General features: G+C 74.2%; 48 protein-coding genes (1 of these 48 running past the window's edge). 18 read left to right on the plus strand and 30 right to left on the minus strand.

Annotation, left to right across the window (positions count from 1 at the left end; genetic code table 11):
• Positions 1-152: 152 nt before the first annotated feature.
• The gene (locus ACZ63H_RS12915; protein ID WP_469864245.1) at positions 153-968 is read right to left on the minus strand and encodes an LURP-one-related family protein; all 816 of its coding nucleotides are present in this window, start codon (positions 966-968) and stop codon (positions 153-155) included.
• Positions 969-1034: 66 nt separating this feature from the next.
• Complete coding sequence (locus ACZ63H_RS12920) at positions 1035-3083, minus strand: phosphocholine-specific phospholipase C (RefSeq protein ID WP_469864247.1); 2049 nt, start codon at positions 3081-3083, stop codon at positions 1035-1037.
• Positions 3084-3252: 169 nt separating this feature from the next.
• Here ACZ63H_RS12920 and ACZ63H_RS12925 point away from each other — a divergent pair, with 169 nt between their 5' ends.
• Positions 3253-4539: an MFS transporter gene (locus ACZ63H_RS12925; RefSeq protein WP_469864249.1), complete on the plus strand. Its 1287-nt coding sequence runs from the start codon at positions 3253-3255 to the stop codon at positions 4537-4539.
• A gap of 39 nt (positions 4540-4578) precedes the next feature.
• On the opposite strand, the gene ACZ63H_RS12930 is transcribed toward ACZ63H_RS12925, so the two are convergent.
• The 7 genes from ACZ63H_RS12930 to ACZ63H_RS12960 form a co-directional block, all read right to left on the minus strand.
• Positions 4579-6753, minus strand: coding sequence for a galactose-binding domain-containing protein (locus ACZ63H_RS12930; protein ID WP_469864251.1), 2175 nt, complete (start codon positions 6751-6753; stop codon positions 4579-4581).
• A gap of 59 nt (positions 6754-6812) precedes the next feature.
• A complete protein-coding gene (locus tag ACZ63H_RS12935) occupies positions 6813-8417 on the minus strand; it encodes a glycoside hydrolase family 13 protein (protein ID WP_469864253.1) in 1605 nt (534 codons plus the stop codon).
• A gap of 34 nt (positions 8418-8451) precedes the next feature.
• Positions 8452-9333 (minus strand): carbohydrate ABC transporter permease, encoded by an 882-nt coding sequence (locus tag ACZ63H_RS12940; RefSeq protein WP_469864255.1) that lies wholly within the window; start codon positions 9331-9333, stop codon positions 8452-8454.
• Positions 9330-10280, minus strand: coding sequence for a carbohydrate ABC transporter permease (locus tag ACZ63H_RS12945; protein ID WP_469864257.1), 951 nt, complete (start codon positions 10278-10280; stop codon positions 9330-9332). Before ACZ63H_RS12945 ends, ACZ63H_RS12940 begins: the two co-directional genes overlap by 4 nt.
• Positions 10281-10285: 5 nt before the next feature.
• Positions 10286-11638, minus strand: coding sequence for an ABC transporter substrate-binding protein (locus ACZ63H_RS12950; protein ID WP_469864259.1), 1353 nt, complete (start codon positions 11636-11638; stop codon positions 10286-10288).
• Positions 11639-11767: 129 nt separating this feature from the next.
• A complete protein-coding gene (locus ACZ63H_RS12955) occupies positions 11768-12766 on the minus strand; it encodes a LacI family DNA-binding transcriptional regulator (protein ID WP_469864261.1) in 999 nt (332 codons plus the stop codon).
• A 71-nt stretch (positions 12767-12837) separates the two neighbouring features.
• Entirely contained in the window at positions 12838-13509 is a 672-nt protein-coding gene (locus ACZ63H_RS12960) for an MmyB family transcriptional regulator (protein ID WP_469864263.1), read from the minus strand.
• A 243-nt stretch (positions 13510-13752) separates the two neighbouring features.
• Between ACZ63H_RS12960 and ACZ63H_RS12965 the strand changes: the two genes are divergently transcribed.
• Positions 13753-14409, plus strand: a complete 657-nt coding sequence (locus ACZ63H_RS12965) for a helix-turn-helix domain-containing protein (RefSeq protein ID WP_469864265.1) — start codon at positions 13753-13755, stop codon at positions 14407-14409.
• Between the two features lie 231 nt (positions 14410-14640).
• A complete protein-coding gene (locus ACZ63H_RS12970) occupies positions 14641-14865 on the plus strand; it encodes a hypothetical protein (protein WP_469864267.1) in 225 nt (74 codons plus the stop codon).
• Positions 14866-14938: 73 nt separating this feature from the next.
• On the opposite strand, the gene ACZ63H_RS12975 is transcribed toward ACZ63H_RS12970, so the two are convergent.
• Together ACZ63H_RS12975 and ACZ63H_RS12980 are read right to left on the minus strand one after the other, a co-directional pair.
• The gene (locus ACZ63H_RS12975; RefSeq protein WP_469864269.1) at positions 14939-15637 is read right to left on the minus strand and encodes a 4'-phosphopantetheinyl transferase family protein; all 699 of its coding nucleotides are present in this window, start codon (positions 15635-15637) and stop codon (positions 14939-14941) included.
• Complete coding sequence (locus ACZ63H_RS12980; RefSeq protein WP_467933109.1) at positions 15585-16490, minus strand: metallophosphoesterase family protein; 906 nt, start codon at positions 16488-16490, stop codon at positions 15585-15587. Before ACZ63H_RS12980 ends, ACZ63H_RS12975 begins: the two co-directional genes overlap by 53 nt.
• Positions 16491-16865: 375 nt before the next feature.
• Between ACZ63H_RS12980 and ACZ63H_RS12985 the strand changes: the two genes are divergently transcribed.
• Together ACZ63H_RS12985 and ACZ63H_RS12990 are read left to right on the plus strand one after the other, a co-directional pair.
• A complete protein-coding gene (locus ACZ63H_RS12985; protein ID WP_469864271.1) occupies positions 16866-18371 on the plus strand; it encodes an MFS transporter in 1506 nt (501 codons plus the stop codon).
• Between the two features lie 177 nt (positions 18372-18548).
• Positions 18549-19670, plus strand: coding sequence for an ATP-grasp domain-containing protein (locus ACZ63H_RS12990; RefSeq protein ID WP_469864273.1), 1122 nt, complete (start codon positions 18549-18551; stop codon positions 19668-19670).
• Between the two features lie 250 nt (positions 19671-19920).
• On the opposite strand, the gene ACZ63H_RS12995 is transcribed toward ACZ63H_RS12990, so the two are convergent.
• The 7 genes from ACZ63H_RS12995 to ACZ63H_RS13025 form a co-directional block, all read right to left on the minus strand.
• Complete coding sequence (locus ACZ63H_RS12995; protein ID WP_469864275.1) at positions 19921-21258, minus strand: 6-phospho-beta-glucosidase; 1338 nt, start codon at positions 21256-21258, stop codon at positions 19921-19923.
• A 249-nt stretch (positions 21259-21507) separates the two neighbouring features.
• Positions 21508-22251 (minus strand): class I SAM-dependent methyltransferase, encoded by a 744-nt coding sequence (locus ACZ63H_RS13000; protein WP_469864277.1) that lies wholly within the window; start codon positions 22249-22251, stop codon positions 21508-21510.
• A 537-nt stretch (positions 22252-22788) separates the two neighbouring features.
• The gene (locus ACZ63H_RS13005; protein ID WP_469864279.1) at positions 22789-24039 is read right to left on the minus strand and encodes an MFS transporter; all 1251 of its coding nucleotides are present in this window, start codon (positions 24037-24039) and stop codon (positions 22789-22791) included.
• A complete protein-coding gene (locus tag ACZ63H_RS13010; protein ID WP_469864281.1) occupies positions 24036-24623 on the minus strand; it encodes a glycine-rich domain-containing protein in 588 nt (195 codons plus the stop codon). The genes ACZ63H_RS13005 and ACZ63H_RS13010 overlap by 4 nt, the downstream gene beginning before the upstream one ends.
• 80 nt (positions 24624-24703) lie before the next feature.
• Positions 24704-25921 (minus strand): hypothetical protein, encoded by a 1218-nt coding sequence (locus ACZ63H_RS13015; RefSeq protein WP_469864438.1) that lies wholly within the window; start codon positions 25919-25921, stop codon positions 24704-24706.
• Between the two features lie 104 nt (positions 25922-26025).
• Positions 26026-26181, minus strand: a complete 156-nt coding sequence (locus ACZ63H_RS13020; RefSeq protein WP_469864283.1) for a hypothetical protein — start codon at positions 26179-26181, stop codon at positions 26026-26028.
• A 173-nt stretch (positions 26182-26354) separates the two neighbouring features.
• Positions 26355-27260, minus strand: a complete 906-nt coding sequence (locus ACZ63H_RS13025; protein WP_469864440.1) for a helix-turn-helix domain-containing protein — start codon at positions 27258-27260, stop codon at positions 26355-26357.
• Positions 27261-27406: 146 nt separating this feature from the next.
• On the opposite strand from ACZ63H_RS13025, the gene tkt reads away from it, so the two are divergent.
• The 7 genes from tkt (at position 27407) to ACZ63H_RS13060 (ending at position 36353) form a co-directional block, all read left to right on the plus strand.
• A complete protein-coding gene (gene tkt, locus ACZ63H_RS13030) occupies positions 27407-29482 on the plus strand; it encodes a transketolase (protein WP_469864285.1) in 2076 nt (691 codons plus the stop codon).
• Between the two features lie 90 nt (positions 29483-29572).
• Positions 29573-30718: a transaldolase gene (gene tal, locus ACZ63H_RS13035; RefSeq protein WP_469864287.1), complete on the plus strand. Its 1146-nt coding sequence runs from the start codon at positions 29573-29575 to the stop codon at positions 30716-30718.
• Positions 30715-32301: a glucose-6-phosphate dehydrogenase gene (gene zwf, locus ACZ63H_RS13040; RefSeq protein ID WP_469864289.1), complete on the plus strand. Its 1587-nt coding sequence runs from the start codon at positions 30715-30717 to the stop codon at positions 32299-32301. Before tal ends, zwf begins: the two co-directional genes overlap by 4 nt.
• Positions 32298-33224, plus strand: coding sequence for a glucose-6-phosphate dehydrogenase assembly protein OpcA (gene opcA, locus ACZ63H_RS13045; protein WP_469864291.1), 927 nt, complete (start codon positions 32298-32300; stop codon positions 33222-33224). Before zwf ends, opcA begins: the two co-directional genes overlap by 4 nt.
• 1 nt (position 33225) lies before the next feature.
• Positions 33226-34878, plus strand: coding sequence for a glucose-6-phosphate isomerase (gene pgi, locus ACZ63H_RS13050; RefSeq protein ID WP_469864293.1), 1653 nt, complete (start codon positions 33226-33228; stop codon positions 34876-34878).
• 2 nt (positions 34879-34880) lie between these two features.
• The gene (gene gnd, locus ACZ63H_RS13055; RefSeq protein WP_469864295.1) at positions 34881-35759 is read left to right on the plus strand and encodes a phosphogluconate dehydrogenase (NAD(+)-dependent, decarboxylating); all 879 of its coding nucleotides are present in this window, start codon (positions 34881-34883) and stop codon (positions 35757-35759) included.
• A 6-nt stretch (positions 35760-35765) separates the two neighbouring features.
• Positions 35766-36353, plus strand: a complete 588-nt coding sequence (locus ACZ63H_RS13060) for a histidine phosphatase family protein (protein ID WP_469864297.1) — start codon at positions 35766-35768, stop codon at positions 36351-36353.
• 164 nt (positions 36354-36517) lie between these two features.
• On the opposite strand, the gene ACZ63H_RS13065 is transcribed toward ACZ63H_RS13060, so the two are convergent.
• The 4 genes from ACZ63H_RS13065 to wecB are packed head-to-tail and all read right to left on the minus strand — an operon-like array spanning position 36518 to position 42237.
• Positions 36518-38725 carry a glycosyltransferase gene (locus ACZ63H_RS13065; RefSeq protein ID WP_469864299.1) on the minus strand — a complete coding sequence of 736 codons (2208 nt, stop codon included), beginning with the start codon at positions 38723-38725 and terminating at the stop codon, positions 36518-36520.
• Positions 38722-40539, minus strand: coding sequence for a hypothetical protein (locus tag ACZ63H_RS13070; RefSeq protein ID WP_469864301.1), 1818 nt, complete (start codon positions 40537-40539; stop codon positions 38722-38724). The genes ACZ63H_RS13065 and ACZ63H_RS13070 overlap by 4 nt, the downstream gene beginning before the upstream one ends.
• Complete coding sequence (locus tag ACZ63H_RS13075; RefSeq protein ID WP_469864303.1) at positions 40539-41144, minus strand: class I SAM-dependent methyltransferase; 606 nt, start codon at positions 41142-41144, stop codon at positions 40539-40541. Before ACZ63H_RS13075 ends, ACZ63H_RS13070 begins: the two co-directional genes overlap by 1 nt.
• The gene (gene wecB, locus ACZ63H_RS13080; protein WP_469864305.1) at positions 41137-42237 is read right to left on the minus strand and encodes a non-hydrolyzing UDP-N-acetylglucosamine 2-epimerase; all 1101 of its coding nucleotides are present in this window, start codon (positions 42235-42237) and stop codon (positions 41137-41139) included. The genes ACZ63H_RS13075 and wecB overlap by 8 nt, the downstream gene beginning before the upstream one ends.
• Positions 42238-42367: 130 nt before the next feature.
• Between wecB and ACZ63H_RS13085 the strand changes: the two genes are divergently transcribed.
• The 3 genes from ACZ63H_RS13085 to ACZ63H_RS13095 all read left to right on the plus strand — a co-directional run bounded on the left by ACZ63H_RS13085 (position 42368) and on the right by ACZ63H_RS13095 (position 46384).
• The gene (locus ACZ63H_RS13085) at positions 42368-43822 is read left to right on the plus strand and encodes a glycosyltransferase family 4 protein (RefSeq protein ID WP_469864307.1); all 1455 of its coding nucleotides are present in this window, start codon (positions 42368-42370) and stop codon (positions 43820-43822) included.
• A 135-nt stretch (positions 43823-43957) separates the two neighbouring features.
• Complete coding sequence (locus ACZ63H_RS13090) at positions 43958-45199, plus strand: nucleotide sugar dehydrogenase (RefSeq protein ID WP_469864442.1); 1242 nt, start codon at positions 43958-43960, stop codon at positions 45197-45199.
• 48 nt (positions 45200-45247) lie between these two features.
• A complete protein-coding gene (locus tag ACZ63H_RS13095) occupies positions 45248-46384 on the plus strand; it encodes a glycosyltransferase (protein WP_469864309.1) in 1137 nt (378 codons plus the stop codon).
• 330 nt (positions 46385-46714) lie between these two features.
• Here the strand turns inward: ACZ63H_RS13095 and ACZ63H_RS13100 are convergent, their stop codons facing one another.
• Positions 46715-47305 (minus strand): TetR/AcrR family transcriptional regulator, encoded by a 591-nt coding sequence (locus ACZ63H_RS13100; protein ID WP_469864311.1) that lies wholly within the window; start codon positions 47303-47305, stop codon positions 46715-46717.
• Between the two features lie 107 nt (positions 47306-47412).
• On the opposite strand from ACZ63H_RS13100, the gene ACZ63H_RS13105 reads away from it, so the two are divergent.
• Entirely contained in the window at positions 47413-48291 is an 879-nt protein-coding gene (locus tag ACZ63H_RS13105) for an NAD(P)-dependent oxidoreductase (RefSeq protein ID WP_469864313.1), read from the plus strand.
• Between the two features lie 37 nt (positions 48292-48328).
• On the opposite strand, the gene ACZ63H_RS13110 is transcribed toward ACZ63H_RS13105, so the two are convergent.
• Positions 48329-48769: a PPOX class F420-dependent oxidoreductase gene (locus ACZ63H_RS13110; protein WP_469864315.1), complete on the minus strand. Its 441-nt coding sequence runs from the start codon at positions 48767-48769 to the stop codon at positions 48329-48331.
• 590 nt (positions 48770-49359) lie between these two features.
• Between ACZ63H_RS13110 and ACZ63H_RS13115 the strand changes: the two genes are divergently transcribed.
• Positions 49360-50583 carry a serine hydrolase domain-containing protein gene (locus tag ACZ63H_RS13115; RefSeq protein ID WP_469864317.1) on the plus strand — a complete coding sequence of 408 codons (1224 nt, stop codon included), beginning with the start codon at positions 49360-49362 and terminating at the stop codon, positions 50581-50583.
• 12 nt (positions 50584-50595) lie between these two features.
• On the opposite strand, the gene ACZ63H_RS13120 is transcribed toward ACZ63H_RS13115, so the two are convergent.
• Both ACZ63H_RS13120 and ribA read right to left on the minus strand, forming a co-directional pair.
• Positions 50596-51741 carry an NAD(P)/FAD-dependent oxidoreductase gene (locus tag ACZ63H_RS13120; protein ID WP_469864319.1) on the minus strand — a complete coding sequence of 382 codons (1146 nt, stop codon included), beginning with the start codon at positions 51739-51741 and terminating at the stop codon, positions 50596-50598.
• 34 nt (positions 51742-51775) lie between these two features.
• Positions 51776-52402 carry a GTP cyclohydrolase II gene (gene ribA / locus ACZ63H_RS13125; RefSeq protein ID WP_469864321.1) on the minus strand — a complete coding sequence of 209 codons (627 nt, stop codon included), beginning with the start codon at positions 52400-52402 and terminating at the stop codon, positions 51776-51778.
• Between the two features lie 38 nt (positions 52403-52440).
• Between ribA and ACZ63H_RS13130 the strand changes: the two genes are divergently transcribed.
• Positions 52441-53196 carry a creatininase family protein gene (locus ACZ63H_RS13130; RefSeq protein WP_469864323.1) on the plus strand — a complete coding sequence of 252 codons (756 nt, stop codon included), beginning with the start codon at positions 52441-52443 and terminating at the stop codon, positions 53194-53196.
• Here ACZ63H_RS13130 and ACZ63H_RS13135 read toward each other — a convergent pair.
• The 4 genes from ACZ63H_RS13135 to ACZ63H_RS13150 all read right to left on the minus strand — a co-directional run.
• Entirely contained in the window at positions 53090-54367 is a 1278-nt protein-coding gene (locus ACZ63H_RS13135) for a lysylphosphatidylglycerol synthase transmembrane domain-containing protein (protein ID WP_469864325.1), read from the minus strand. The genes ACZ63H_RS13130 and ACZ63H_RS13135 overlap by 107 nt on opposite strands.
• Entirely contained in the window at positions 54364-55407 is a 1044-nt protein-coding gene (locus ACZ63H_RS13140) for a methyltransferase domain-containing protein (RefSeq protein ID WP_469864444.1), read from the minus strand. The genes ACZ63H_RS13135 and ACZ63H_RS13140 overlap by 4 nt, the downstream gene beginning before the upstream one ends.
• A gap of 65 nt (positions 55408-55472) precedes the next feature.
• On the minus strand, positions 55473-56645 hold the full coding sequence (locus tag ACZ63H_RS13145; protein WP_469864327.1) for a glycosyltransferase family 4 protein: 1173 nt from the start codon (positions 56643-56645) through the stop codon (positions 55473-55475).
• Positions 56642-56678, minus strand: the end of a protein-coding gene (locus tag ACZ63H_RS13150; protein WP_469864329.1) for a 6-pyruvoyl trahydropterin synthase family protein. Its footprint extends 362 nt past the window's final position; 37 of the gene's 399 nt are visible here — the last part of the coding sequence; its start codon lies off the right edge, out of view — the gene reads right to left on this strand; the stop codon is at positions 56642-56644. Before ACZ63H_RS13150 ends, ACZ63H_RS13145 begins: the two co-directional genes overlap by 4 nt.

The following is a 56678-nucleotide window of genomic DNA, read 5'->3' on the forward strand; positions in this document are numbered from 1 at the left end:
AGGGCGGGGGGAGTCGACGAGGGAACCGGGGGGGGGACGGAAGAAACGGGAGAAGTGGGGCCACCACCCCCGCCGAGAAAGACAAAGGGAGGGGGCGGGGGCGGGGGGGCCCCCCCCCCCCCCCCGCCCGCGCTTCTTCCTGCCGCCGCGGGTCACCCCCAGCCGCGCGCGTCCTGCTTCAGCGCGGTGTCGACCGTCAGCGCGGTCGCCACCACGAGGCTCAGCAGGGGCTCGGGCAGCTGGTAGTGGATCTGCAGGACGTAGTTGTCCGCGGTCGTGAAGAGCGTCTTGGCCAGGCCCTCCCAGGTCTTCGTGATCCGGGCGACCTCGCTGTCCGCGTGGTCGACGATCGCGAAGTTCCAGGCGCGCCAGTTCTCCGCCTTGATCGCGCCGACCTGCCGGCCGTCCGCCATCATCGCGAAGTTGATCTTGCCGATCATGTTCTTCTGGACGATCTCGCCGACCGGGGAGCCGTCCGGGCGGGTCACGACGACCCGGGACTTGAAGATCTTCGCGGGCCGGGTCAGCAGCAGCTGCGGCCGGCCGTGGGCGTCGCGGATCTCCAGCTTGTGGGTCAGGAACTGGTCCAGGCTGGAGACGAAGCGCAGGATCTTGCGCAGGATGCCCTGGCCGACCTGGGTGACCGAACCGATCTCCCGGCCGCTCTGGTCCATGACCTTGTACTCGTTGGTCAGCTCGATGAGCTTGGCCTTCTGGTTCACGACCAGGACCGGCTCGGTGAAGAGGGTGCCGCCGCCGGCGCCGCCGGCCGCGACACCGGCCTGCTGCTGCACCTGGCGCTGGACCTTGGGGTCGGCGGCGGCCTGCTGGGCCGGGGCCTGCCCGGCGGGCTGCTGGGCCGGGTTGGTGTGGTCGGTCCACTGCGTGCCGTCCCAGTAACGGAGCGTGTTCTGGGCTCCGTGCGGGTCCGGGTACCAGCCGGCAGGGGTGTTGGATTGCGTGGTCACCGGGGCACACTACCCTGATCTGACCGGTACCTGACCAGTCCGCACGGAGCGGTGTTCATCGGTCGATCACCCCGTGGCGATCGCCGGATCGCTGACGCCGGGCCGTCCGTTCTCCACGTGGCCGGCGAAGCCGCGCAGGAAGGCCGGGTCGGCGTCCGAGGTCACGGTCAGGTCGTACCAGCGCTCGCTCGCCGCGAGGCCCACGGTCTGCTTCACGGTCGCGCCGGGCCGCACCGTCACCGCGACCGGGGCGGCGCCGTAACCGTCGGTGACCTTCAGCCGCGCCGTGCCGGAACCCTTGTTGGTGAAGGTCAGCTCGATGTCGTCGCCCGTGTGCCGGGCGGTGACCTCGGGGCCGGCCACCTTGTTGCGGCCCTTGAAGACGCGCACGAAACCGTTGGGCCCGTGCACGGTGAGGTCGTAGTCGCCGCCGGAGTACACCGAGTTCCAGGTGTCCGAGAGCGTCTTGCCGGCCTCGGTGGTGTAGGTCCAGGGGCCGTCGGTGCGGCTGTCGGACGTCACCAGGAAGGCCGCGCCGGCGGCCGCCCCGGAGGCGAACGTCAGGGTGAACTTGCCGGCCGCCGTGTCCGCGGCGCCGTCCACCACGGGCGCGTACCTCAGCGGGCGGGTGGGCCGGCTGCCGGGCTCCTGCCGGGGCAGGGTGCCCTGGGCGGGCGGCTTGGGGACGTAGTCCGGGTGCCGGTCGCGGTCCGGCGGCCGGTAGCCGGCCGTGGAGGGCAGCGCCACGGGTGCGGTGTCCTGGCGGGAGAAGTCGAAGGCGCTGGTCAGGTCGCCGCAGACGGCACGGCGCCACGGCGAGATGTTGGGCTCCCGGACGCCGAAGCGGCGCTCGATGAACCGGATGATCGAGGTGTGGTCGAACGTCTCGGAGCAGACGTAACCGCCCTTGCTCCACGGGGAGACGACCAGCATCGGCACCCGCTGGCCGAGCCCGTAGGGGCCGGCCACATGGCCGGCGTCGCCCTTGAACAGGTCGGGCGCGGGGTCGACCGTCGACTTGCCCCGGGCGGCGGAGGCCGGCGGGTGGGGCGGGACGACGTGGTCGAAGAAGCCGTCGTTCTCGTCGTAGGTGATGAACAGCGCCGTCCTGCCCCACACGTCGGGGTCGGCGGTGAGCGCGTCCAGGACCTGGGAGACGTACCAGGCGCCGTAGTTCGCGGGCCAGTTGGGGTGCTCGGTGAATGCCTCGGGGGCGACGATCCAGGAGACCCGGGGCAGTGTGCCCGCCTTGACGTCCGCCTTCAGCCGGTCGAAGAGGCCCTCGCCCTTGCGGGCGTCGGTGCCGGTGCGCGCCTTGTCGTACAGCGGGCTGCCGGGCTGGGCGGTGCGGTACTGGTTGAAGTAGAGCAGCGAGTTGTCGCCGTAGTTGCCGCGGTAGGCGTCGCCGATCCAGCCCCATGAGCCGTTCGCGTCCAGGCCGTCGCCGACGTCCTGGTAGATCTTCCAGGAGACCCCGGCCCGCTCCAGGCGCTCGGGGTACGTCGTCCAGCCGTAGCCCTTCTCCTCGTTGCCGAGGACCGGGCCGCCGCCCTGGCCGTCGTTGCCGGTGTACCCCGTCCACATGTAGTAGCGGTTGGGGTCCGTGGAGCCGATGAACGAGCAGTGGTAGGCGTCGCAGACGGTGAAGGCGTCGGCGAGCGCGTAGTGGAAGGGGATGTCGTCGCGCGTCAGGTACGCCATCGTCGTCGCGGACTTGGCGGGCACCCACTTGTCGTACTTGCCGCCGTTGAACGCGGTGTGGCCGTCGTTCCAGCCGTGCGGGAGGTCCTGGATGAAGGCCAGGCCCAGGTCGTCGGCGTCGGGGTGGAAGGGCAGGATGTCCCTGGTGCCGTCGGACTGCTTCCAGACGGACCTGCCGTTCTGGGTGACCGGGCGGGGGTCGCCGAAGCCGCGCACTCCGCGCAGGGAGCCGAAGTAATGGTCGAAGGAACGGTTCTCCTGCATCAGGACGACGATGTGCTCCACGTCGTCCACCGATCCGGTGCGGTAGCGGGCGGGCAGGGCCGCGGCGCGCTGGATGCTGCCGGCCAGTGCCGTGAACGCCGTGGTGGCACCCGTGAGTTGGAGGAAGCGCCGCCGGTTGACTTCGGGCATGGGTCGAGGGTCCTCTCATCCTGACGTGCACGATGCCGCCGGATGACGGAACGTGCGCGGAGCGAGTGTTCCAAGAGCAGCAAACGTCAGGGAAGGGTGCGATGGCACCGACGTGAACTCATCGCTACATGAGGTGTGCGGCACCCGCCGGCCGGGGAGGGACGCGATCATGACAGGCAAGCAGACGACGGCACCGGAGCGGACGAGGCGACCCGCGCGACAGCTTGTCGCCGCTTCCGTGGGCAACGCCGTGGAATGGTACGACTGGTACGCCTACACCTTTCTCGCCACCTACATCGCCGCCGCGGTCTTCCCCAAGGGCGCCGGGAACTCCCTGGTGCCGCTGCTGTCGACGTTCGCCGTGTTCGCGGTCGGCTTCTTCATGCGGCCCGTGGGCGGGCTGCTCATGGGGGCCGTCGCCGACCGGCGCGGCCGGCGGGCCGCCCTCACCGTCACCATCCTGCTGATGGGCGGCAGCAGCCTGCTGGTGGGGCTGACCCCGACCTACGCCTCGGCGGGCCTCGCGGCCCCGGTGGTGCTGGTCGCCGCCCGGCTGCTGCAAGGACTGTCGGTGGGCGGCGAGTTCGCGGCCTCGACCACCTTCCTCGTGGAGTCGGCGGGACCGGGCCGGCGCGGGTTGTTCTCCAGCTTCCAGTACGTCTCCACGACCGCCGGACAGCTGGTCGCGTCCGGCATCGCCACCCTGCTCGTGAACACGCTCGCCGAACCCGCGATGGACGGCTGGGGCTGGCGCGTGCCGTTCTGGCTCGGCGGGGTGTTCAGCCTGGTCGGCTTCTGGATCCGGCGCGGCGCCGAGGAGACCCGCAGCGCCGGGCAGCGGCAGGCGCCGCGACCGGGCCTGTTCGAGGCGCTGCGCCGCCATCCGCGCCAGTCCCTGCTCATCGCCGGCATCACCGCGGGCGGCACCCTCGCCTACTACACCTGGACGTCGTACCTGCCGACGTACGCCGAACTCAACGCGGGCGTCGACAAGTCGGACGCGCTGCTCGCGAGCACGGTCTCGCTGGGCTTCTTCGCCCTGCTCCAGCCGCTCGGCGGGCTGCTGTCCGACCGGGTGGGGCGCCGGCCGCTGCTGCTGGGCTTCGGGGTGGGCTTCGCCGTGCTGTGCGTGCCGCTGCTGCACCTGCTGCGCGACTCCTTCGCCGTGCTGCTGCTGGTGAGTTGCGCGGGCATGGTGCTGCTGACCGGGTTCACGTCCGTCAGCGCGGCCGTCAACGCCGAGGTCTTCCCGCCCCGGGTGCGCGCGGCCGGCATCGGCTTCCCGTACTCGCTCACCGTGGCGCTGTTCGGCGGCACGGCCCCCTACGTCGGCACGCTGTTCAAGGAGCTGGGCCGCTCCGGGCTCTTCCCCTGGTACGTCGGCGCGCTGTGCCTGCTGTCCTCGCTGGTGTACCTGCGGCTGCCGGAGACGGCTCACCGGGAGCTGGAGCGCTGAGGGGGAGCCGCGCACCGGCGCGGCTCCCCCGGTGTCCGGTCAGGACGAGTAGACCTCCACCTCACTGAACTGGCCCGCCGGCCAGCCGGTGTTGGCGCTGACGGTCAGGCGCAGGTGGCGCAGGTTCGTGCCGGCGGGCAGGGACACGGTCGCGGTGTTGCCGGTGGCGGGGTCGAAGCGGTAGCCCTGGGCGCCGGCCACCGTCGTGAAGTTCGCGCCGTCGGTGCTGCCGAGCACCGCGACGGTCTGGGTGCGGGCGCCCCAGGCCGCCGACGGCGGCAGCTTCAGCACCACGCGGCGCACGCCGTAGGACGCGCCGAGGTCGACCGTCCAGGACTGCGGGAAGGCGTTGTTGGCCGACTCCCAGTACGAGTTCGCGTCGCCGTCGACCGCCTTGCCGGGCGTGTAGACGTCCTGGGTGCCGGTCGCGGTGGCCGGGCGGCCCACGGCGAGGTTGCGGTTCGGGTCGGGGTCGGGATCGCCCTGTCCGGGCCGCGGCCAGGTGGAGCAGTCCGACCAGGTGCTCGACCACCCCGCGTTGCCGCCGCCGTCGGTGAGCGTGAAGGGACCGGAGTTCGCCGGGAAGGGGCAGTTGTACACGCCGGCCGCGCCGACCCGGGTGGCGGTGACGTTCCTGAAGACGGCGCCGCCCTGGGCCTCGGCCTGCACGACGACCGTTCCGGTGTTGCGTACGGTCGCCCCGGTGACGTTGACGTTGCGCACCGGGTAGCCCTGCCCGCCGCCGGAGACGAACTCGAAGGCGCTGTAGGGGCTGTCGGTGATCGTGGTGTTGGTGATGTTGACGGTGGCGTTGACGGCGCTGTCGTAGGAGTCGACGCGCAGCGCGCCCATCGGGTGGTTCCAGTTGGGGTTCATGGCACCGGCGCGGACCAGCGTGTTGCCGTCGACGGTGACGGTGCCGGCCAGCGGGTGGAAGGGATCGAGGAACTTCTGGTTGGAGATCGCGATGCCGCTGCCGAGGGCGTTGGTGTCGGAGACCAGGTTGTCGCGTACGGCGATGTCGGTGCCGCCGTAGACGGCGATGCCGTTGGCGAGGTTGGGCTGGGAGATGGTGTTGTGCTCGAAGCTGGAGTCGGTGTCCGGGGCGTACAGCGACCACATCGCCAGGGCGTCGTCGCCCTGGTTGCGCAGGAAGTTGTTCCGCACCCGCACGCCCCTGGCGTTGCCGTTGAGGTTGAGGCCGTCGGCGGTGGTGTCGAGGATGCGGTTGTTCTCCACCACCAGGTTGTCGTTGTTGCCCGTGAGCCACAGGCCGACCTTCAGGTGCTGGAGCCACATGCCGGACACCGAGCTGCCCGGTCCGAGGGAGCCGTTGACGAAGTTGTCCGGGCTGGAGTCGACGCGCTCGGTGACCTCGCCGATGACCGCGAAGTCCCTGATGCGCACGTTGCCCGCGGAGCCGGACTGGTCGATGAAGCGGGAGGCGTGCACGACCGAGTACCAGTGCCCGGCCCCCTGGAGGGTGACGTTCTGCACGCCGCCGAGGGAGGAGGTGACCCGGTAGTCGCCCGGCGGGATCCACACCGTGCCGCCCTGGGCGGCGGCGATGGCGTCCCGGAACGCCTGGGTGGAGTCGCCGCCGCCGGTGGGGTCGGCGCCCTTGGCGACGACGGACACCGACCCGGCGGGCTGGGCGGAGGCCGGTGCGGCCTGCTCGAAGTCGGCCACGTCGACGGTCACCTGCACGCCGGCCGACTCGACGGCGACCTTGTCTCCGGCCTGGACGGTCCGGCCCAGCAGCAGCCGGGTGTCGTCGAAGAAGTGGTGGGTCCTGGAGCCGGTGATCCAGCCGGTGTCGACATAGGAGTACTTGGCGGTCACCGGGAGCGTCTTGGCGAGCCTGGTGCCGTTGACGTACACGTTCAGGGCGCCGGACCGGCCGTCCGGGACGCTGTAGGCGAGGTTCAGCGCGTCGGCCGTGCGCGGCACGGTGAACTCCACGCGCTGCCCGGCCGCCAGCCGGACGGCCTGCCGGCCGGAGGCCTCCGAGGCGAGGGTGCCCTGCGTGTGGTCGGGGCCGATCCTGGTGCCGTCGGTACTCGCCGACTCGGCCTCCACGGAGGTGAAGGGGAGCGTGGCGCCGGCCGCCGCGTGGGCGGCCGGGGCGAGGGAGACGAGCAGGCCGGCGGCGAGGGCGACGACCGCCCCGATGGCCGGCATGCGCCTGACGTGTCCGGTGGTGCTGCTGTGCATCTGCCGATCCCTTCGTGGTGGGGTGCGGGGGACAGCGCGGTGGTGCGCGGGGGCGTGGCTCACCGACGCAGCCAGGCCGCCGTGTCCTGCGGCAGCCGGCCCGCGTCGTCCAGCGGGCCGCTGCCGAGCAGGAGCCGGGAGTGCGCGGGGAGGGCGACGGGCGTGGCCGCGAGGTTGACCACGCACAGCGCGTCCGCGCGGGAGAAGGCGAGCACGCCGTCCGGGGCGGGCAGCCAGGTCAGGGGGCCGTCGCCGAACACGGGGCGCAGGGCGATGGCCGTGCGGTACAGGGAGAGCACGGAGTCCGGGTCGCGCCGCTGGCGGTCGGCCGCGTACGACGCCCAGCCGGCCGGCTGGGGCAGCCACGGCTCCCCGCGGGAACCGAATCCGGCGTACGGCAGGCCGGCGGCCCACGGCAGCGGCACCCGGCAGCCGTCGCGGCCGGGGTCGGTGCCGCCCGAGCGGAAGTGCATCGGGTCCTGGACGCGGTCGAGCGGGATGTCGGCCTCCGGCAGGCCCAGTTCCTCGCCCTGGTAGACGTAGACCGCGCCCGGCAGCGCCAGCGAGAGCAGGGCGGCGGCGCGGGCGCGCCGGGTGCCGAGCGCGAGGTCCGTCGGGGTGCCGAAGGCCTTGGCGGTGAAGTCGAAGGCGGTGTCCGCGCGGCCGTAGCGGGTGACGGTGCGGGTGACGTCGTGGTTGCACAGCACCCAGGTGGCCGGGGCGCCGACGGGGGCGTGTTCGGCGAGGGTGGTGTCGATCGAGGCGCGCAGCCGGCCGGCGTCCCAGGGGCAGGTGAGGAAGGAGAAGTTGAAGGCGGTGTGGAGTTCGTCGGGGCGCAGGTAGCGGGCGAAGCGTTCGGCGTCGGGGAGCCAGACCTCGCCGACGAAGACGCCGCCGTACTCGTCGGCCACCCGCCGCCAGGAGCGGTAGACGTCGTGGAGTTCGTCGCGGTCGAGGAACGGGTGCGGCTCGGGGCGGGCGGCGAGGTCGGGCAGGTCCGGGTCCTTGGCGAGCAGGGCCGCCGAGTCGATGCGGACACCGGCGACGCCCCGTTCGAACCAGAAGCGCAGGATGTCCTCGTGCTCCTGGCGGACGGCCGGGTGGGCCCAGTTGAGGTCGGGCTGTTCCGGGGTGAACAGGTGCAGGTACCAGTCGCCGTCGGGCAGCCTGGTCCACACCGGTTCGGTGGAGCCGGCGAACTGCGAGGGCCAGTCGTTCGGGGGGAGTTCGCCGTGCGGGCCGCGTCCGGGCCGGAAGTGGAAGAGTGCGCGTTCGGGGCTGCCCGGCCCGGCGGCGAGCGCGGCCCGGAACCAGGGGTGCTGGTCGGAGACGTGGTTGGGCACGATGTCGACGAGGGTGCGGATGCCCGCCCCGGCGGCCTCGGCGATGAGCTTCTCCGCCTCGGCGAGGGTGCCGAAGGCCGGGTCGATGCTCCGGTAGTCGGCGACGTCGTAGCCGCCGTCCTTCAGCGGTGACAGGTACCAGGGGGTGAACCACAGGGCGTCCACGCCGAGTTCGGCCAGGTACGGCAGCCGGGCGCGGACGCCCGCGAGATCACCGGTGCCGTCGCCGTCGCCGTCCGCGAAGCTGCGCACGTACACCTGGTAGACGACGGCGTTGCGCCACCAGTCGGGGTCGTTTTGGGCAGGGGTGGGCTGTCCCACGGAGCTTGGCCTTTCTGTGGACGGGGCGGCGGCGTCAGCCCTTGGTGCTGCCCGCGCCGATCCCGGCGATGATGTGCCGCTGGAAGACGAGGAAGAGCGCCACCATCGGGATGCTGGCGATCACCATCGCGGCGATGAGCACGGTGAGCTGGACGTTCTGCGACAACTGCACCAGGGCCACGCTGATCGGCTGCTTGCCGGTGTCGGAGAAGACCATCAGCGGCCACAGGAAGTCCTGCCAGACGGCGACCAGCGCGAAGATGGACACCACGCCGAGCACCGGCCGGGACATGGGCAGCACGACGGACCACAGGACGCGGAGCCTTCCGGCGCCGTCGATCTCGGCGGCCTCCAGCACATCGCGCGGCAACCGGTCGAAGAACCGCTTGAGCAGGTAGAGGTTGAAGGCGTTGGCGGTCGCCGGCAGCCAGATGGCGAGGGGGTCGTTGAGCAGGCTGGTGTGGATCAGCGGCAGGTCGGCGACGGTCAGGTACTTGGGGACGACCAGCGCCTGCGCCGGGACCATGAGGGTGGCGAGGACGCCGCCGAGGACCGCCTTGCCGAACACCGGCCTCAGCCTGGACAGGGAGTAGGCGGCGGCGGTGCAGAACACGAGCTGGAAGGCCCAGGCGCCGGCCGCCTGGACGAGGGTGTTCCCCAGGTGCGCCGGCAGCTCCATCAGGTCCCAGGCGTCGGCGTAGCCGCCGGGGTGCCAGTGCTCGGGCAGCAGGGTGGGCGGGGTGCGGGCCACCTCGTCGGGTGACTTCAGCGCGCCGGACACCATCCAGTACACGGGGAAGAGGAAGGCGAGCGCGAAGAGGACGACGACGGTGGTGAACACCGTCCAGTAGAGGGCCTTCCCGCGCGGGCGGGCGAGGGCGGCCGGGGAGATCAGGGTGCGGGTGCCCGGGGTCATGCGTCCCCCTCGGTGCGGGTGAGCCGCAGGTACAGGGCGGAGAAGGCGCCGAGCAGGACCAGCAGCATCACGCTGAGGGCGCAGGCACCGCCGAAGTCGTTGTAGAGGAAGGCGTATTTGTAGATGAGGTACAGGACCGTGACGGTGGCGTTCTCGGGTCCGCCGCCGGTGATGACGTACGGCTCGGTGAACACCTGCATGGTCGCGATGATCTGGAGCAGCATCAGCATCAGGATCACGAACCGGGTCTGCGGGACCGTGACGTGCCGGATCCGCTGGAGCAGGCCCGCGCCGTCCAGTTCGGCCGCCTCGTACAGCTCGCCGGGGACGGACTGGAGCGCGGCGAGGTAGACGAGGACGGTGCCGCCCATGTTGGCCCAGGTGGCGACGAGCACCAGGGAGACGAGCGCGGTGCCGGTGCCGTTGGTCCAGTTCGAGGTGGGCAGGTGCACCAGGCGCAGGGCCTCGTTGGCGAGGCCGGCTCCCGGGTCGTAGAACCACTTCCACAGCAGGGCGCTGACCACCGGCGGGATCATCACCGGCAGATAGACCACGACCCGGAAGAACGCCTTGGCGTGCCGCAGTTCGTTCAGGACGAGGGCGAGGACGAAGGGGATCGCGAAGCCGATGAGCAGGGCGAGCAGGGTGAAGGCGAGGGTGTTGCGCCAGGCGTCGGCGAACTCGGGGTCGGCGAGGACGCGGGTGAAGTTGGCGGTGCCGGCCCACTCGGGCGGCGAGCCCGGGGTGTACCTCTGGAAGGAGATGACGACCGCGCGGATCGCCGGGTACCAGGAGAACAGGGCGAAGCAGAGCAGGCCGCCGAGGAGGAAGCCGTAGGCGCGCACCTGGTCGGCCAGGCGGTGCCGGCGGCGCCCGGCCGGGGCGGGGGCCGGGGGCGGGGGGACGGGCGGGTGGGCGACGGGGCGTCGCCCGGCCGTCTTCGTCATGGCCGTCAGCTCCGGGACAGAATGCTGTCGATCTTCCCGGACGCCTCCTTCAGGAGCCGGTCGATGTCGGCGTCCTCCTGGGTGAGGACGGCGGAGACGGTGCCGTCGAGGACGGAGTAGATCTGCTGGGCGTGCGGCGGCTCCGTCTTGAGCCGGAGCCTCCGGTTGCCGTCGAGGAACGCCCGGTAGTTCTCCACCGGGACGGTGGCGTTGGCCTGTTTCACCCGCTGGTCGGTGGCGTCGGCGGCACCGGTGAACAGGCGCGGCTCGGGCAGGCCGACCGGGGCGTGGTGCTTCCTGGCGCGGGCGTAGTCGCCGAGGAAGCCCTTGCCGGGGGTGAGGAACATGTGGTCGAGCCACTTGAGGCCGGCCCGGATCTGGGCGGGCGTGGCCTTCTTGCCGAACATGTAGCCGTCGCCGCCGATGAGGGTGGCGCGGCCTCCCGGCATGGGGGCGAGGGCGAGGTCCTGGTAGTCGCCGCCCTTCTCCTTGACCAGGATCGGGATGTTGTCGGGCGCGGCCAGGTACATGCCCAGCTTGCCGGAACCCATCATCTGCTGCACGTCGTTGATGACGAGGAGCTGTTTGCTGCCCATCGAGCCGTCGGTCCACCGCATGTCGTGCAGGGTGCGCAGCACGGCGCGGCCCTCGGGGGTGTCGACGGTGGCCTTCCTGCCGTCGGCATCGACGACGTCGCCTCCTCGCGCGTACAGCTCGGCGGTGAAGTGCCAGCCGCCCTGGTTCTGCGCGCTGTAGTCGGCGTAGCCGACCGTGCCGTCGCCGAGGGCCGCGATCTTCCTGGCGGCGGCGCGGACCTCCTCCCAGGTGGCGGGGGGCCGGTCGGGATCCAGGCCGGCCTCGCGGAACAGGGCGCGGTTGTAGATCAGCCCCATGGAGTAGCCGGTGCGCGGGATGCCGTAGACCTTGCCGTCCACGGTGTAGATGTCCCGCAGTTGCCGCTGGATGCCGTCGTAGTTCTTCAGTTCCCTCAGGTACGGCGTGAGGTCGGCGGCCTGGCCGATGTCCACCACGTGCCGGGCGTCGGTGAAGTACGTGTAGAACACGTCCTCCATCTGGCCGCCGGCGAGCTTGGCGTCGAAGGTCTTGGGGTCCTGGCAGGGGAAGGCGTCGTGCGCGACGACGTCGATGTCCGGGTGGGCCTGTTCGAAGGAGGCGAGATCCGCCTCGAAGAAGGCGCGGTCGGTTTTGGCGCTCTTGGGCGGTTCGCAGTTGACCGTGATGCGGGTCCTCCCGCTCGCCGCGCCGTCGGCACCGGACCCGCAGGCGGTGGCGGCGAGGGCGAGGGAGGAACAGACGCCGATCGCGACGACGGTACGGCGGAACCCGGTGTGTCTCATCGCTGGACCCCTCATGGCACTCGTGGCAGGAGCGGTGGGCGCCGCACACTCAAGCACCGCCGACATCCGTTCGCAAGATGTCGCGCGGAATCCGCAATTATTCGACAGTGAGTTGGATCTTTCGGAGGGTCAGTCGCGCGGGGCTTGCGCGGTGGAGCCGCGCACCACCAGTTCGGGCTCGAACAACAGCTCGTCGGCGGGTACGGCGGTGCCGCCGATCCGCGCGTTCAGCAGCTCCACGGCCGCGCGCCCCATGGCCTCGATGGGCTGACGGACGGTGGTCAGCGGGGGCTCGGTGCAGTTCATCAGCGCCGAGTCGTCGTAGCCCACCACGGAGACCCGGCCCGGGACGTCGTACCCCTTGCGGCGGGCCGCCCGGACGGCGCCGAGGGCCAGCGGGTCGGAGGCGCAGACGATGCCGGTGACACCCCGGTCGAGCAGCCGGGAGGCGGCGGCGTGTCCGCCCTCGACGGAGAAGATGGCCCGCGCCACGAACTCCTCCGGCAGGTCGCCGGCGACGGCCCGGGCGGCGGCGAGCTTGCGGGCCGAGGGGACGTGGTCGCCGGGGCCGAGGAGCAGGCCGATGCGCTCGTGGCCGAGGGAGGCGAGGTGCCGCCAGGCCTGTTCGACGGCTACCGCGTCGTCGCAGGACACCCCGGGGAAGCCGAGGTGTTCGATGGCCGCGTTGACCAGCACCACCGGGATGTTGCGCTCGGCGAGCAGCCGGTAGTGGTCGTGCGGCGCGTCGGCCTGGGCGTACAGGCCGCCGGCGAACACGACGCCGGAGACCTGCTGCTGGAGCAGCAGCTCCACGTAGTCCGCCTCCGACACCCCGCCCTTGGTCTGGGTGCACAGCACCGGGGTCAGCCCGTGCTGCGCCAGGGCGCCACCGATGACCTCGGCGAACGCCGGGAAGATGGGGTTCTGCAGCTCGGGCAGGACGAGGCCGACGAGCCGGGCGCGTTCACCGCGCAGCTGGGTGGGGCGCTCGTAGCCGAGGACGTCCAGGGCGGTCAGCACCGCCTGCCGGGTGGCGTCCGAGACCCCGGGCTTGCCGTTGAGCACCCGGCTGACGGTGGCCTCGCTGACCCCGACCTTCTTCGCCACTTCCGCAAGTCGTCGCGTCATGGGCGCAAGAGTAGCGCAAGCCTTGCAAGCGGCTTGCGTAGAGAGCGGGCCGCCCGGATCCGGCGGGCCGGTCAGCTGTCGGGCGTCGGGACGGCCGTGAGGTGGGAGGCGGCGCCCCGGGTCCGGCGGGGGCGGCGTACCGGCGCGGCGGGGCGGCGGGGCTCGCGCAGCACCATCGTCAGGCGCCGGTAGCCCAGCTCCCGCAGCGGCTGCGGCGCCTCCTCGACGATGCGGCACTCGGTGCGCCCGTGGCGCGGGTCCGGGTGGTGCAGCAGGCGTACGGCGCCGTCGAGGCGGGTCGCGGCCTCGCCGACGGCGTGGATCCAGTGCGGCAGGCCGTGCCGGTAGGCGGCCTCCATGATCGGGTCCTGGGCGATCTCGCGCCGCACGGCCTGGAGTTCGTGGTCGTGCCCGCCGGACTCCAGGGCGGTGCGGAGCTGGGCCAGCATCGGCAGGCACCAGTCCGGCTCGTGCTCGCCGAGGATCTCGCCCGCGTCCGGGTGGAACAGGACGAACCGCAGGAAGTTCTCCCCCGGCATCGCCGTCGGATGCGGGCGCACGCCGCCGAACAGCGCCTCGAACGCCCGGTTCGCCATGACCACGTTCCACTGGCGGTCGACGACCAGGGACGGACACGACATGTACTCCAGCAGCGCCCCGTAGTCCTGGAGGTACGCCCGGGTGTCGCAAGTGTCGGGGACGGGCCGCGGTGCCGGCCGCTGCCCTCCTGCCTGATGTGCCATCGGGAGGTCACCCCTCTTGCCTCTGCGGCCTTTCACGCGGCGATGCGATCCTGCTGCCCAGGCAAGAGTCATGTCAACTATCGTGGCATTTCATGCCGGTTGACGGCTGAAATTCGCCACAGTTGTGGCGACACCTGGATGTGGGTTCCGGACAGGGGCTACTCTCCGGGAAGTTCACGGCGATCGCTCGTGAGAAGCACGGACGCATCTGAAGCCCTCTTTAGAGACGTAGGAGTTCTGTCGGTGACGGATGGCTACGAGGATCCGGGCGCCTCGGCGACCGCCCAGCTGCCGGCCGTCGTCGCCCGCGTCACCGCGCTCGCCGACCGGCTCGGCGTCCCGCACGCCGAGGTCTTCGACGTCGGGCGGCTGTCCACCGCCTGCGGGGTGCCCGAACCGGTGGTCCGGGCCCTGCTCAGCGGCCGGCCGGCGGGCGAGCCGGACGTCCAGGCCCGGTTCCTGCAGCGCCTGGACCTGCTGCGCCGCACCCGGCTGAAGCCGGGCGGACGCCGGTACACCCAGCAGGAGATCGCCGACGGCGCGGGCATGTCCCGGCAGCAGGCCGGGGCCCTCATCAACGGCGACCGGCGGCCCACCATGGAGCACTGCGACGCGTTGCAGCGCTTCTTCCGGGTGCACGCCGGCTTCCTCACCGCGGAGGATCCCGAGGCGCTGGCGGGCGCGTTGCAGCGGGTCGAGCAGGAGTTGCTGCAGAAGCTCGCGGACCGGGAACGGGCCGACGTCGAGGCCGCGGAGGATCCGCTGGAGCGGCTGCTCCAGGACCACGGGGTGCGCGGAATCGCCTGGCGGGCCGCGCAGTTGCCCACCGACCAGCACCGGGACAAGGTCGCGGAATGGCTGGACATGCTCCTGGAGAGCGTGAAGCGGCCCGAGTCCTGAGCCGGGGGCGTACGGCGTCCGCGGCGAAGGCGGACCCCGGCTCCCGTACGGGCCGTGCGGCGCCCCGGGGCGCGGCCGTTTCCCTCCCGCGCCTGCGCTGAGCGGGCGAACACGGGCCGAGCCGGACGGCATTGTCAGTGGCGGGCGGCAAGCTGTGGGTGTGCGCCGCGGACGCGGTGCACGGCGCCGCAGGGCGCGTGACCGTGACGCCTACCCGGGGAGAGCCGACCGATGCCCACCGCCGCACTGACCGACCGTGAGCGCACCGCCGTCCAGGCGTATCTGCGGCTGCTCCACACGGTGCGCGCCGCCCTCGACGGGCCGGGCGGCGGCCGGCCCGCCGTCGTCCCGCCCGCGGTGCTGGCCGAGGCCGAACAGGCGCTCGCGCACGCCGGGCTGGCCGGCAACGAGGCGGAGTTCTTCCGCCTGCTGCGCGACGGGTGCCCGCCGGTCTGACGGCCCGGCGCGCGCGGGACACCGGCCGCCGGGGCGCGAAGGGCGCCGTACGACGGGCGCGGGGCACCGGCCGTCAGGGGTGCGGGGACGCGGGCGCGTGCGGGACGACGACGGAGGTCGCCGCCACGCCGTCCCGGACGATCCACCGGCCCTCGAACACCTGCAGGCGCCGGCCGCCGACCAGCGGGCCGGGGACGAGGAGTTCGGCGCGCAGGGTGCCGCACGACTCGCCGCCGCTGTCCGGTTCCAGGGTGATGTCGGCCTCGGAGAAGTCCAGCCACTTGCGGGCGAGCGGGAACCACGCCTTGTAGACGGACTCCTTCGCGCTGAACAGGAGCCGGTCGAAGTGCACGGCGGGCCGGCGCAGGGCCAGCCGGCCGAGCCGCGCGGACTCGGCGGGCAGGAACACGGAGTCGCCGACGCCCTCCGGGAGCGGCCCGTGCGGTTCGGCGTCGATGCCGAGGGAGGCGAGGTCGGCGGCGCGGACCAGGGCGGCGGCGCAGTAGCCGTCGCAGTGGGTCATGCTGCCGACCAGCCCGGCCGGCCACAGCGGTGCGCCGCGCTCGCCGCTGAGCACGGCCTGCGCAGGCACGCCGAGCTTCTCCATGGCGCGCCGGGCGCAGCCGCGCACGGCGGCGAACTCACGGCGCCGCTTGGCCACCGCGCGCACGACGAGCGCCTCCTCCGCCGGATAGAGCGGGGTCTCCCACAGCGGGTCGTCAGCGTGTGCCTCCACGGCCACGACCGACTCCGGGAGCAGCTCCTCGATCACCTGCTTCGACCTCCATCGGCAGGATGCGGCGCAGCCGTCCCGGGGGATCCGGACGCTTGCGCCATTCGCGCGGGTAACCCACGGAGACCTCCATGAAGCGGACTCCGTCGTGCCAGGTGGTGCGGGGGATGTGCAGATGGCCGTAGACCATGGTGGCGACCCGGAACCGGCGGTGCCAGTCGGCGGTCAGCCCGGTGCCGCACCACATGGCGAACTCGGGGTGCCAGAGGATCTCGGTGGGGTGCCGGTCCAGCGGGTAGTGGTTGGCCAGCACGGTCGGCAGGTCCTCGGGCAGCTCGGCCAGCCGGCGCTCGGTCTCGGCGACCCGGGCCCGGCACCACGCCTCCCGGGTCGGGTAGGGGTCGGGGTGGAGCAGGAACTCGTCGTTGCAGACGATGCCCGTGCCCTCCGCGTAGGCCAGGCCCTCCGCCTTGGTGGCGCACCCGGCCGGCAGGAACGAGTAGTCGTACAGCAGGAACAGCGGGGCGACGACGGCCGGGCCGCCGGCGCCGCGCCACACGGGGTAGGGGTCCTCCGGGGTGACGACGCCCAGCTCCCGGCACACCTCGACCAGGTGTTCGTAGCGGGCGACGCCGCGCAGGGTGACCGGGTCCCTCGGGTGGGTCCACAGTTCGTGGTTGCCGGGCACCCACAGCACCTTGCGGAAGCGGCCGGCGAGCGTGCCGAGGGCCCAGCGGATGTCGGCGACGGTCTCCGCGACGTCGCCGGCCACGATCAGCCAGTCCTCGTCGCTCTCGGGCCGCATGGCCTCGACGAGGGCGCGGTTGTCCGGATAGCCGATGTGCAGGTCGCTGATGGCCAGCAGCTGTCCGGCACCTGCCGTCGACTCCACCCCGCCACCCCTTCCGATCATCCGATGTGACCACAAGAACACACCGACCCGGCCCGGGACAAGAGGCTTCTGGCCGGGCGTCAGCTGTCAGGAGTCGGTGGCGCCTTGACGCGCCAAGGTCGTTTTCCGGACACCGTCGAGGGGATGCGCGGGCGGATTCCGTCGGGGGTCCGGGTCGCGAGGGATCGCCGCTCCACCGTAGCGCGACCGTCCGGCCAGGCGCTCGTTCAGATCGTGCGCCGGAATGCTCCAGTCCGCCCACCGTCGTCGGCATGGCCGGATTCCGATGGCCTCATTGAGGGAAAGTTCGATCGTACGCAACTATGCGAACTGTCGTATGAGCTGGGCCGCTGCCCATGACCCGAAGGGCCGACCATGTCCCCCTCCCCCAGGCCGCACACGCAGCCGGCCGGCACCGGCCGGGCCCGGCCGGGCTGGAGCCTGGCGCTGCTGGCGCTCGCGCAGCTGATCTTCTCCCTCGACCTGAACATCGTGTTCGTCGCCCTGCCCGACATCGGCGCCGATCTGGACTTCCCCGGCCAGACCCAGCAACTGGTCGTCAGCGCCTACGTCGTGTTCGCCGGCGGCTTCCTGCTGCTCGGCGGCCGGGCCGCCGACCTGCTCGGCCGGCGCCGGATCTTCGTGCTCGCCCTCTCCGTGTACGCCGTCTCCTCGCTGGCCGGCGGACTGGCGGGCAGCCCGGAGATCATCGTCGCGGCGCGGGCGGTGCAGGGCATCGGCGGCGCGCTGCTGCTGCCGTCCACCCTGTCGCTGATCAACACCCTGTTCGAGGAGGGCCCCAGGCGGAACCGGGCGCTCGCCGTGTGGGGCGGGGCCGGGGCCAGCGGCCTGACCGTCGGCGCGCTGCTCGGCGGTCTGCTCACCGAGGCCTTCGGCTGGCCCGCCGTGTTCTTCGTCAACGTGCCGCTGGCCGGGCTCGTCGCCCTGGCCGCCGTGTTCGTCATCCCGCGCGACCCGGCGGGCTCCGCGGGCCGCCGGTTCGACCTGCCCGGCGCCCTGACCGTCACCGCCGGCGCCACCCTGCTCGTCTTCGCCCTGGTGGAGGGCCCGGAGTGGGGCTGGGCCTCCCCGGCGGTCATCGGCGCGGCCGTAGCCGCCTTCGTCTGCCTCGCCGCGTTCGCCGCGATCGAGTCCCGCAGCGCCGACCCGCTGATGCCGTTCCGGCTGTTCCGCAACCGCAGCCTGAGCGTGGCCATCACGGTGACGTTCCTGTACATGGCCACGTTCGGCACCCTGCCCTACTTCCTCACCGTGCTGCTGCAGTCGGTGCACGGCTTCAGCGCCCTGGAGACGGGGCTCGCGTTCCTCGTGCCCTCCGTCGCCATCGCCGCCGGCACCCAGCTCGGCGAGCGCATGACCACCCGGCTGGGCGCCCGCACCACGCTGATCGCGGGCTTCCTGGTGGGCGCCGTGGGCACCGCGGTCCTCTCCCTCGGGTTCGACGCGGACGCCGGCTACGGCATCGCGGTGCCCGGCCTGATCGTCTCCGGGGTGGGCCAGGGCATCGTGTGGACGGCGATGTGGATCGCCGCCGCCACCAAGATCGCGCCCGAGGAGCAGGGCATTGCCAACGGCATGGCCTCCACCACCCTCAACCTGGGCAACGCGATCGGTCTGGCCGTGCTCACCGCGCTCGCCGACGCCGGGACCGGCGGCAAGACCGGTGAGGCGCTGCGGGCCGCCACCGCGGACGGGGAGTTCCTGGTCGTCCTGCTCACGGCGGCCGGCATGGCCCTCGGCCTGCTGATCGCGCTGCGGCTGCCCCGAGCCCAGGCCGCCGGCGTTCCCGTCGCGGGTTCCCCGGAGGCCGCCGGGGAACCGGTCGCCGCGCCCGCCCCGGTGGCCGCCAAGAACCCCTGACGCACGGGGTGCGTCCTTAACACGCGCGTTGCACGAGGGGGTGCCGGTTGGCCGTATGATCGCCCCGACACCGGCGCCCCCGATCCCCTTTCGCACAGGGCCGTTTGGTGACCCTTTCACCCACCTGCCCGGGCACGGGCCGCTCCGCCTTGCCCGCACACCCGAAAGGCGGCCTGCATGCTCTCTCGCGTACGCGTCTGGCTCAACCGCACGTACGCGGAGAACGTGTTCTTCATGGAGCAGCTGCGGAGAAATCCCGGCGACCGCGCGGTCGAGATCCACGCCACGCACGGTGACCCGGACTCCCCCGTGCTGGCCGCCGCCGACACCGCCGAGCTGGAGCCGGAGGGCCTGTCCCCGGCCGCGTACGCCGAGTACGCCCTCGACCAGTGCGTCCGGCGCGGCATCGACGTGTTCGTGCCCCGGCTGCACCAGGCAGCCGTCGTGGCGCACCGGGCCGAGTTCGCGGCGGCCGGCACGGCGCTGCTGGCGCCGACGCCCGAGGCGGTCGCCGTGTTCGCGGACAAGGCGACGGCGTACGAGGCGGTGCGCTCGGTGGGCGTCCCGGTGCCGCCGTGGTGGCGGGTCCGGACGGCGGACGACCTGCTCGCGGCGGTGGAGGAGCTGGAGGCGGCCGGGCACCGGGCGTGCTTCAAGCCGGCCGCCGGCGCCGGCGGGACGGGCTTCCGGGTGATCACCCGGTCCCCCGTGTCGCTGCCGCAGCTCGGCGGCTTCCCGGGGCCGGACGTCCAGCTGGACCTGGTCGTGGACGCGCTGCGGCGGGCCGGGGAGCCGGTGGACTGGCTGGTGATGCCCCGCCTGGGGCAGCCCGAGGTGTCCGTGGACTGCCTGACCGGGCCGGACAACCGGGTACGGCTCGCGATCGGGCGCACCAAGAACGGCCGCCGCCGGGGCTTCACCCTGGACGAGCGGTGGCTGGCCCCGGCCCGGCTGATCGCCGAGGGCTTCGGGCTGCACCATCTGTCCAACATCCAGTTCCGGATGCTCGGCGACCGTCCCGTGCTGCTGGACGTCAACACCAGGCCCGCCGGAGGGCTGCATCAGCTGTCGCTCTGCGGGGTGAACGCGCCCTGGGCGGCCGTGCGGCTGGCGCTGGGCGAGGACCCCGGGGTGATCGAGCCGCCGTTCCTCGGGCAGGACTACACGGTGGTGGCGGGACCGCGCCCCCTGATGCCCGCCGGGCTGTCCCGGCAGCGGGTGGAGCCGGCCGAGCCGCTGCTCCCGGCGGTGCCGGCGCCCGCGCGGACGGCCTCGGCGGGTGAGGTGCTGCCGCTCTAGGCGGTGGCCTCACGACGGCGCCCGGCTCCTCCCGGCCGGTTGTCGCGCGGTACGGGCGCGGCGGCGCGGCGCGCGTCCGCCGTGCCCCTGATACCGCGCTCCGGGCGCCGGCGCACCGCGTCGCGGCGCACGCCGTGTCTCTTCGCGCGGGAGCCGCACCGGGCGGCGGGGCGGCCCGTAAGGGGGAGGAGCACCGGCCCCCTCACGGAGCAGGACCGCCGGCACCCGCGGGGCAGGCCCGCCGGCTCCGCTACCGCAGATACCCCAGCCCGGGGTGCGCGGCGGTGTACTCGTCCACCAGCCGGCGGGCGACGGTCACGGAGTCCACCAGCGGGTGCAGGGCGAACGCCTTGACCGCGGTCCCGCGGGAGCCCGACTCCGCCGCGGACAGCACCTGCCGCTCGACGTCCTTGACCGCGCAGACCAGTCCGGTGGCGTGGCCGGGCAGCGGGTCGGCGGCCAGGGGGTGCGCGCCGTCGGCGTCCACCAGGCACGGGACCTCGACGACGGCGTCCGCGTCGAGCACGTGGAGGGTCGAGCGGTTGCGGACGTTGAGGACGAGGGTGGTGCGCTCGTCCCGGGCGATGGCCCGCATCAGGGCGAGCGCGACCTTCTCGTAGCCGCCGGACAGGTCGTCCTCCTCCCGTTCGCCGGCGCCGGCGCTCTCCCGGTTCTCCGCCATGTAGGTCGCCTCGCGCTCGGCGCGGGTGCGGTCCCAGGCGCGCAGGGCGGAGCCGCCGGGGCGGGCCGCCTCGGCGTAGAAGCGGGCCTGCTGGTCGCGCAGGAAGGCGCCGCGGGTCCGCTCGGCCTCCTGGTAGGCGCGGACGGTCTCCCGGTTGAAGTAGTAGTAGTGCAGGTACTCGTTGGGGACGGCGCCGAGCGAGCGCAGCCAGTCGGCGCCGAACAGCCGCCCTTCCTCGAAGGAGCCGAGCAGGGCGGGATCGCCGAGCAGCCGGGGCAGTTCGTCGCGCCCGGCGACGCGCAGGCCGCGCACCCAGCCGAGGTGGTTGAGGCCGACGTAGTCGACGAAGGCCCGCTCCGGGTCGGCGCCGAGGACCCGGGCGATGCGGCGGCCGAGGCCCACCGGGGAGTCGCAGATGCCGATGACGCGGTCGCCGAGGTGGCGGGTCATGGCCTCGGTGACCAGGCCGGCCGGGTTGGTGAAGTTGATGACCCAGGCGTCCGGGGCGAGCCGGGCCACCCGCCGGGCGATGTCCACGGCGACGGGAACCGTGCGCAGTCCGTAGGCGATCCCGCCCGCGCCCACGGTCTCCTGGCCCAGCACGCCCGCCGCGAGCGCGATCCGCTCGTCCTCGGCCCGCCCCGCAAGCCCGCCGACGCGGATCGCGGAGAAGACGAAGTCGGCGCCGCGCAGGGCCTCGTCCAGGTCGGTGGTGGCGGACACCCCGGGCGCGTCGGGGATGCCCTCGGCCTGCTCCGCCAGCACCCGGGACACCGCGCGCAGCCGGGGCGCGTCCAGATCGTGCAGCACCACCTCGGTGACCCGCCCCTCGGCGTGGTCGGCCAGCAGCGCGCCGTACACCAGCGGCACCCGGAACCCGCCCCCACCCAGAATCGTCAGCCTCACGCCGGCACCTTCCTTCCCGCCCGCACCCTGCTTGTCTGCCGCACCCTTGGTAGCAGACGGGAGCCGCGCGGCTCGGCCACCGGGGTCCCCGGGACGGTGCCGTCCGGCCGGGAACGGCCGCCTGGGCGGCTCCCGGCCGGACGCGCGGCCCGGCCGTCCCGGTCCCGGGCCGGCCCTGTGCGCCGAGCGGCCGGCGGGCAGGGGCCCCGTGCCGCGCCTGGGCGGCGAGACCGCCCCGGCCGCCGCCGGTCAGGCGCGGCAGCGCAGCATCTCCAGCGGCGGGGAGGCGAGGAGGTCCGCCCAGAAGTCCTCGCCGAACTCGCGCAGGCCGGCTTCGGACACGCTCAGCGGAACCCACTCCAGCGCGCCGAACCCGGCCGCCCGCAGACACTCCTCGTACACCTCGCGGCGCGGGACCGTGCTGACGATGCTGATCGGCCGGGGTTCGAGGAGAGCCGTGACCCGCACCCGCGGACCCGCCTCGGCCTCCTCGCCGGTCGGCTCGCAGCGGAACCCGTACGCCTCCAGGGACGCGCAGTCGAACCGGTAGTCGGGCCGCTGGGCGAACACGAAGAGCCCTCCCCCCGGCACCAGGCCGCGGTGGATGGTGCGGCACATCCGCTCCAGCCCCGCGATGTCCTCGGCGTAATTGAGGCACTGCACTGCCACCGCGAGGTCGAAGCGCCGCCCGAGGGGCCGCAGTCCGGCCACGTCGCCGACCTCGTAGCGCACGCCCAGCGGTTCCCGCCGCTCGATCCCCCGCGCGGCGGCGATCATCTCGGCGGAGATGTCGACACCGAGGACGTCGGCGGCGCCACGCCGTTTGAACTCCCTGCTGTAGAACCCGGTGCCGCACGCCACGTCGAGCACCGACTTGCCGCGCACGTCCCCGACCATGCCGAGGAAGCTCGGCACCTCTCCGTACCGTATGAGCGGCAAGGACTTGAACCCCTCGAAGGCCTCGCCGATCTCGTCGTACTGCTGCACGCTCATGTGCGTCCCCCTCCAGTGCTCCGTCCGGTGTGCGGCCGCCCCGGTTCCGGGCGCGAAGGACCGGCTCCGGGGGCGAGGGCCCGCCGGGCCGCGGCCACGGCAGAGAGTCTTCACCGCCGAGGCCCGGCCGCCGTAGTGGCGGATGGCACGAGAAATCGGCCGGACGGATCCCTCATCACCCGGCACCCGCCGTTCGGACGATCCGCCGTCACCCCGGGGGCGCCGTCCGGAACCGGTGCGCGGCGCATCCCGCCCGTGGCCCGCGCGCCGGACGCGCCGTGCCGGGAGGCCGGCCGTTGCCGCATCCCGCAGACTCGGACGAGGCGACCGGTCCGTGGCGCCGGAAGGGGCAAAACCGTGCACGGTGTGCCGCTGTGGCTCTGGACGGTCGGGACGCCCGGCCGCCCGACGCGTGAGCGAGTCGCACGGCCCGCGGTCGCAGGGCTCTTCGAGGTGGGGACACGGCACCCCTGGGGCCGGCGGCCGGCCGCGCGGGGGCCGGGCCGAGGCGCGGCTCATGAGGCGTGCCCGCCGAAGTCACCATGCCGACCGGGGCGGTGCGCTGCGCAGGGCCACCGCGGGGATCACCGCGAGGGCGAGGACTCCCGCCGCCACCGCCAGAAACGGATAGCCGCTGCCGCTCACCACCAGGCCCGACACCATGCCGCCCGTCGCACCCGCCACGGACATGCCGACGTCGGCCAGGCCCTGCACCGTGGCGCGGGTCTCGGCGGGGGCGGCCCGGGTGAGCAGGGCGGTCCCGCCGACGAGGGCCAGGTTCCAGCCGATGCCGAGGAGGACGAGCGCGCACGCCGACAGGGCGACGGAGGCGGGCGGGGCGAGGCCCGCCAGCAGTCCGGCGAGCAGCAGGACGGCACCGGACGCCGCCGCCACGGGCCGGCCGCCGGCCCGGTCCGCGAGCAGGCCGCTGAGCGGCGACGGCAGGAACATCGCGCCCACGTGCAGGGCGATGACGAGACCGGCGCTCTGCGTTCCGTGGCCGTGGCCGGTCAGGTGCACGGGCGTCATGGTCATCACGGCGATCATCACCAGCTGCGCGGTGATCATCACGGTGGCACCGGTCACGACGCCGGAGACCCCGCGCGCCGTCCGGTGCGGCCCGGCACCCGGCGCGGCTCCCGCGCCGGGGCCGTCCGCGGCCGGGGGCGGCGCCAGGGGGCGCGGCCACGCCGACAGCACGAGGGCCGCCGCGGTGTAGGCGGCCGTCGCCAGCAGGAACGGTCCGGCCAGTCGCGGGATGCCCCAGGCGTGGGCGAGCGCGCCGGTGGGGCCGACGAGGTTGGGGCCCGCGACCGCGCCCAGGGTCATGGCGAACAGCACGGTGCCGGTGGCACGGCCGCGCCGTTCGGGCGGGGCCAGCTCGGCGCCCGCGTAGCGCGCGAGCAGCCCCGTGGCCGTGCCCGCCCCGTACACGAAGAGCGCGGCCAGCAGCAGGGCCGGCCGGTGGGCCGCGGCGCCCGCGACCACCCCCGCGCTGCCGGCGGCGGCCAGGCCGTTGCCGAGCGCCAGTCCGGCGCGGCGGCCCCGACGCTGGCAGACCCGTCCGAGGGCCGCGGCTCCGAGGGCCGCGCCCGTGGTGAACAGCGCGACCGGCAGCCCCGACAGGCTCGTCGAATCGAACAGGTCCCGGGCGAGCAGGGCGCCGACCGTGATGCCGGCCGCCATGCCGGCACCGCCGAGCACCTGCGAGACGACGAGCACCGTCAGCGCGCGGCCCGCCGCCCGGGAGGGAACCGGCCCGGCGCCGAGCGGTACCGTCCCGGTCACGCGCCCGTCCGCACCGGGTCCGGGTCCGCCGCCGCGGGCGGGCCGGACGTCCGCTCGCCGTCGGCCAGCGCCGCGATCTCCGCCGGGGACAGGCCGAGTTCGTCGCGCAGGAACCGTACGATCGTCCAGTGCGGCACGGCGTCCTCGTCGAAGGGGCCGAACGCGGCCGTGTACAGGGGGATCCAGCGCAGTGCCTCCTCGGCGGCCGTGGCCCGGCCGGGAGCCTCCTGGTAGGCACCGTAGGAGATGCTCCGGTGGTGAATGAACCGGCCGCCGGGCAGCCGCTGTTCGCACAGTTCCCGGTACTCGCGGGTCTGCAGGATGAGGTAGTGCCAGATCTCGTCGACGTGCTGCTCGACGGGGAGGAAGAGGCCACCGAGCCGGCCGGGGTGGCGGGAGACCAGGTACAGGTAGCGCAGGCACTCACGGACCTGGTGCCGTACGACGGTTTCGGAGGGGCTGTGGGGCCCGGCCAGGAAGTGCCGGACCACTTCGTCGTGCAGGGCGGGGCCGAGCAGTTCCTCCGCGGTGGGAGCCGGTCGGGCGGCGGTGCCGGAGGGGGCGGGCGCTGCGGGCGTGGGCATGGGAATCCTGTCGGGGGTCGTGGCGGGGGCCGGGCGGGTGCGCCCGCACCCCGGGCGGGGGGGCAGCCGCGGGCCGCGGGTCAGGACGGGTCGGGCGGGGTCAGCCAGGGGTACTTGCCGGAGCGCCCGATCGGGATGCGGGCGCGGTGCTCGACCCGGCAGGAGCGCCCGGTGAGGGCGGCGACGGACGCGGCGAGCCGGGCGGTCTCGTCGGGGGTGAGCGGTACGCCGTCGAAGGTGGTGTACGCCAGCCGGCACGCGTCCTCGCCGGCCGGGCGCAGTCGGTGGAGGAAGACGCGTTCGCTGACCTCGGCGATGCGGCCGTCCAGGTCGGCCTGGGCGACGGGGCCTTCGGGGGTGGGCAGGAGTTCCTTCTCCCGTCCGCAGAAGGACACGATCCGCTCCGGGTCGGCGCTGCCGTCGCGGGTGCGGACGCAGTCGCCGGAGCGGTAGCGCACCAGCGGCATGTACGGGTTGCGGACGCTGGTGACGATGAGGCTGTGGATGCCGCTGCCCGGGGCCACCGGGATCAGCTCCACGCTCATGTCCGTCAGGCAGGGCCGGTAGCCGCCCTCGGCGTCGCTGTGGAAGAGGTAGCCGAGTTCGGTGCTGCCGAAGAGGTCGACCACCGGGCAGTCGAAGTGGGACCGCAGGTAGGCCCGGACGTTCAGCGGGGTGTACTCGTAGGCGTGCACGATGCCCGCCGGGCGGGGGAAGCCGTCCCACAGGCCCCTGGCGCGGACCGCGCGCACGAGGTGGGCCAGGTGGTAGCCGGAGCAGTCCAGGAGGTAGGCGCCGTCGGGGTGGGCCCGGGCCACGTCCCGGATCTCGCCGAGCATGCGCTCGACGTCCTCGCGGTCCCAGTCGGCCGGGTCCAGGCGGCGGTTGAGGTACAGCGTGCGGTCGTCGAGCCAGCGTTCACCGGGGGTCGCGCCGGGCCTGCGGGCGTTGACGCGGGCGACGTGCTCGGTGGCCAGCACGGTGGTCAGCGAGACCCGCCGGGCCCCCTCGTGCCACGAGGCGCCGAGTTCGGGGTGCTCGCGCCAGAGGCGGTAGTAGGAGCGGAGCAGGAACAGGGGCGGCCGGATGAGCTGCATACGGGCGTGGTTGGTGCCCGTGGACAGCACGAATTCGGCCTCCCCCGTCTCCAGCGCGCGGGCCAGTCGCTCGGTCATCCAGTTGTCGGGGAAGCCCCGGGCGATCTCCGGCTTCTCCAGGATCGGGAAGTGGCCCCGCTCGACGGAGGCGCGGTAGATCGGGATGTCACGCACCTGCTCCAGGACTTCGGCGCTCGGCATGTGGTTCACGGGCTCTCCGGGGCGGTGTCGGCGGCGAAGGCGGTGGCCTGCCGGCGCGGTGAAGGCCGCGCCGCCGGACCGGGGTCGGCGGAGCGACCCGGGCGTCAGCGGGAGATACAGCCGCTCTTCGCCGTGACGCTGATGCAGCCGCTCTTGGGCGCGGCGCTGATGCAGCCGTCCTTCGCCCCCTCGGCGGAGTTGACGGCGACCCACCGCCGCCAGACGGATTCCTCGGTCATGCGCTGGATGAGCTGGTCCATGGGAAACCTCCGGAACGTACGAGATTTAACGTTTCTGCATGCACGGACGACCCGGGGCGCTGACGCTCGCCCCTCGCCACCGAAGGTAAAGAGATGGTCAATCAACAGTCAATAGACGGTAGGGCGGTTGGCCGGAAACGCACCCCGCCGCGAACGCGCACCCGCGCCCGGCCTCAGCGCAGGTCCGCCCGGAAGGCCACCGGCGTCTGACCGGTGTGCAGCTGGAAGAACTTGGAGAAGTTGGCCGCGTCGGGAAAGCCCACGGCCACCCCCACGCGGCCGATCGGCATCTCCGTGTGGGCGAGGAGGCGCTTGGCCTCCAGGACGACCCGCTTGTCGATGAAGCCCTTGGGGGTCTCGCCGGTGGCGGCGCGGACGGCGCGCACCAGGGTGCGCCGGGAGTAACCGAGCGCGTCGGCGTAGGCGCTGACGCTGTGGTTGGTGGCGAAGCCCTGCTCGACGGCGGCCCGGAAGCGGGTGAAGGTGCTGTCGGCGTGCTGCGGGGAGGTCTCGGCGGAGCTGGCGGCGAGATGGGCGAGGCGCAGCAGGAACGCGGTCAGCGCGTGCCGCAGGACGGCCGTGTGCAGACTGAGCGGGAGCGTGGCGGTGTCCTCGTACTCCCGGCGGAGCTGGTCGAGGGCGGCCTGGAGCGCGGTGAGCTGCGCCGGGCCGGGGTGCAGCAGCGGCGGCAGGTCGTAGCGGTACAGGCCCGTCGCCTCGACGGTGGAGCGGGGCAGGAAGCCGGGTTGCATGGTCAGGACGGTTCCGCGGTACCCGGACTCCCGGGAGAAGCGGTGGACCTGTCCGGGGCGGATCCACAGCAGGTCGCCGGCGCCGGCCTCGTACTCGGCGAAGTCGATCATGTGCCGTACGGGGCCGCCGGTGAAGAGCATGACCACGTGGAAGTCGATGCGGTGGACGCGATGAAGGGGGGCCTCGGCATGCCAGGTGCGGTCGGTGCCCATGGGGCCGACCTGCATGCCGACGCCACCGACGGCCAACTCGGCCGGGAAGGGGAAGGTTCTGATCCCGTCGCCGCCGGTCCGGTCGTCGCCCGTCTGGCCCATCATGCCCGCCATGTCCTCTTCGTACCGTTCCTGTGGTGCGATCACTGTCCCAGATTCACCACAGGCTGACACACCCCGACCTTTCCCCGAAAAAGTCAGACTTTTAAGTTTGAACACGTCAGGCCAGCCATCCCGCACTCAACGAGGACTTCTTGAAGATGACGACGCAGACTTCCGACGGCTTCGAGTGGACCGACCTCGACCGGCGTGCCGTGGACACGGCGCGGCTTCTGGCGGCCGACGCGGTGCAGAAGGTGGGCAACGGGCACCCCGGCACCGCGATGAGCCTGGCACCTGCCGCGTACACGATCTTTCAGAAGGTGATGCGGCACGACCCGGCGGACCCCGAGTGGACCGGCCGTGACCGCTTCGTCCTCTCCCCCGGCCACACCTCGCTGACCCTCTACACCCAGCTCTACCTCGCCGGGTACGAGCTGGAGCTGGACGACCTGAAGGCGTTCCGCACGCACGGCTCGAAGACGCCGGGCCACCCGGAGTACGGCCACACCGCCGGGGTGGAGACCACCACCGGCCCGCTCGGCCAGGGCGTGGCCAACGCCGTGGGCATGGCGATGGCGGCCCGCTACGAGCGCGGCCTGTTCGACCCGGAGGCGCCGGCCGGCACCTCCCCCTTCGACCACACCATCTGGGCGATCGTCTCCGACGGCGACCTCCAGGAGGGCGTCTCCGCCGAGGCGTCCTCGCTGGCCGGCCACCAGAAGCTCGGCAACCTGGTCTTCCTCTACGACGACAACCACATCTCCATCGAGGGCGACACCGCGACCGCCTTCTCCGAGGACGTGCTGAAGCGGTACGAGGCATACGGCTGGCACACCCAGCGGATCGAGCCGACCGCCGAGGGCGACATCGACGCCCCCGCCCTGTACCGGGCGCTCAAGGCCGCGCAGGCCGAGACCGGGCGGCCCTCGATCATCGCGATGCGCACGATCATCGCCTGGCCCGCCCCGAACGCGCGGAACACCGAGGCCTCCCACGGCTCCGCCCTCGGCGAGGAGGAGATCGCCGCCACCAAGCGCCTGCTGGGCTTCGACGCGGAGCAGACCTTCGAGGTGGCCGACGAGGTGCTGAAGCACACCCGCCGGGCCCTGGACCGGGGCGCCGAGGCGCACGCCGCCTGGGACAAGCGGATCGCCGAGTGGCGTACCGCCCGGCCCGAGCGGGCCGAGCTGTTCGACCGGGTGAGCAAGGGCGAGCTGCCCGCGGGCTGGGAGGACGCCCTGCCCGTCTTCGAGGAGGGCAAGGCGGTCGCCACCCGTGCCGCCTCCGGCAAGGTGCTCCAGGCCCTCGGCCCCGTGGTCCCCGAGCTGTGGGGCGGCTCCGCCGACCTGGCCGGCTCCAACAACACCACCATCGACAAGACCAGCTCCTTCCTGCCGGCGGGCAACCCGCTGCCCGAGGCCGACCCGTACGGCCGTACCGTGCACTTCGGCATCCGCGAGTTCTCCATGGCCGCGGAGATGAACGGCATCGCCCTGCACGGCAACACCCGGATCTACGGCGGCACCTTCCTCGTCTTCTCCGACTACATGCGCAACGCCGTGCGGATGTCGGCCCTGATGCAGCTGCCGGTGACGTACGTGTGGACGCACGACTCCATCGGCCTCGGCGAGGACGGCCCCACCCACCAGCCGGTCGAGCACCTGGCCTCGCTGCGCGCCATCCCCGGGCTGAACGTCGTCCGCCCGGCCGACGCCAACGAGACCGCGATCGCCTGGGCCGAGATCCTGAAGAGGCACGCCACGCACCCCGCCCCGCACGGGCTCGCGCTGACCCGCCAGGGCGTGCCGGTGTACGCGCCGAACGAGGACGCGGCCAAGGGCGGCTACGTCCTGCGCGAGTCCTCGACGGAGGTCCCGGAGGTGATCATCATCGCGACGGGCTCCGAGGTGCACCTGGCCGTGGCCGCGCGCGAGCTGCTGGAGGCCGAGGGGACCGGCACCCGGGTGGTGTCGATGCCGTCCGTGGAGTGGTTCGAGGAGCAGCCGCGCGAGTACCGCGAGCGGGTGCTGCCGCCCGCCGTGAAGGCCCGCGTCGCCGTGGAGGCCGGGATCGGCCTGACCTGGTACCGCTACGTCGGCGACGCCGGCCGCCTCGTCTCCCTGGAGCACTTCGGTGCCTCCGCGGACGCGAAGACCCTGTTCGCCGAGTACGGCTTCACCCCCGAGAACGTCGCCGCGACGGCCCGCGAGTCGCTCGCCGCCGCGCGCGCCTGATCCCCGCGCGACCGCGCGCCTCCCGTCGAGGCGCGCGGCGCGCCCCCTTACGGCGCACACCGCGCCCGATACCGACGCAGAAGTAGAAAGATGAGCACAGTGACCGAAGCAATCGCGACCCCGGGAGCCCTCAAGCGCCTCGCCGACGAGGGCGTGTCGATCTGGCTGGACGACCTGTCGCGCAAGCGGATCACCTCGGGCAGCCTCGCCGAGCTGGTGGCGAGCGGAAGCGCCGTCGGTGTCACCACGAACCCGTCCATCTTCCAGGCCGCCATCGGCTCCGGGGAGGGCTACGAGGAGCAGCTCGCCGACCTCGCGGTCCGCGGCGTCACGGTCGACGAGGCCGTACGCATGATGACCACCGCCGACGTGCGCGACGCCGCCGACGTCCTGCGGGACGTGTACGACGCCACGGGCGGCCGGGACGGCCGGGTCTCCATCGAGGTCGACCCGCGTCTGGCCCACGACACCGGGGCCACCGTCGCCGAGGCCAGGCAGCTGGCCTGGCTGGTCGACCGCCCCAACGTGATGATCAAGATTCCCGCGACCCGGGCCGGCCTGCCCGCGATCACCGAGGTGATCGGCCTCGGCATCAGCGTCAACGTGACCCTGATCTTCTCCCTGGAGCGCTACCGCGAGGTCATGGCCGCCTACCTGGCCGGCCTGGAGAAGGCCCGTGAGCGGGGTGTCGACCTGTCCACCATCCACTCGGTGGCCTCCTTCTTCGTCTCCCGCGTGGACAGCGAGATCGACAAGCGGCTGACCGCCCTCGGCACCGACGAGGCCCTGGCCCTCAAGGGCCGCGCGGCCCTCGCCAACGCCCGCCTGGCCTACGAGGCGTACGAGGAGGTCTTCGCCTCCGCCCGCTGGCAGGCCCTCCAGGAGGCGGGCGCCAACAGGCAGCGTCCGCTGTGGGCCTCCACCGGCGTGAAGGACCCCGCGTACAAGGACACCCTGTACGTGGACGAGCTGGTCGCGCCCGGCACGGTCAACACCATGCCCGAGGCCACCCTGAACGCCGTCGCCGACCACGGCGAGATCACCGGCGACACGGTGACCGGCGGCTACGACCGGGCCCGCGCCGACCTGGCCGCCGTCGAGCGGCTCGGCATCTCCTACGACGAGGTCGTCCAGCAGCTGGAGGACGAGGGCGTCGCCAAGTTCGACGCGGCCTGGCAGGAGCTGCTGGACGCCGTCGCCACGTCCCTGAAGAGCAAGGGAGCTGACGCCCGATGACCGACAACGCCCCCGCCGCCCAGGCATCCGACCAGGTGCCGGTGCCGGTGATCCCGGCCGCCGACTGGGCCAACCCGCTGCGTGACACCCGCGACCGCCGCCTGCCCCGTATCGCCGGGCCGTCGGGCCTGGTCATCTTCGGGGTGACCGGCGACCTGTCCCGCAAGAAGCTGATGCCGGCGGTCTACGACCTGGCCAACCGCGGACTGCTGCCGCCGGGCTTCTCCCTCGTCGGGTTCGCCCGCCGCGAGTGGGAGGACCAGGACTTCGCGCAGGTCGTCCACGACTCCGTGCGCGAGCACGCCCGCACCCCGTTCCGCGAGGAGGTGTGGCAGCAGCTCGCCGAGGGCATGCGGTTCATCCCCGGCGACTTCGACGACGACACCGCCTTCAAGCAGCTGAAGGACGCCGTCGACGAGCTGGACGCCTCCCGGGGCACCGGCGGCAACTTCGCCTTCTACCTCTCGGTGCCGCCGAAGTTCTTCCCGAAGGTCGTGCAGCAGCTGAAGAAGCACGGCCTGGCGAACCCGCCCGAGGGTTCCTGGCGCCGCGCGGTCATCGAGAAGCCGTTCGGGCACGACCTGGCGAGCGCCTGCGACCTCAACGCGATCGTGCACGAGGTGTTCGAGCCGGACCAGGTGTTCCGCATCGACCACTACCTCGGCAAGGAGACCGTCCAGAACATCCTGGCGCTGCGCTTCGCCAACCAGATGTACGAGCCGATCTGGAACCGGTCCTACGTCGACCACGTCCAGATCACCATGGCCGAGGACATCGGCATCGGCGGCCGGGCCGGCTACTACGACGGCATCGGCGCCGCCCGCGACGTCATCCAGAACCACCTGCTCCAGCTGATGGCGCTCACCGCCATGGAGGAGCCGATCGCGTTCGACGCCGAGGCGCTGCTCACCGAGAAGCTGAAGGTGCTGAAGTCGGTGCGGCTGCCGGAGGACCTGGGCCGGCACACCGTGCGCGGCCAGTACGCGGCCGGCTGGCAGGGCGGCGAGAAGGTCGTCGGCTATCTGGAGGAGGACGGCATCGACCCCAAGTCGAAGACCGACACCTTCGCCGCGATCAAGCTGGGCATCGACAACCGCCGCTGGGCCGGGGTGCCCTTCTACCTGCGCACCGGCAAGCGGCTGGGCCGCCGGGTCACCGAGATCGCGGTCGTCTTCAAGCGGGCCCCGCACTCCCCGTTCGACTCCACCGCCACCGAGGAGCTGGGCCAGAACGCCATCGTCATCCGGGTCCAGCCCGACGAGGGCATGACCGTCCGGTTCGGGTCGAAGGTGCCGGGCACCTCGATGGAGATCCGGGACGTGTCGATGGACTTCGCCTACGGCGAGTCGTTCACCGAGTCGAGCCCGGAGGCGTACGAGCGGCTCATCCTGGACGTGCTGCTCGGCGACGCCAACCTCTTCCCGCGCCACCAGGAAGTGGAGGAGTCCTGGAAGATCCTCGACCCGATCGAGGAGTACTGGGCGGCACACGGCAGGCCCGCGCAGTACGCGTCGGGCAGCTGGGGACCGAGGGAAGCCGACGAGATGCTCGCACGAGACGGACGGAGCTGGCGCAGGCCATGAAGATCGACCTGACCGACACCACGGCAAGCAAGATCAACAAGGCGTTGGTGCAGGGCCGCCGCGCCATCGGGACGCCCGCCGTGGGCATGGTCCTGACGATGGTCATCGTCACGGACGAGGAGAACGCCTACGACTCGATCAAGGCCGCCGAGGACGCCTCGCGCGAACACCCCTCGCGGACCCTGGTCGTCATCAAGCGGCACGCCCGCACGCTGCGCGACCGCACCCACTCCCGGCTGGACGCCGAGGTGCGGGTCGGCTCCGAGGCCGGCACCGGCGAGACGGTGGTGCTGCGCACCTACGGCGAGGTGTCCGACCACGCCGACTCGGTGGTGCTGCCGCTGCTGCTGCCGGACGCCCCGGTCGTCGTGTGGTGGCCGGTGGAGGCCCCCGAGGCCCCCGCCAAGGACCCGCTGGGCGCTCTCGCCCAGCGCCGGATCACCGACCTGTACGCCGTCGACCGGCCGCTGGAGGTCCTGGACTCCCGCGCCCGCTGCTACGCGCCCGGCGACACCGACCTGGCCTGGACCCGGCTGACGCTGTGGCGGTCGATGCTGGCCGCCGCCCTGGACCAGGCCCGGGTGCCGATCACGTCGGCGACCGTGGAGGCGGAGGCCGAGAACCCCAGCGCCGAGCTGCTCGCGCGCTGGCTCCAGGCCCGCCTGAAGGTGTCCGTGGACCGGGTGCACAGCGCCGGCCCGTTCGTGACGGCCGTCCGCCTCGGCACCGCGAACGGCGAGATCGTCGTGGACCGGCCCGAGGGCCCGCTGGCCACGCTGACCCTGCCCGGCCAGCCGCCGCGCACCCTCGCCCTGAAGGTCCGCGCCACCTCCGAACTCATCGCCGAGGAGCTGCGCCGCCTCGACGCCGACGAGATGTACGCCATCGCCCTCACGGGCGAGGCCCCCAAGGAGAACGCCTGAGATGGCAGAGTTCCCGAAGCTCACCCACCGCCCGGAGTGGACGGCGCTCGCCGACCACCGCGCCCAGGGCCGCCCGCACCTGCGCGAGCTGTTCGCGGCGGACCCCGGCCGCGCCGAGCGGTACGTCGTACGGGTCGGCGACCTGTACATCGACTACAGCAAGCACCTGATCACCGACGAGACCCTGGCCCTGCTCCAGGAACTCGCCACCGCCACCGGTGTGTTCGCGCTGCGGGACGCCATGTTCCGCGGCGAGCGGATCAACGTCACCGAGGACCGGGCGGTGCTGCACACCGCGCTGCGCGCCCCCCGGGACGCCGTGATCGAGGTCGACGGCGAGAACGTGGTGCCGAAGGTGCACGCCGTCCTGGACAGGATGGCCCACTTCGCCGACCGGGTCCGCTCCGGCGAGTGGACCGGGCACACCGGCCGGCCGATCCGCAATGTCGTCAACATCGGCATCGGCGGCTCCGACCTCGGCCCCGCGATGGCCTACGAGGCGCTGCGCCCCTACACCGCGCGCGAGTTGACCTTCCGGTTCGTGTCGAACGTGGACGGGGCCGACCTGCACGAGGCGATCCGCGACCTGGACCCGGCGCAGACGCTGTTCATCGTCGCGTCCAAGACGTTCACGACGATCGAGACGATCACGAACGCCACCTCGGCGCGCTCCTGGCTGCTGGACGCCTTCGACGGCGACGAGAAGGCCGTGGCGAAGCACTTCGTGGCGCTGTCCACGAACGCCGGGAAGGTCGCCGACTTCGGCATCGACACGGACAACATGTTCGAGTTCTGGGACTGGGTCGGCGGGCGGTACTCGTACGACTCCGCGATCGGCCTGTCCCTGATGATCGCGATCGGGCCGGACCGGTTCCGGGAGATGCTCGACGGCTTCCGGCTCGTCGACGACCACTTCCGCACCGCGCCCACCGAGGCCAACGCGCCGCTGCTGCTGGGCCTGCTCGGCATCTGGTACGGCAACTTCCACGACGCCCAGTCGCACGCGGTGCTGCCGTACTCGCACTACCTGTCGAAGTTCACCGCCTACCTCCAGCAGCTCGACATGGAGTCCAACGGCAAGTCGGTGCAGCGCGACGGCCACCCGGTGGACTGGCAGACCGGGCCGGTGGTCTGGGGCACGCCCGGCACCAACGGGCAGCACGCCTACTACCAGTTGATCCACCAGGGCACCAAGCTGATCCCGGCGGACTTCATCGGCTTCGCCCGGCCCATCGGCGAGCTGAGCGGGGAACTCAAGGCCCAGCACGACCTGCTGATGGCCAACTTCTTCGCCCAGACCCAGGCGCTCGCCTTCGGCAAGACGGCCGAGGAGGTCCGCGCCGAGGGCGTCGCCGAGGAGCAGGTGGCGCACCGCACCTTCCGCGGCGACCACCCCACCACCACGATCCTGGCGACCGAGCTGACCCCGTCCGTGCTCGGCCAGCTGATCGCCCTCTACGAACACAAGGTGTTCGTCCAGGGCGCGGTGTGGAACATCGACTCCTTCGACCAGTGGGGCGTGGAACTGGGCAAGGTCCTCGCCAAGCGCGTCGAGCCCGCGCTCACCGAGGGCACCGACGTGCCCGGTCTCGACCCGTCCAGCACGGCCCTCGTCGCCGCCTACCGCACTCTCAAGAACGCATCGGAGAACTGATCATGCAGCTCGGTCTCATCGGTCTCGGCAAGATGGGCGGCAACATGCGCGAGCGCATCCGCCGCGCCGGCCACACCGTCATCGGCTACGACCGCAACCCGGAGGTCTCCGACGTCAAGAGCCTCGCCGAACTGGTCGAGAAGCTCGACGCGCCCCGCCATGTGTGGGTGATGGTCCCGGCCGGCACCGCCACCCAGACCGTCATCGACGAACTCGGCGACCTGCTCTCCCCCGGCGACACCGTCATCGACGGCGGCAACTCCCGCTGGACGGACGACGAGAAGCACGCCGCCGCGCTCGGCATCAAGGGCATCGGCTTCGTCGACGCCGGTGTCTCCGGCGGCGTGTGGGGCCTGGAGAACGGCTACGCGCTCATGGTCGGCGGCGAGAAGGAGAACGTGGACCGGCTGCGGCCGATCTTCGACGCGCTCAAGCCGGAGGGCCCGTACGGCTACGTCCACGCGGGCCGGGTCGGCGCCGGGCACTTCTCCAAGATGGTCCACAACGGCATCGAGTACGCCATGATGCAGGCCTACGCCGAGGGCTGGGAACTGCTGGAGAAGGTGCACTCCGTGGAGAACGTCCGCGAGGTGTTCCGCTCCTGGCAGGAGGGCACGGTCATCCGGTCCTGGCTGCTGGACCTCGCGGTCAACGCCCTGGACGAGGACGAGCACCTGGAGGATCTGCGCGGTTACGCGGAGGACTCCGGCGAGGGACGCTGGACGGTGGAGGCGGCCATCGACAACGCCGTGCCGCTGCCCGCGATCACCGCGTCCCTCTTCGCGCGGTTCGCCTCCCGGCAGGACGACTCCCCGCAGATGAAGATGATCGCCGCGCTGCGCAACCAGTTCGGCGGCCACGCGGTCGAGAAGAAGGGCTGACCCGCCGTGGGGGACCTGCTGCTGGTCCGCCACGGTGAGACGGAGTGGAGCAGGTCGGGACAGCACACCAGCTGGACCGACCTGCCGCTGACCGGGCACGGCGAGGAACAGGCCAAGTCCCTCGCCCCGCTCCTCACCGGCCGGACCTACGCCCGTGCGCTGTCCAGCCCGCTGGGCCGCGCGCTGCGCACCGCCGAACTGGCCGGCATACCCGGGGTCGAGCCCGACCCCGACCTGCACGAGTGGGACTACGGCGGCTACGAGGGCGTCACCACCGTCGACATCCACCGCACCCGCCCGGACTGGGACCTGTGGACCGACGGCGTCCCGCCCGGCCCCGAGGGGCACCCCGGGGAGTCCCCGGCCGCGATCGGCGCCCGCGCCGACCGGGTGCTGGCCCGGGTGGCGGCGGACCTGGCCGAGGGGGACGTGGTCCTCGTCGCCCACGCCCACTTCCTGCGCGTCCTCACCGCCCGCCGCCTGGGCCTGCCGCCCGCCGACGGCCGCCTGTTCCAGCTGGCCACGGCCACGGTCAGCCGCCTGTCCACGGAACACGGCCACCCGGTGATCGCGGAGTGGAACGTCCGGCCGTGATCGCCTGTTCGCCGCCTCCGGGCCCCGGCCGGGAGGCGGCGAACAGGGCCTCAGCCCGTGTCCCGGTGCCGCCGGGGCGGATCCCGGTGACGACGGTGGTCGCCGGTGTCCGCCGCGCGGGCAGCCGGTGGTGGGGCCGTGCGCCGCGTGGGGCGCCGTCGCGGTCAGCCGTCCGTGACCCGGCCGCTCACCAGCAGGTCCGTCCAGGCCGCCGCGACCCGGTCCAGCGCGTAGGTGCGCCGTACCTGGGCGCGGGCCGTCTCGCCGGCGGCCCGCCAGGTGTCCCGGCCCGCGCCGGTCGCGGCGATCGCCTCGGCCATCGCCCGCGGCCCGGCGTGGATCCACCGCCGGTCGTAGATCTCGTCGGCGCCGGGCCAGGGCAGCAGCGCGGGGACGGCGCCGGAGGCCATGCCCTCGGCCGGGGCGAGGTGGAAGGACTCGTCGTCGCTGGTGGACAGCACATGCCCGACGCGGCGCAGCCAGTTGGGCACGTCGGCGCCGAAGTCGTCGAAGACGACGGCCCCTTCGAGCAGCGGCGAGGTCTGGACGCGGCGCAGGATCGCCTCGTAGTGGGCGCGCTCCTCCGGCTTGTTCCAGATCCACCAGTACTCCCACGGCGGCTTGGACTTGACCGACAGCCGCCAGCGCCGGTCCTCGGCGCGCAGCAGTTCGAGAACGTCCAGGCCGAGGTCGAGGCGTTTGCGGCTGGGCGCGATGCCGATCATGCCGAGGCGGAACCGGGCGCCGGGCGCCTTGGGCCGGTCGAGCTGGTCGGCGTCCACCCAGTTGGGGACGGTGACGACCTTCTCCGCGGGCCAGCCGGTGTGTTCCAGGGTGCGGCGGGCGTAGTAGGGGCTGACGCAGACGACCCGGTCGACGGCGTCGATGTCGACCTGCCGCGGCCACTCGGCGTCGAGTTCGAACCGGTGCAGCCGGATCACCAGCCGGCTGCCGCGCCGCTTGTGGCGGCTGTACCAGACGGCGGCGGGGCCGCACCACTCGACGACCACCACATCGGCCCAGTCGGCGAGTTCGCGGCTGGCGGCCTGGTCGTGCCGGGCCAGCGCGGGCCAGGCGTCCACGCGGACGTCGAGTCCGGGCAGGGCGCGGAAGTGGTCCAGCAGCCGGGTGAGGAACTTCAGGTCGTGGCCGGCGACGCCGATCCGCAGGGGGCGGGCGCGGTGGGCGACGGCGGGGGGCGCGGGCGGGAACACCCGGTCGAGGTGGGCGCGCCAGCGGCCGGCGGCGGCCGTCAGGGTGTACCGGCTCGCGGCCCGCCGGCAGCGGTCGGCGGCGAGGCGGCGGGCCTCGGGGTCGCGGGCGGCGCGGACCACGGCCTCGGCGGCGTCCTCGGGTTCGGCCCGGCCGGGGACGTAGAGGGGGTAGTCGCCGCCCAGCAGTGCTTCGTGCGCGGGTGTGCGGTTGAGCACGACGGGCAGCCCCAGGGTGCCGAACTCCAGCACCTTCGTGGACAGTTCGAGGCTGGCGTCGAGCCGGGGGTCGCGCCAGCCGAGGCCGAGGTCGCAGCCGGCGGCGATGCGCATGGCCTCCTCGCGGGGCCGGCCGCCGTGGTGCCGGACGCCGGGGGTGCCGTCGTGCAGGGCCCGGTGCATGGCCTCCTGGAACCCCGGGTGGCCGGAGTCGTCGTGGATCTTGTCGCCGACGGTGTGGAGTTCGGCCCGCACGCCCCGCTCGGCGAGCAGGGCGGGCAGCCGGGTCATGGGCAGGGTGTTCCACAGCGGGGCGAACTTGCCGGTGTAGACGAGGCGCAGCGGATCGTGCGGGCGGTCGCGGTCCGGCACCGGGAAGCCGGGTTCGGGGACGGCGGGCGGGCAGAGCACGCTGCGGCCGCAGGCCTGGGGCACCCAGGTCTCCAGGAAGCAGCGCAGTTCCTCGGTCTGGCACAGCAGCAGCCGGCAGGCGGCGGCGATGCGGCCGAGTTCGGTGCGCGCCCGCTCGGTCATCGCGGCGGCGGACTGCGGGATGTCGGTCAGATAGGCCCAGATCCGCCCGTCGAAGTGGCCGTCGGCGACGACCTGGCCGACGATCCGGCGCCCGCGCAGCACGAGCAGGTCGCAGGGCTCGTCCCGGTCGAGCCGGGTGAGCAGGCGCGAGGCCTGCACCGGGGACAGGGGCCGGCCGGCCTGTCCGGCGACGAGGCCCTCCTCGGCGGGCCTGACCACGCTCACCCCGGGCAGGACGGTCAGCGGATCGGTCAGCCGGCCGGTGAGCACCGGCGACTTGAGCACGAGCCGGGTCGCGCACCCGGCCAGGGACAGCGCCTGCACGGTCGACTGGGCCCAGACGGCGGAGCCGTCGATGAGGTTGAGGTCCACGTCGCCGTAGACCAGGGCCCGTACCACTCGGCTCATGACGGCTCCTTCCCGCGCACGGCGAACAGCCGGTACCCGCGGCCGCACCAGCTCTCGGGCGGGTCGCCCGCGAGGTGCAGGGAGCGGCGCACCAGCAGCGGCCGGCACAGCTCGGGGACGAAGGTGTAGTCGGCGCCGCCGGCCGCGTGGCCGAGTGCGTCGGCGCCCGAGTACTCCTGGGCGCACATCAGGTCCAGCAGCAGGGTGTCCGGGCGGTCCTCGGCGGGGCCGGTCCAGTCGGCGACCCAGGCCGCGGTGGGCGGCCCGGTGCGCACCGCGACGCCCGCGGCGTCGAGTTCCTCCAGGCCGGCCGGGTCCGGGACGACCACCTCGGCGGGGCGGTGCTGCTGGCCCAGCACCTGGGCGACGAGCAGGGCCACCTCGCGCCGGCCGCGGGGAGCGGCGAGCACGGCGACCCGGCGCCCGGCCAGCGGGTCGGGCGCGCCGACCAGCCGGGCCAGTTCGGCCAGCCGCACCCGGGTGCTGTCCCACTGGAACGCCTCCCGCAGCCGCTCCCGGCCGTCCTCGCCCGCGTCCAGCCGGGACAGCCGTACCCCGGTGTCGGCGTCCAGGACGGCGTCCCAGGGCAGTTGGGCGAGGCCGGGCGCGGCGGACGCCGGGGCGTCCCGCCACAGCACGGTGCGCCGGCCCAGCGCCCGTGCCTCGGTGAGGAGTTCGGCGAGCCTGCGGTCGAGGTCGGGAGCCATGCCGGTGCCGGTGAGCGCCCAGGGGCCGCATCCGGTGCAGGCGCTCAGCTGGACCACGACCGCGTCGGGGTCGGTGCGCCGGACGAGCAGGGGGCCGTCGTGCGGGAGCGGCCGGTTGACCACGGCATCCGCCGCGAAGTCCTCGGCGGTGTCGTCGGTGAGCAGCCCGGTGATCACCAGGCGGTCGCGGGGTGTGGCGGCGAACGCCCGGTGCACGAGGTGGAGGCGGTCGTCGGCGCCCACGGGGGCGGACCGGCCGGTGGCCGCCCGGGTCCCGGGCGCGGGTCCGCGCGCGGAGCGCGTGCGCCACAGCGCGTACAGCTCGCGGGGCAGCGCGGGCATCTCGCGCCGGGGCGAGCGGGCCGCCGACACCAGGGCCCGGCCCACCTTCAAGGAGGTGGAGCCCTCCAGCATGGCCACCCGCGCCTGGAGCACCTGGACCCGATCGCGGGCCCGGCGCAGGGCGGAGGCCAGTTGCTCCTTCTCCCGTACGGCGGCGGCCAGCCGGTCGGCGAGGCCGTCCTCGCGGACGGCGTCCCGGGCGCGTTCCGCCTCCTCGACCCGGCGTTCCAGGTCCTGGTCGCGGGCGCGCAGGGTGCGGACGGCGAGGTCGGCGAGGACGTACTCGCCGGCCATCCGCAAGGTGGTGGCGAAGCCGTCCGTGGCCACCGGGCGGCCGAACCAGTCGTGCGGGGGCTGGAGTTCGTCGGCGGTGAGGCGGCTGAACACCGCGCCGGCGTGCAGGTGGACGTAGTCGAGCGGGGCGGCGCGCAGCACCTGGCAGCGCTGGGTCACCAGCTCGTCCAGCAGCCGGTGCCAGGGCGGTTCGGGCCCGGGGTGGCCGGACAGCAGCAGCCCGCGGGCGCCGGGCCGCAGGCGGCGCAGTACGGCGAGCAGGGCGTCCTCGGTGCCGTGCACGGCGGGGTCGGGGCCGTACGACAGCAGCACCAGGTCGCCCGCGCCGAGGGCGCGGCGGCCGTCGTCGTGGTGGTGGGCCACGCCGTCGGGGAGGTGGAGGTAGGGCGCGAGGCGCAGGCCGCGGCCGGTGGCGTCGACGACCGTGGTGACGCCGTCCAGGTGCGGGTGGAGCAGATCGGTCAGGCGCATCAGCGGATCCTCGTGAAGACGTGGAAGCCGACCTCGGTCTCCCGGAAGCCGTACGGCCGGAACTCGGTGTGGTGGAGTCCGAGGGGGGTGAGGGCGGCGCGGTAGTCGGCCGCGGGCCGGTGCACGACGCGGCCGCCGGGGGCCCGGGGTGCGGGGGCGTCCGCGTCGGTGACGATCAGCCGGCCGGTGAGGCGGACCAGCGAGGCCAGGTTGCGCAGGGCGGCCGCCCACTCGGTGTCGTCCCGGAGGTGGAAGAGCACGTCGAGGCAGAGGACGACGTCGTACGGCCAGGGGCTGCGCCACTGGTCGAGGCGGGACAGGGCGCAGCGGGGTCCGTCGTCGGCGGCGCGGGCCCGTTCGACCGCCTCCTCGTCGGCGTCGATGGCGTCCACCCGGTGGCCGCAGCGGGCGAGGGTGCGGGCGACGTGCCCGTCGCCGCAGCCCGCGTCGAGCACGAACAGCGGGGCGGCCGGTTCGCTGAGGTCGCCGATGAGGGTGAGCAGGGTGCCGAGCCGCAGGGCGTGGAACAGCTCGCCGCCGGCCCGGTCGAGGCCGCGGGGGAAGCCGCCGGGCGGGCCGGGGTGGTGGAGGGTGGCGTCAGTCATGGTGCTCCAGCCACTGGGTGATCAGGCGGGCTATCCGGGGGCCGGCCTTGCCGTCCCACAGCGGGGGTCCCTCCGCGGGCGCGGCCGGGGCGCCGTCGAGTGCCTTGCACAGGGCGGGGACCAGTTCGCCGGGGCCGACGAGTCGGTTGGTGCCGTGGGTGACGGTGACGGGGCGTTCGGTGGTGGTGCGCAGCGTCAGACAGGGCACGCCGAGCACGGTGGTCTCCTCCTGCACCCCGCCGGAGTCGGTGATCACGGCGGCGGCGCCGCGCACCAGGCTCATGAACTCGAGGTAGCCGAGGGGGTCGAGGAGGTGCACGCCGGGCGCGCCGTCCAGTCCGGCCGCGCGCAGCGCGTCCCGGCCGCGCGGGTGCAGCGGGACGGCCAGGTCGAGGTGGCGGGCGGCCTCGGTGAGCGCCCGGGCGGCGGCGCGGGCCGCCCCGGGGTCGTCGACGTTGGCGGGGCGGTGCAGGGTGACGACGCCGTAGCGCTCGGGCAGCCCGTGCGCGGCGCGGGCGGCGGCCGGGTCGAACAGGTCCAGGTGGGTGAGCAGGGTGTCGATCATCGGGTTGCCGACGAGGTGCACCCGGGACGGGTCGGCGCCCTCGCGGGCGAGGTGGCCGACGGCTTCCGGGCTGGTGGCGAACAGCAGCCCGGCGAGCTGGTCGACCAGGCGCCGGTTGACCTCCTCCGGCATCGCCATGTCGAAGCTGCGCAGCCCGGCCTCGACGTGGGCGACGGGGACGCCCAGCTTGGCGGCGGCCAGGGCGGCGGCGAGCGTGGAGTTGACGTCGCCGTAGACCACGACGAGGGCCGGGGCGCGGGCGGTCAGCTCGGCCTCCAGGGCCACCAGCAGGTCGGCGGTCTGCCCGGCGTGGCTGCCGGAGCCGACGCCGAGGTCGGTGTCCGGCCGGGGCAGCCCGAGCTGGCGGAAGAACACGTCCGACATCCGGGCGTCGTAGTGCTGTCCGGTGTGCACCAGGGTCTGGTCGCAGCCGGCCGAGCGGAGCGCGGCGACGACCGGTGCCGCCTTGACGAAGTTGGGCCGGGTGCCGACCACATGGAGTACTGGGCCGTTCGTGACGCCGTTCATGTCCTCGCCTTCCACGGGCGGTCGAACAAGGGGCAGCGCACGGGGAGAAGAGGGGAGCGTCCTGCCCCGGCCGGCGCCGGCGCGTGGTCGCGCCGAGGCGCCGCGTGCCGGGTCGGCCTACCGTGGCGGCATGTCCCGTCGTCTCCCCCGCGCTGTCAGTCTGGCCGCATCCGTGGCCTGGGGCGAGTTGCGCCAGGACCCCGCGCGGGCCGCGCTGCTGGCCTCGCGGCTGCTGCCCCGGCGGCTGCGGCGCCGGGTGGGGCCGGTGCGGCGGTGGCTCGGCGCCCGGGCGCGGGCGGTGGGCCCGGGCGCGGTCCCGTCCGCCGTTCGGGTGAGCGCGCCCGCCGGGCGGCCGGTGCGGCCGGTGCCCGGGCGGGTGCTGCACCTGGTGACCAACTCGCTGCCGTTCGCCCATGCCGGCTACACCGTGCGCACCCAGAAGCTCGCCGAGGCGCAGCGGGCCGCCGGGCTCGATCCGCATGTGGTGACCCGGATCGGTTTTCCGGTGGCGCGGGGGGTGCTGGACGCCGGGCCGGTGCAGCTGGTGGGCGGGGTGCCGCAGCACCGGCTGCTGCCGTTCTGGCTGCCGTACGGGCAGGGGCCGGCGCTGGCCCGCAACGCCGAGCTGGCGGGGCGGCTGGTGGAGCGGCTGCGGCCCGCCGTGCTGCACGCGGCCACCGACCACGGCAACGGCCGGGTGGCGCTGGCCCTGCGGGAGGCCTACGGGCTGCCGGTGGTCTACGAGGTGCGGGGCTTTCTGGAGGAGACCTGGCTGAGCCAGGACCCGGCGCGCGGCCCCGCGGACCCGGTCTACCGCGGGCGGCGGGAGCTGGAGACGGAGTGCATGCGCCGGGCCGATCTGGTGCTGACGCTGGGCGCCGCGATGAAGGCCGAGATCGTGGCGCGCGGGGTGCCCGAGGAGCGGGTGCTGCTCGTGCCGAACGCCGTGGACGGGGCGTTCCTGGGGCCGCCGCCGGACGGGGCCGCGGTGCGCGCCCGGCTCGGGATCGCCCCGGACGCGTACGTGGTGGGCACGGTCGGCAGCCTCACCCCGCACGAGGGGATCGGCACATTGCTCCATGCGGGTGTACGGCTGCGGCGGCGCGGGGTGCCGTTGCGGCTGCTGATCGTCGGGGACGGCCCGGAGCGGGCCCCGCTGGAGCGCCTGGCCGCCCGGCTGGGTCTGGCCGGTGACGGCACCGCCGTGTTCACCGGCCGGGTTCCGCACGCACAAGTCCGCGATTTCTACGCGGCGTTGGACGTGTTCGCGGTGCCGCGCACGGCTGCCCGGGTGTGCCGGCTGGTGACCCCGCTCAAGCCGGTCGAGGCGATGGCGAGCGGGCTGCCGGTGCTCGCCAGCGATCTCCCCGCGCTGCGGGAGCTGGTCGAACAGGAGGTGAACGGACGGCTGATTCCCGCTGAATCGCCACAGGCTTGGGCGGATGAACTCGAAAGGGTGCTTTACAGTCATAAGCGGCGGATCGAATGGGGAGCCGCCGCCCGCGCGAGGGTCGCGCGGGAACGCACCTGGGACCGGGTCGCCGCGACGACCCGCGAGGCGTATCGCTCGCTGGGATGCGTCTGACGCCCCGCTAACCCCACCAGTGCAGCCGTGAAGGCCGGGTGAATCCCTATGCAGGTGGAACGGATACAACCGCTCGGGGACAAGGAAGGACCGGGACCGGAGGGGCCGGAACCGGCCTACGACGTCGAACTCGCCGTGATCGGGCTCGGTTACGTCGGCCTGCCACTGGCCCGCGAGGCGGCCTCGGTCGGCCTGCGCGTCATGGGCCTGGACCGCGACCCACGAGTCGTCGCGGGGCTCAACTCCGGCCGTTCGCACGTCGGTGACGTCACCGACGACGAGGTGCGCCGGATGCGGGAGGCCGGTTTCACCGCGACCGCCGACGACGCCTGTCTGGCGCGCGCGCAGACCGTCGTCATCTGTGTGCCGACCCCGCTCGGCGAGGACGGCGGCCCGGATCTGGGCGCGGTCGTCTCGGCCACCCGCGCGGTGGCCGGCCGGCTGCGGCCCGGGCAGCTGGTGGTGCTGGAGTCGACCACGTATCCGGGCACCACCGAGGAGGTCCTGCGGCCGCTGCTGGAGGAGTCCGGGCTGCGGGCCGGCGAGGACTTCGCGCTCGCCTTCTCCCCCGAGCGGATCGACCCCGGCAACACCCAGCACGGGCTGCGCGACACCCCGAAGGTGGTCGGCGGCTGCACCCCGTCCTGCGCGGTGCGCGCGGTCGCCTTCTACGCCAAGTTCGTGAACATGGTGGTCCAGGCGAAGGGCACCCGCGAGGCCGAGATGGCCAAGCTGCTGGAGAACACCTACCGGCACGTGAACATCGCCCTGGTCAACGAACTGGCCATCATCAGCCGGGAGTTGCAGGTGGACGTGTGGGACGCGATCCGCTGCGCGGGCACCAAGCCCTTCGGCTTCCAGGCCTTCCGGCCGAGCCCCGGGGTGGGCGGGCACTGCATCCCGATCGACCCCAACTACCTGTCGTACAAGGTGCGTTCGTCACTCGGCTACGACTTCCGGTTCGTCGGGCTGGCCCAGGAGATCAACCGGCGGATGCCGGAGTACGTGGTGCGCCGCGCCCAGGACCTGCTGAACTCCGCCGGCCGCCCGTTGCGCGACTCCCGGGTGCTGCTGCTCGGCGTCACCTACAAGCCGGACGTCGCCGACCTGCGCGAGACCCCGGCGGAGCCGGTGGCCCGGCTGCTGCGGGAGCGGGAGGCCGCCGTCGCCTTCCACGACCCCCAAGTAGCGCGGTGGTCGGTGGACGGGGTCGACGTGCCCCGCGTCGGGGACCTGACGGCCGCGCTCGCCGAGCACGACCTGACGATCCTGCTCCAGGACCACTCCGCCTACGACCTGACGGCCCTCGCGGACACCGCGCGGCTGCTGTTCGACACCCGCGGGCGGATCCACCGGCCCGGCGTCGAGGTCCTGTAGGAGCCTCGCGGACCTTCGTGCGTTCTCGGGGAGTTGGAAGGCACTGCCATGCGGATACTCGTCGTCACCGTCGTCCACCACCCCGAGGACGCGCGCATACTGCACCGCCAGATCGCCGCGCTGCGCGAGCGCGGCCACCAGGTGGTGTACGCGGCGCCGTTCGCGGCCCGGGACGCCGTCCCCCGGCCGGGCGTCGAGGGCGTGGACCTGCCCCGGGCGCTCGGCCGGGAGCGGGGCGCCGCACTGCGCGGGGCCCGGGCGCTGCTGGCCGAGCGCGGCCCGGCGGCGGACGCGGTGCTGCTGCACGATCCCGAGCTGCTGCTCGCCCTGCCCGGCACCCTGCGCCGGCTGCGCCGGGCCGGGGCGGCGCCGGTCGTCGTGTGGGACGTGCACGAGGACACGGCGGCGGCCCTGGCGATGAAGGGCTGGGTGCCCCGGCCGCTGCGGCCGCCGCTGCGCGCGGCGGTGCGGGCGGCCGAGCGGCTGGCCGAGCGCCGGCTGCGGCTGCTGCTCGCCGAGGACGCCTACCAGGACCGGTTCCGGCACCGGCACCCCGTCGTCCCCAACCTCGCCGCTCCCCCGCCCGGGCCGCTCCCGCCGCCCGGCGACGACCGGGTGGTCTACCTGGGCCAGCTGTCCCGGGCGCGGGGCGCCCTCGATCTGATCGCCCTGGCGCGGCTGCTGGCCCCCGCCGTGCGGGTCGAGGCGATCGGCACGGCGGATCCCGACGTGCGCGACGCGCTCGCGGCGGCCGACCGGGAGGGGGTGCTGCGCTGGTACGGCTTCCTGCCCAACGACCGTGCGCTGGCCCGGCTGTCCGGCGCCCTGGCCGGGCTGTCGCTGCTGCACGACCAGCCCAACTACCGGCACTCCCGGCCCACCAAGGTCGTGGAGTACATGGCCCACGGCGTGCCCGTCGTCACCACGCCGACGCCGCTGGCCGCCGGCCTGGTCGAGCGGCACGGGTGCGGGCTGGTGGTGCCGTACCGGGACCCGGGGGCGGCGGCGCGGGCGATACGGCGGCTGGCCGGCGACACCGAGCTGCGCCTGCGCGCCGCCCACCGGGGCCGGGAGGCCGCCGTGACGGAGCTGAACTGGCGGCACCGGGCGGCCGACTTCGTGGACCTCCTGGAAATCTGGGTCAAGGAACAAACCGCCGGCGCCGGCCCGGCGAACCACCCCTGAACCGGCGGACCACGGGACGGCGCGCCGGGCCCCGGAACACACCCGGCGCCACGCCGCCCGTCGCGGGCCCGGCCGGACCCGCGACGGCGTCGGGCGGCCGGCGCACTCCAAGGGCACACACCGGCACCGAGCAGCGGGCCGGCTCCCCCACGGCGGCACGCCGGACACCCGCTCACGCCAAGAGCACCACGGCGAACACGCCGAGCAACCGGCCCGTCGGGCTGTACGCACTCCGCGGCCGGACCCGCGACGGCGCCGGGCGGCCGGCCGGTCGAAGACGCGCCGTGGCACGCCGGGGACATACGACGGGGCACCGGCCGGCGGGCCCGGTCAGGGGTGGGCGGCGGCGTCGAGCAGGGGGCCGAGTTCCTGGACGGCGGTGGTGAGGGGGGCGGTGTCCTCGGCGGCCCGGGCCAGCAGGATCGCGCCCTCCAGGGTGCTGATCATGAGGGTGGCCAGCGACTCGGCCCGGGCGGCGGGCACGCCGAGGTCGGTCAGGGCCGCGGCGAGCGGCGCGCGCCAGGCCGTGAACGCGGCGGCGGCCGCCTCGCGGGTCCCGGCGGCCGAGGTGGCGCAGTCGACGGTGGCGGCGGCGACCGGGCAGCCCGCCGCGAAGCCCTCCGCCGCGTACTCGTCGGTCCACTGCGCGGCCATCGCCGCGAACAGGGCGCTCGGCGTCGGCGCGTCCAGTCCCGCCAGGAACCGGGCGATCCGCTTGCCCGCGTACCGCCCGGCCCACTGGACGGCCTCGTTGACCAGCTGTTCCTTGCCGCCGGGGAAGTAGTGCTGGAGGGAGCCGCGCGGCGCGTCCGCGTGCGCGGCGACCTCGCGCATGCCGGTCGCCGCGACCCCGTGCCGCCGGATGAGCTGGGCCGCGCTGAAGACCATCCGCTCGCGCGGTCCGGGCCGGGCCTCGGTCATGCGTCGTCGCCTCCGTTCCTCGCCCTCCTCACCCTATGACCGACGTCATAACGCGCGCTACTATGACGACTGTCATAAGCGGCGCGCGAGGCGGAGGGCGGCCGGCCATGAACGTCGGATTCATCGGTCTCGGAGTGATGGGCGGGCCCATGGCCCTGCGCCTGGCGCGCGCCGGCACCCCGCTGGTGGTCTGGAACCGGACCCCCGGCCGGGCGGAGCCGCTGCGCGCGGCCGGCGCCGAGGTCGCGGCGGACGCCGCCGAGGTGTTCGCGCGGGCCGGGACGGTGCTGCTGATGCTCGCCGACGAGGCCGCGGTGGACGCGGTCCTCGGCCGGGGCACGCCGGAGCTGGCGGCGCGCGTCGCGGGCCGGACCGTCGTGCACATGGGCACGACCTCCCCGGAGTACTCCGGTGCCCTGGAGGCGGACGTCCGCGCGGCCGGCGGCCGGTACGTCGAGGCACCGGTCTCCGGGTCCCGGGAACCGGCGGAGCGGGGACGGCTGGTCGCGATGCTCGCCGGCGAGGAGGACGCCGTGGCCGCCGTACGGCCGCTGCTCGCGCCGATGTGCCGGGAGACGTTCGCGTGCGGCGCGGTGCCGGGCGCGCTGCTGATGAAGCTGTCGGTGAACCTCTTCCTGATCACCCAGGTGACCGGGCTGGCCGAGGCGTTCCACTTCGCCGAGCGGCAGGGGCTGGACCGCCGGCTGTTCCTGGACGTCCTGGACGCGGGCCCGATGGCCAGCGCGGTGTCCCGGATGAAGGCGCCCAAGCTGCGCGAGCGGGACTTCGCGGTGCAGGCGGCGGCGCTGGACGTGCTGAAGAACAACCGGCTGATCGCCGAGGCGGCCCGGAAGGCGGGCCTCGCCTCCCCGCTCCTGGACGTGTGTCACGAGCTGTTCCGGGAGACGGTGGCGCACGGTCACGGCGGCGAGGACATGGTGGCCGTGCTGCGGGCGATCGAGGCGCGGACCGCCGAGGCGCCGTAGCCGGACGGCCCGGACCCGCCCGGCCCCGCGGCGCGGGTCAGCCTTTGCGGGGAATGCCGTACGCCCGTTCGACGTGCAGCCGCAGCACCAGGCGGCGGTCGCGGACCATGGCGGCCCGGAAGTCGTCCCAGTCGGGGTGTTCGCCGAGGACGTCCCGGTAGAGCCGTTCCAGTTCCGCCACGGTGTCGTCGCCCGGGTCGGCGGCGACGGGGGTCAGCTCGGCGGTGCCCTCGGCGACGGTGTACGCCCAGCGGTCGACGCTGGTGACGTGGTACGAGGCGCGCGGGTCGCGGCGCAGGTTGCGGGTCTTGGCGCGGTCGTCGGTGACCGAGACCCGGATGATCCGCTCCTCGGGGTAGTAGGCGTGGCTGACGTTGGACAGCTGGGGGCGGCCGTCGCGCCGGAGGGTGACCAGTACGCCGCCGTGGCCTTCGGAGAGCAGGCCGAGCAGCGCCTCTTGGGTCGGGTCCTGAGTCATACCCCGGTCAACCGGCCCGCGCGCCCCGCGCATTCCCCGCCGCCCGGGGCCGCCCCGCCCGCGGTGACGCCGGCCTGCCCGGTGTACGCGGTGACGGCCCGGCCGGTGTCCGGCGCGTCCCGCGCGGCGGCCGCGCCGCACCTCCGCGCCGCGCACGATCATCTGCGGGCCGCCGCCATCACCGTGCCGAACCCGGCCCCGAGCACGCGGACCACCGCCCCGGCCTGGCTCGCCCTCGCCTCCGCGCCGGCCGAGCCGGCGCTGCGGGACGTGGGTGGCGCTGAACAGGGTGCCGAACAGGGAGGCGGAGACCGCGACGAGGGGGCCGAGCGTGTCTTGGCCGCCCGCGCGCCGATCACCTCCGGCGGCAGCGCTGAACGTGGGCCCCGCCGTAGGGGGGTGGCGACCGCGCTGCTCGGCGCGGGAACCGGGGCCGCGCCGCTCGTCCCGGCGGCGGTGGCGGCGCTCGCCCTGCCCGTGGCCCGCCTGTTGCCGGCACCGCGTCGCGCGTCCCCGCCCCTCGGGGGTCTGTCCCGGCCGGTGATCCTGCGCGACGATGAGGGAGGGACGGACGCGACCGGAGGTGAGCGATGGGACGGCTGCGACAGGACGCCGACCCGGCGGAGGCGGGACTGGACCCCGAAGCCCTCGGCCGGCTGGACGGGCACTTCGCCCGGTACGTGGACGAGGGGCGCCTGCCCGGCTACCTGGTGGCGGTGGCCCGCGGCGGCCGGGTCGCCCATCTGACCGCCTACGGGCTGCGGGACGTGGCGGCCGGGCTGCCGGTCGAGCCGGACACCCTGTGGCGGATCTACTCGATGACCAAGCCGGTGACCGCGGTGGCGGTGCTGCTGCTGGTGCAGGACGGCCTGCTGTCGCTGGACGATCCCCTGGACCGCCATCTGCCCGCCTTCGCCGGACCCCGCGTGTACACCGGCGGTTCGGGCGACGACGTGCGCACCCGCCCGGCCGCCGGACCCGTCCTGATCCGGCACCTGCTCACCCACACCGCGGGCCTGACCTTCGGCTTCTACCACCGCCACCCCGTGGACGCGCTCTACCGCGCGGCGGGCCTGGAGTACTCGGTGCCGCCGGGCAAGGACCTCGCCGAGACCGTCGAGCTGTACGCGCGGCTGCCGTTGCAGGCCGATCCGGGCACCCAGTGGAACTACTCGGTCGCCTCCAACGTGCTGGGTCGGGTGATCGAGGTGGTGTCCGGACAGCCGCTGGACGCGTTCTTCGCCGCGCGTGTCCTGGGCCCGCTCGGCATGACCGACACCGGTTTCCACGTCCGTCCCGAACAGGCCGGCCGGCTGGCCGAGTTGTACGGCGAGACGGACGAGGGCGGAATCGAGCCGGTGCCGGGGCCGCCGGTGCGCGGCCGGCCGCTCTTCCTCTCCGGCAGCGGCGGCCTGGTCTCCTCCGCCCACGACTACCACCGGTTCATGGAGATGCTGCGCCGGGGCGGCGAGCTGGACGGCACACGGCTGCTGCGCCCGGACACGCTCGCGATGATGACCCGCAACCAGCTGCCCGGCGGGGCCACCCTCCGCTCCTTCGGCGCCCCGGTCCACCGGGAGCCGGGCATGGACGGGCTCGGCTTCGGCTTCAACGTCTCCGTCGTCACCGACCCCGCCCGCACCCTGGCCCCGTCCCACCTCGGCACCTACGGCTGGACCGGCGTGGCCACCACCGCGTTCTGGGTCGACCCGGCCCACGACCTGACCGTGCAGTTCCTGACCCAGGTGCGCCCCAGGGAGCTGAAGGTGTTCCCCGAGCTGCGGCGGCTGGTGCACGCGGCGCTGAAGGACTGAGCGCACCGGGCGTCACACCAGGTTGGCCTCCGGACGCGGGGCGCCGGACGCGAACCGGCCGGCGCTCAGCGGGCCGACGTCCAGGAAGGGGACGCGCCCGAGGTACAGATCGCGGATCACCTCGCCGACGGCCGGTCCCTGGAGGAAGCCGTGTCCGGAGAAGCCGGTGGCGTACAGGAACCGGGACACCCCCGGCGCCTCGCCGATCAGGGCGTTGTGATCGGGGGTGTTCTCGTACAGGCCCGCCCAGCCGCCGGTGCGGGGCAGGTCCAGCAGGGCGGGCGCGCGCCCGCGCATCGCCTCGGCGAGCCGGGGGATCCAGCGGTCGTGGGTGCCGGTGGCGAACCCGGGCCGCTCGTCCGGGTCGGACATGCCGAGCAGCAGCCCGGGGCCCTCCCGGTGGAAGTAGAGACTGGTGGTGAAGTCGATGGTCATGGGCAGGGCGGCCGGCAGGCCGGGCACCGGCCCGGTGACGGCGATCTGCCGGCGCAGCGGCTGCACCGGCAGGTCCACGCCCGCCATCGCGCCGACCGCCCGCGACCAGGCGCCGGCCGCGCAGATCACCGTGTCCGTGGCGATCCGGCCACGGGAGGTGCGGACGCCGGTGACGGTGTCGCCGCGCAGGTCGATGCCGGTGACCTCGGTGTGGCGCAGGACGCGGGCGCCCAGGGCGCGGGCGGCCCTCGCGTAGCCGTGGACGACGGCCTCGGGGGTGCAGTGGCCGTCGTCCGGGGAGTACGCGGCGGCCAGCAGGCCGTCGGTGGTGATCAGCGGGGAGAGCCGGCGGGCCTCCTGCGGGCCGATCAGGCGGCTGGGCACCCCCAGGGAGTTCTGCAGCCGCACGCCCGCCTCGAAGGAGGCCACCTGTTCCGGGGTGGACAGCAGGAACAGATAGCCGACCCGGTGCAGCCCGATGTCCTGTCCGACCTCCTGCTCGAAGCGGCCGAACGCCTCCAGGCCGCGCGCGCCGAGCCGGATGTTCAGCTCGTCGGAGAACTGCGCGCGCACTCCGCCGGCGGCCTTCGAGGTGGAGCCGGCGGCGAGTTCGTCCCGCTCCACGAGGACGACGTCCCGCACCCCGGCGCGGGCCAGGTGCCAGGCGATGCTCGTGCCGATCACCCCGCCGCCGACGATGACCACCCGTGCCCGCGTCTCCATCGCGCCGCCTCCCTCCGTCCCACCGCTCCCCTCGTCAGGACCCGTGGGCGACGGCGTCCAGATGGGGCAGGTGGTGGTCCATCCGCTCCCGTTTGGTGCGCAGGTAGGTGATGCTGCTCTCGCACGGCTCGATCAGCAACGGCACCTGCTCGGCGACCCGGACGCCGTGCCGGACGAGCGCCTCCCGTTTGCGCGGGTTGTTGGACAGCAGCCGTACCGAGCGCACCCCGAGGTCGCGCAGGATGCCGGCGGCCACGCCGTAGTCGCGGGCGTCGACCGGCAGGCCCAGCGCGAGGTTCGCCTCCACCGTGTCCAGCCCCTCCGCCTGCAGGGCCATCGCGCGCAGCTTGGCGAGCAGCCCGATGCCGCGCCCCTCGTGGCCGCGCAAGTAGACGACGACGCCGCTGCCTTCGGCGACGACCGCGCGCAGGGCCGCCGCGAGCTGGTCGCCGCACTCGCAGTGCCGGGAGCCGAAGGCGTCCCCGGTCAGGCACTCCGAGTGCAGCCGGGTCAGCACGTTCTCGGTGCCGATCTCGCCGTACACCAGGGCCACTTGTTCATCGCCGCGGTCGTGGTCCAGGTAACCGATCGCCTGGAATTTCCCGTACACGGTGGGCAGCGGCGCGTTCACGACGCGTTCGGCGCCGGTGTTTTCTGTCATGATCTGGTTCCTCAGCAGAGACGAAAGGCCGTGGGCGGATGAGTGGTTCGGGTGCGCGGTCGGACGGCCGGGAAGCGGCGCACGGGGTGCTGCCGGCGGACACCACCGAGGACGTACGGGCCCGGGGCGCGCGGGTCGCCGTCCTTCCCGTGGGGAGTTTCGAGCAGCACGGCCCGTACCTCCCGCTGGCGACCGACACGCTGGTCGCCTGCGCGGTGGCACGGGAGATCGCCGCCGCCTACCCGGTGCACCTCCTTCCTCCGGTGACGGTCTCCTGCTCGCACGAGCACGCGGCCTGGCCGGGAACCGTCAGCATCTCCGCGGTGACGTTGCACGCGGTGGTCTCGGACATCGCGGCGTCGCTGCGCCGTTCGGGCGTGGACGCGCTGGTCGTGGTCAACGGGCACGGCGGCAACTACGTGCTGGGCAACGTCGTCCAGGAGGCGTCCGCGCGCGGTGAGCGCATGGCGCTGTTCCCGGCCGGGGAGGACTGGGAGAGGGCGCGGGAGCGGGCCGGGGTCGCCACCTCGCTGCTCACCGATATGCACGCGGGGGAAATCGAGACGTCCCTTCTGCTGCACGCTCACCCCGAATTCGTCCGCCCCGGACACGAGTCCGCCGATTTCACCGCCGACGACCGCCGTCATCTGCTCACCCTGGGAATGTCCGCCTATACCGGATCGGGTGTCATCGGACGTCCTTCCCTCGGCTGCGCGGACAAGGGAAAGGAAATCCTGGCGAGTCTGGCGGAATCCTTCGCGCCGTATTTCGCGCTGCTCGCCGCTCCGGAATAGCCGGCGGGAGGCCGCCGGGGAGCGTGGTCCGGGTGTGCACGGCCGCCTTCCGGCGCCACAGCAGGACGGCGGCGCCGGGCAGGCTCGCCACGAGGCCCAGGACGCCGTAGACGACGGCGACCGCGACGCCGCGGTCGGCGCCGAGCCCGGCCGCGCCGAACGCCCACGCGGTGACGCCCTCGCGGGGTCCGAAGCCGCCGACGTTCAGCGGCAGGCCCATGGCCAGCAGGGCGAGTACGGCGAGCGGCAGCAGCGCCGCCACCGGGGCGGCCGAACCGGCGACCCGGGCCGCCACGACGAACAGGGCCAGGTGCCCGGCCAGGACGACCACGGAGGACAGCGCGACACCGGGTCCGCCGCGCCGCGACGCCAGCCCGTGCCGGGCCTCGCCGAGACGCCTGCGCAGGGCGCCGCCGCGGCGGGCCGGCGGGCGGTTCATACGGACGGCGAGCACGACGGCGAGCACCCCGACGGCGGCGAGCACGGCCGGTGGCGCGCCCGCCCGGACCCCGGCGCGCACCGGGGACGGCAGGGTCGCCAGCAGCACCGCGCCGGCCACGGCCAGCGCGAGCTGCCCGGCGGTCCGCTCCAGCACCACCGCCGTCACCCCGCGCCGCACGTCGCCGGCGCTCCGCCCGTGCCGCACCGCCCGGTGCACGTCGCCCAGGACACCGCCGGGCAGGGCCGCGTTGAGGAACAGCGCGCGGTAGTAGTCGGCGACGGCCGCGCCCAGCGGCAGCCGCAGCCCGAGCCCGGCCGCCACCAACTGCCAGCGCCACGCGCCGCACACGGTGGTGACCGCGCCGATCCCCAGCGCGACCGGCACGGTCCCGGCGTCGATCCGCCCCAGCCCGTCGAGCAGCGGGCCGGTGCCGAGCCGCCGGAGCAGGGCGGCGAGGACGACGGCACCGGCGAGCGTGCCGAGGCGCGCGCGCAGGGCCGGGGAACGCCGGCGGACCGTGGCTTCGCGGGGCGCGGACGCCGCTGCCGGCGTGACCGGGCCGCCAAGGGCCGCCCCCGGGCGCGTTTCCGCCGTCCCGCGCAGGCGTACCGGCCCGCCCTCCGCCGCCGCGCCCGCGCGCGCCGGGCCCGCCGGTGGCGTACGGGCGTACGTTCCGGGGTCCGCGGTGCGGGGTGTCCTCGGGCCCCGTCCCGTCGCTCGCGCGGTCATGCGGGGCCGCCCGTGGGCCGGGGCAGTGCCAGCAGGTCGGTGTGGTGGACGGTGACGCGCAGGGTGCCGGCCGCGCAGGCGGCGAGCCGGGCCGTCAGGTAGCGCTCGGCCGCGCCGCGCAGTTCCGGCCGCTGCTCGACGGCCGCGCCCACCCAGCCGCGCAGCCACTGCCCGGTCAGCGCGGTGTCCTCGGGGCCGAGCCACCACGGGCTCGGGTGCGTGCGGACCGTCGCGCCGCGCTCCGCGAACGCCCGGCGGGCCACGGTGACCGCGTCCGGGCCGAGCAGCCCGGCGCGCCGCTGGTGGGCGTTGAACGCCTCGCTGAGCACGGCGTCCAGGGGGTCGACCGGGACGAGCCGGACGCGCCCGGTGACGGAGAGGGTGAGCAGGGCCGGGCAGCCGGCGCCCGCGCAGGCGTCCGCCAGGGTCTCCAGCTCCGCCCGGGTGAGGACGTCGAGCAGGGCGGACGCGGTCACCAGCGAGGCCCCGGCCAGCGCCCCCGGGGTGAGCCGGGCGACGTCGCCGCGCCGGGTCTCCACGGTGACGGGGCCGCCGTCGGCGGCGGCGCGCGGGGCGGCGAGGGCGGCGAGGCGCAGCAGGCGGGGGTCGCGGTCGTGCAGGACCCAGTGCTGGGCGCCGGCCAGGCGGGGCGCGAGCCAGCGGCCCATCGAGCCGGTGCCGCAGCCCAGGTCGTGCACGACCAGGCCGCCGCCGGCGGGGCCGGGGCGTCCGGCGGGCCGGATCCGCAGCGGGTCGAGCAGTTCGCGCGCGCGGGCCGCCGCGTCGGCGCCCTCCCGCAGCCGCAGCCACTCGGGCGCGTACCGCGCCGGCTCCGCGGGCCCCGTGCCCCGCGGCGGCGCGGTCTGCCCTTCACCTCCCCGCCCCGCGGGCCCGGCACCGGGGGCGACGGGGAAGGGCCCGCCTCCGGAGCCGTACGCCCCCTCGCGAACGCCACCGCCCGGCAGGCCGTCGCGCGCCGCGGGCTCCGCGCCGTCCGCGTCGCCGCCCGCTCGCTCCTCGCCGCCCGCGCCCTCGTCCATGGGCTCCGCTCCCCCCGGTCCCGGCCGGGGCGGCACCGGGGGGCCGGCCTCCGTTTCCGGGGTGCTCATGACGGCCTCCGCGCAGGGTGCGGGAGCCGGTGGAGGACGGTGGCGAGGGCGCGGGCCGTGGCGGGCCAGCCGGCGAGCGCGGTGCGGCGGGCGCGGGCCGCGGCCCGGAGGCTCCGGCGGAGGCCGGGGTCGCCGAACCAGCGCCGCAGCGCGGCGGCGAGCGCGGCGGGGTCGTCCGGCGGGACGAGGAGGCCGGGCACCCGGCCGTCGGGGGCGCGGCCGACCGCCTCGGGCAGGCCGCCGACGTCGGTGGCGAGGACCGGGACGCCCCGGGCCAGTGCCTCGGTGACCGCCATGCCGTAGGTCTCGGCGCGGGAGGCGAGGACCGTCAGGTCGGCGGCGGCGTAGGAGGCGTCCAGCTCGGCCCCGGAGCGGGGGCCGGTCAGGCGCAGGCGGCCGGTGAGGCCGTGGCGGCCGATCAGCTCCCGCACGGCGTCCGCGTATCCGGGGTCGTGGCCGAGTCCGCCGACGCACTCGCACGTCCACGGCAGGTCCCGGACCGCCGCGAGCGCCTCCACCAGCCGGTGCTGGCCCTTGCGCGGGGTCACGGCGGCCACGCACAGCAGCCGGGAGGCGCCGTCGGTGCCGGGCGCGAGGGGCGCGATGTCGGCGCCGGGCGCGGCCACGTGCACCCGGTCGGGGGCGAGCCCGTGGTGGGAGACGAGCCGGCGGCCCGCCCAGTCGCTGGTGGCGATCACCGCGCCCGCGGCCCGCAGCACGGCCCGCTCGCGGGCGTCCAGGCCGGCGGCGACGGCCGGGTCCAGGCCGGTCTCGTCGCCGAGCGGGAGATGGACGAGGACGGCGAGGCGCAGCCGCCCGGCCTCGGGGACGACGACCTCCGGGACACCGCACGCGACGAGGCCGTCGAGCAGGACGACGGCGTCGTCGGGCAGGTCCCGCAGGGCGCGGGCGAGCCGGTCGCGGGCGGGGCCGTCCGGCCGGGGCCGGCCGCCGGGGACGGGGTGCCGGGCGACCTGCCAGCCGAAGCCGGGCAGGTCCAGGCAGATCCGGCGGTCGTAGACGTTGCCGCCGCTGGGCGCGGCCGGGTCGTCGACGCCGCCCGGCAGCACGAAGTGCGCGGTGCGCAGGGTCATGGGGGCGGTCCGGGTGGTGTCCTCGGCGACAGGGGGGCGGGGGTGGCGGGTGGGCCGCGCGGTCAGGCCGGTCACAGGGCACGCTCGTAACTCGCCCAGGCGATGTGC

The sequence above is a fragment of the Streptomyces sp. NPDC104831 genome, from assembly GCF_055583025.1.

What these genes read in the sequence shown, in the direction of transcription:
- ACZ63H_RS12920 (WP_469864247.1), bottom strand. Translation starts at nt 3,083, where the DNA reads ATGCCCGAAGTCAACCGGCGGCGCTTCCTCCAACTCACGGGTGCCACC.
- ACZ63H_RS12925 (WP_469864249.1), top strand. Translation starts at nt 3,253, where the DNA reads ATGACAGGCAAGCAGACGACGGCACCGGAGCGGACGAGGCGACCCGCG.
- ACZ63H_RS12930 (WP_469864251.1), bottom strand. Translation starts at nt 6,753, where the DNA reads ATGCACAGCAGCACCACCGGACACGTCAGGCGCATGCCGGCCATCGGG.
- ACZ63H_RS12940 (WP_469864255.1), bottom strand. Translation starts at nt 9,333, where the DNA reads ATGACCCCGGGCACCCGCACCCTGATCTCCCCGGCCGCCCTCGCCCGC.
- ACZ63H_RS12945 (WP_469864257.1), bottom strand. Translation starts at nt 10,280, where the DNA reads ATGACGAAGACGGCCGGGCGACGCCCCGTCGCCCACCCGCCCGTCCCC.
- ACZ63H_RS12950 (WP_469864259.1), bottom strand. Translation starts at nt 11,638, where the DNA reads ATGAGACACACCGGGTTCCGCCGTACCGTCGTCGCGATCGGCGTCTGT.
- ACZ63H_RS12955 (WP_469864261.1), bottom strand. Translation starts at nt 12,766, where the DNA reads ATGACGCGACGACTTGCGGAAGTGGCGAAGAAGGTCGGGGTCAGCGAG.
- ACZ63H_RS12960 (WP_469864263.1), bottom strand. Translation starts at nt 13,509, where the DNA reads ATGGCACATCAGGCAGGAGGGCAGCGGCCGGCACCGCGGCCCGTCCCC.
- ACZ63H_RS12970 (WP_469864267.1), top strand. Translation starts at nt 14,641, where the DNA reads ATGCCCACCGCCGCACTGACCGACCGTGAGCGCACCGCCGTCCAGGCG.
- ACZ63H_RS12985 (WP_469864271.1), top strand. Translation starts at nt 16,866, where the DNA reads ATGTCCCCCTCCCCCAGGCCGCACACGCAGCCGGCCGGCACCGGCCGG.
- ACZ63H_RS12990 (WP_469864273.1), top strand. Translation starts at nt 18,549, where the DNA reads ATGCTCTCTCGCGTACGCGTCTGGCTCAACCGCACGTACGCGGAGAAC.
- ACZ63H_RS13000 (WP_469864277.1), bottom strand. Translation starts at nt 22,251, where the DNA reads ATGAGCGTGCAGCAGTACGACGAGATCGGCGAGGCCTTCGAGGGGTTC.
- ACZ63H_RS13010 (WP_469864281.1), bottom strand. Translation starts at nt 24,623, where the DNA reads ATGCCCACGCCCGCAGCGCCCGCCCCCTCCGGCACCGCCGCCCGACCG.
- ACZ63H_RS13015 (WP_469864438.1), bottom strand. Translation starts at nt 25,921, where the DNA reads ATGCCGAGCGCCGAAGTCCTGGAGCAGGTGCGTGACATCCCGATCTAC.
- ACZ63H_RS13020 (WP_469864283.1), bottom strand. Translation starts at nt 26,181, where the DNA reads ATGGACCAGCTCATCCAGCGCATGACCGAGGAATCCGTCTGGCGGCGG.
- ACZ63H_RS13025 (WP_469864440.1), bottom strand. Translation starts at nt 27,260, where the DNA reads ATGGCGGGCATGATGGGCCAGACGGGCGACGACCGGACCGGCGGCGAC.
- tkt (WP_469864285.1), top strand. Translation starts at nt 27,407, where the DNA reads ATGACGACGCAGACTTCCGACGGCTTCGAGTGGACCGACCTCGACCGG.
- tal (WP_469864287.1), top strand. Translation starts at nt 29,573, where the DNA reads ATGAGCACAGTGACCGAAGCAATCGCGACCCCGGGAGCCCTCAAGCGC.
- zwf (WP_469864289.1), top strand. Translation starts at nt 30,715, where the DNA reads ATGACCGACAACGCCCCCGCCGCCCAGGCATCCGACCAGGTGCCGGTG.
- opcA (WP_469864291.1), top strand. Translation starts at nt 32,298, where the DNA reads ATGAAGATCGACCTGACCGACACCACGGCAAGCAAGATCAACAAGGCG.
- pgi (WP_469864293.1), top strand. Translation starts at nt 33,226, where the DNA reads ATGGCAGAGTTCCCGAAGCTCACCCACCGCCCGGAGTGGACGGCGCTC.
- gnd (WP_469864295.1), top strand. Translation starts at nt 34,881, where the DNA reads ATGCAGCTCGGTCTCATCGGTCTCGGCAAGATGGGCGGCAACATGCGC.
- ACZ63H_RS13065 (WP_469864299.1), bottom strand. Translation starts at nt 38,725, where the DNA reads ATGAGCCGAGTGGTACGGGCCCTGGTCTACGGCGACGTGGACCTCAAC.
- ACZ63H_RS13070 (WP_469864301.1), bottom strand. Translation starts at nt 40,539, where the DNA reads ATGCGCCTGACCGATCTGCTCCACCCGCACCTGGACGGCGTCACCACG.
- ACZ63H_RS13075 (WP_469864303.1), bottom strand. Translation starts at nt 41,144, where the DNA reads ATGACTGACGCCACCCTCCACCACCCCGGCCCGCCCGGCGGCTTCCCC.
- wecB (WP_469864305.1), bottom strand. Translation starts at nt 42,237, where the DNA reads ATGAACGGCGTCACGAACGGCCCAGTACTCCATGTGGTCGGCACCCGG.
- ACZ63H_RS13085 (WP_469864307.1), top strand. Translation starts at nt 42,368, where the DNA reads ATGTCCCGTCGTCTCCCCCGCGCTGTCAGTCTGGCCGCATCCGTGGCC.
- ACZ63H_RS13095 (WP_469864309.1), top strand. Translation starts at nt 45,248, where the DNA reads ATGCGGATACTCGTCGTCACCGTCGTCCACCACCCCGAGGACGCGCGC.
- ACZ63H_RS13100 (WP_469864311.1), bottom strand. Translation starts at nt 47,305, where the DNA reads ATGACCGAGGCCCGGCCCGGACCGCGCGAGCGGATGGTCTTCAGCGCG.
- ACZ63H_RS13105 (WP_469864313.1), top strand. Translation starts at nt 47,413, where the DNA reads ATGAACGTCGGATTCATCGGTCTCGGAGTGATGGGCGGGCCCATGGCC.
- ACZ63H_RS13110 (WP_469864315.1), bottom strand. Translation starts at nt 48,769, where the DNA reads ATGACTCAGGACCCGACCCAAGAGGCGCTGCTCGGCCTGCTCTCCGAA.
- ACZ63H_RS13115 (WP_469864317.1), top strand. Translation starts at nt 49,360, where the DNA reads ATGGGACGGCTGCGACAGGACGCCGACCCGGCGGAGGCGGGACTGGAC.
- ACZ63H_RS13120 (WP_469864319.1), bottom strand. Translation starts at nt 51,741, where the DNA reads ATGGAGACGCGGGCACGGGTGGTCATCGTCGGCGGCGGGGTGATCGGC.
- ribA (WP_469864321.1), bottom strand. Translation starts at nt 52,402, where the DNA reads ATGACAGAAAACACCGGCGCCGAACGCGTCGTGAACGCGCCGCTGCCC.
- ACZ63H_RS13130 (WP_469864323.1), top strand. Translation starts at nt 52,441, where the DNA reads ATGAGTGGTTCGGGTGCGCGGTCGGACGGCCGGGAAGCGGCGCACGGG.
- ACZ63H_RS13135 (WP_469864325.1), bottom strand. Translation starts at nt 54,367, where the DNA reads ATGACCGCGCGAGCGACGGGACGGGGCCCGAGGACACCCCGCACCGCG.
- ACZ63H_RS13140 (WP_469864444.1), bottom strand. Translation starts at nt 55,407, where the DNA reads ATGGACGAGGGCGCGGGCGGCGAGGAGCGAGCGGGCGGCGACGCGGAC.